38 protein-coding genes, 4 tRNA genes and 1 pseudogene (2 of these 43 cut by a window edge) are annotated in these 40,601 nt (G+C 38.3%); 36 read left to right on the top strand and 7 right to left on the bottom strand.

Features of this window, described 5'->3' with window-relative positions:
- The 6 genes from gyrA to dnaA form a co-directional block, all read right to left on the bottom strand.
- Positions 1 to 1,726, bottom strand: the 5' portion of a protein-coding gene (gene gyrA / locus MUG87_RS12585; protein WP_247082617.1) for a DNA gyrase subunit A. 734 nt of this gene lie to the left of the window's left edge; only the first 1,726 of its 2,460 coding nucleotides appear in the window; its start codon is at positions 1,724 to 1,726; its stop codon lies beyond the left edge, outside the window.
- A 79-nt stretch (positions 1,727 to 1,805) separates the two neighbouring features.
- A complete protein-coding gene (gene gyrB / locus MUG87_RS12580; RefSeq protein WP_247082615.1) occupies positions 1,806 to 3,728 on the bottom strand; it encodes a DNA topoisomerase (ATP-hydrolyzing) subunit B in 1,923 nt (640 codons plus the stop codon).
- Between the two features lie 38 nt (positions 3,729 to 3,766).
- Positions 3,767 to 4,879: a DNA replication/repair protein RecF gene (gene recF / locus MUG87_RS12575; RefSeq protein ID WP_124565739.1), complete on the bottom strand. Its 1,113-nt coding sequence runs from the start codon at positions 4,877 to 4,879 to the stop codon at positions 3,767 to 3,769.
- Between the two features lie 16 nt (positions 4,880 to 4,895).
- A complete protein-coding gene (gene yaaA / locus MUG87_RS12570; RefSeq protein ID WP_247082614.1) occupies positions 4,896 to 5,108 on the bottom strand; it encodes a S4 domain-containing protein YaaA in 213 nt (70 codons plus the stop codon).
- Between the two features lie 187 nt (positions 5,109 to 5,295).
- Positions 5,296 to 6,441, bottom strand: coding sequence for a DNA polymerase III subunit beta (dnaN, locus tag MUG87_RS12565; protein ID WP_247082613.1), 1,146 nt, complete (start codon positions 6,439 to 6,441; stop codon positions 5,296 to 5,298).
- Positions 6,442 to 6,620: 179 nt separating this feature from the next.
- A complete protein-coding gene (gene dnaA, locus MUG87_RS12560) occupies positions 6,621 to 7,967 on the bottom strand; it encodes a chromosomal replication initiator protein DnaA (RefSeq protein WP_247082612.1) in 1,347 nt (448 codons plus the stop codon).
- A gap of 546 nt (positions 7,968 to 8,513) precedes the next feature.
- Between dnaA and rpmH the strand changes: the two genes are divergently transcribed.
- The 10 genes from rpmH to MUG87_RS12510 all read left to right on the top strand — a co-directional run bounded on the left by rpmH (position 8,514) and on the right by MUG87_RS12510 (position 17,734).
- Entirely contained in the window at positions 8,514 to 8,648 is a 135-nt protein-coding gene (gene rpmH / locus MUG87_RS12555) for a 50S ribosomal protein L34 (protein WP_000831901.1), read from the top strand.
- 119 nt (positions 8,649 to 8,767) lie between these two features.
- Entirely contained in the window at positions 8,768 to 9,130 is a 363-nt protein-coding gene (rnpA, locus tag MUG87_RS12550) for a ribonuclease P protein component (protein ID WP_247082611.1), read from the top strand.
- Between the two features lie 32 nt (positions 9,131 to 9,162).
- Complete coding sequence (spoIIIJ, locus tag MUG87_RS12545) at positions 9,163 to 9,924, top strand: YidC family membrane integrase SpoIIIJ (RefSeq protein ID WP_247082610.1); 762 nt, start codon at positions 9,163 to 9,165, stop codon at positions 9,922 to 9,924.
- Complete coding sequence (gene jag, locus MUG87_RS12540; protein ID WP_247082609.1) at positions 9,921 to 10,538, top strand: RNA-binding cell elongation regulator Jag/EloR; 618 nt, start codon at positions 9,921 to 9,923, stop codon at positions 10,536 to 10,538. Before spoIIIJ ends, jag begins: the two co-directional genes overlap by 4 nt.
- Before the next feature lie 399 nt (positions 10,539 to 10,937).
- Positions 10,938 to 12,314 carry a tRNA uridine-5-carboxymethylaminomethyl(34) synthesis GTPase MnmE gene (gene mnmE, locus MUG87_RS12535; protein WP_247082608.1) on the top strand — a complete coding sequence of 459 codons (1,377 nt, stop codon included), beginning with the start codon at positions 10,938 to 10,940 and terminating at the stop codon, positions 12,312 to 12,314.
- Between the two features lie 17 nt (positions 12,315 to 12,331).
- Positions 12,332 to 14,221 (top strand): tRNA uridine-5-carboxymethylaminomethyl(34) synthesis enzyme MnmG, encoded by a 1,890-nt coding sequence (mnmG, locus tag MUG87_RS12530; protein ID WP_247082607.1) that lies wholly within the window; start codon positions 12,332 to 12,334, stop codon positions 14,219 to 14,221.
- Positions 14,222 to 14,240: 19 nt separating this feature from the next.
- Positions 14,241 to 14,960 carry a 16S rRNA (guanine(527)-N(7))-methyltransferase RsmG gene (rsmG, locus tag MUG87_RS12525; protein ID WP_247082606.1) on the top strand — a complete coding sequence of 240 codons (720 nt, stop codon included), beginning with the start codon at positions 14,241 to 14,243 and terminating at the stop codon, positions 14,958 to 14,960.
- 99 nt (positions 14,961 to 15,059) lie between these two features.
- Positions 15,060 to 15,908: a nucleoid occlusion protein gene (gene noc / locus MUG87_RS12520; RefSeq protein ID WP_247082604.1), complete on the top strand. Its 849-nt coding sequence runs from the start codon at positions 15,060 to 15,062 to the stop codon at positions 15,906 to 15,908.
- A 226-nt stretch (positions 15,909 to 16,134) separates the two neighbouring features.
- Positions 16,135 to 16,896: a ParA family protein gene (locus tag MUG87_RS12515; RefSeq protein ID WP_247082602.1), complete on the top strand. Its 762-nt coding sequence runs from the start codon at positions 16,135 to 16,137 to the stop codon at positions 16,894 to 16,896.
- A complete protein-coding gene (locus MUG87_RS12510; RefSeq protein WP_247082600.1) occupies positions 16,889 to 17,734 on the top strand; it encodes a ParB/RepB/Spo0J family partition protein in 846 nt (281 codons plus the stop codon). Before MUG87_RS12515 ends, MUG87_RS12510 begins: the two co-directional genes overlap by 8 nt.
- A 27-nt stretch (positions 17,735 to 17,761) precedes the next feature.
- On the opposite strand, the gene yyaC is transcribed toward MUG87_RS12510, so the two are convergent.
- Positions 17,762 to 18,346 carry a spore protease YyaC gene (yyaC, locus tag MUG87_RS12505; protein ID WP_247082598.1) on the bottom strand — a complete coding sequence of 195 codons (585 nt, stop codon included), beginning with the start codon at positions 18,344 to 18,346 and terminating at the stop codon, positions 17,762 to 17,764.
- A 340-nt stretch (positions 18,347 to 18,686) separates the two neighbouring features.
- On the opposite strand from yyaC, the pseudogene MUG87_RS12500 reads away from it, so the two are divergent.
- From MUG87_RS12500 to MUG87_RS12375, 26 genes and pseudogenes are all read left to right on the top strand, one after another.
- Positions 18,687 to 19,484 (top strand): annotated as a pseudogene (locus MUG87_RS12500) (mechanosensitive ion channel family protein); the annotation flags it as partial.
- Positions 19,485 to 19,502: 18 nt separating this feature from the next.
- On the top strand, positions 19,503 to 19,700 hold the full coding sequence (locus tag MUG87_RS12495) for a DUF951 domain-containing protein (protein WP_247082595.1): 198 nt from the start codon (positions 19,503 to 19,505) through the stop codon (positions 19,698 to 19,700).
- A gap of 341 nt (positions 19,701 to 20,041) precedes the next feature.
- A complete protein-coding gene (ychF, locus tag MUG87_RS12490; RefSeq protein ID WP_247082593.1) occupies positions 20,042 to 21,142 on the top strand; it encodes a redox-regulated ATPase YchF in 1,101 nt (366 codons plus the stop codon).
- A gap of 299 nt (positions 21,143 to 21,441) precedes the next feature.
- Positions 21,442 to 21,729, top strand: a complete 288-nt coding sequence (gene rpsF, locus MUG87_RS12485; protein ID WP_247082590.1) for a 30S ribosomal protein S6 — start codon at positions 21,442 to 21,444, stop codon at positions 21,727 to 21,729.
- A gap of 24 nt (positions 21,730 to 21,753) precedes the next feature.
- Positions 21,754 to 22,257, top strand: coding sequence for a single-stranded DNA-binding protein (ssb, locus tag MUG87_RS12480; protein WP_247082588.1), 504 nt, complete (start codon positions 21,754 to 21,756; stop codon positions 22,255 to 22,257).
- Positions 22,258 to 22,300: 43 nt separating this feature from the next.
- Positions 22,301 to 22,534 (top strand): 30S ribosomal protein S18, encoded by a 234-nt coding sequence (gene rpsR / locus MUG87_RS12475; RefSeq protein WP_124565771.1) that lies wholly within the window; start codon positions 22,301 to 22,303, stop codon positions 22,532 to 22,534.
- Between the two features lie 67 nt (positions 22,535 to 22,601).
- Positions 22,602 to 23,537 carry a YybS family protein gene (locus MUG87_RS12470; RefSeq protein WP_247082586.1) on the top strand — a complete coding sequence of 312 codons (936 nt, stop codon included), beginning with the start codon at positions 22,602 to 22,604 and terminating at the stop codon, positions 23,535 to 23,537.
- A gap of 79 nt (positions 23,538 to 23,616) precedes the next feature.
- Positions 23,617 to 25,590 (top strand): DHH family phosphoesterase, encoded by a 1,974-nt coding sequence (locus tag MUG87_RS12465; RefSeq protein ID WP_247082584.1) that lies wholly within the window; start codon positions 23,617 to 23,619, stop codon positions 25,588 to 25,590.
- The gene (rplI, locus tag MUG87_RS12460; protein WP_247082582.1) at positions 25,587 to 26,033 is read left to right on the top strand and encodes a 50S ribosomal protein L9; all 447 of its coding nucleotides are present in this window, start codon (positions 25,587 to 25,589) and stop codon (positions 26,031 to 26,033) included. The genes MUG87_RS12465 and rplI overlap by 4 nt, the downstream gene beginning before the upstream one ends.
- 91 nt (positions 26,034 to 26,124) lie before the next feature.
- Positions 26,125 to 27,474 carry a replicative DNA helicase gene (dnaB, locus tag MUG87_RS12455; protein WP_247082580.1) on the top strand — a complete coding sequence of 450 codons (1,350 nt, stop codon included), beginning with the start codon at positions 26,125 to 26,127 and terminating at the stop codon, positions 27,472 to 27,474.
- 410 nt (positions 27,475 to 27,884) lie between these two features.
- The gene (locus MUG87_RS12450) at positions 27,885 to 29,174 is read left to right on the top strand and encodes an adenylosuccinate synthase (protein WP_247082578.1); all 1,290 of its coding nucleotides are present in this window, start codon (positions 27,885 to 27,887) and stop codon (positions 29,172 to 29,174) included.
- Positions 29,175 to 29,534: 360 nt separating this feature from the next.
- Positions 29,535 to 29,607: transfer RNA gene (locus MUG87_RS12445), tRNA-Lys, on the top strand.
- A gap of 7 nt (positions 29,608 to 29,614) precedes the next feature.
- Positions 29,615 to 29,686 (top strand) — tRNA-Glu (locus MUG87_RS12440).
- 11 nt (positions 29,687 to 29,697) lie between these two features.
- Positions 29,698 to 29,773, top strand: a tRNA-Asp gene (locus tag MUG87_RS12435).
- Between the two features lie 39 nt (positions 29,774 to 29,812).
- Positions 29,813 to 29,885 (top strand) — tRNA-Phe (locus MUG87_RS12430).
- A gap of 229 nt (positions 29,886 to 30,114) precedes the next feature.
- Positions 30,115 to 30,822 carry a response regulator YycF gene (gene yycF / locus MUG87_RS12425; RefSeq protein ID WP_124565763.1) on the top strand — a complete coding sequence of 236 codons (708 nt, stop codon included), beginning with the start codon at positions 30,115 to 30,117 and terminating at the stop codon, positions 30,820 to 30,822.
- Between the two features lie 3 nt (positions 30,823 to 30,825).
- Positions 30,826 to 32,655 carry a cell wall metabolism sensor histidine kinase WalK gene (gene walK, locus MUG87_RS12420; RefSeq protein WP_247082576.1) on the top strand — a complete coding sequence of 610 codons (1,830 nt, stop codon included), beginning with the start codon at positions 30,826 to 30,828 and terminating at the stop codon, positions 32,653 to 32,655.
- On the top strand, positions 32,652 to 34,004 hold the full coding sequence (yycH, locus tag MUG87_RS12415; protein WP_247082574.1) for a YycH family regulatory protein: 1,353 nt from the start codon (positions 32,652 to 32,654) through the stop codon (positions 34,002 to 34,004). Before walK ends, yycH begins: the two co-directional genes overlap by 4 nt.
- Entirely contained in the window at positions 33,991 to 34,803 is an 813-nt protein-coding gene (locus MUG87_RS12410) for a two-component system regulatory protein YycI (protein ID WP_247082572.1), read from the top strand. The genes yycH and MUG87_RS12410 overlap by 14 nt, the downstream gene beginning before the upstream one ends.
- Positions 34,800 to 35,594 carry an MBL fold metallo-hydrolase gene (locus MUG87_RS12405; RefSeq protein ID WP_247082570.1) on the top strand — a complete coding sequence of 265 codons (795 nt, stop codon included), beginning with the start codon at positions 34,800 to 34,802 and terminating at the stop codon, positions 35,592 to 35,594. Before MUG87_RS12410 ends, MUG87_RS12405 begins: the two co-directional genes overlap by 4 nt.
- 58 nt (positions 35,595 to 35,652) lie before the next feature.
- Positions 35,653 to 36,828, top strand: a complete 1,176-nt coding sequence (locus MUG87_RS12400; protein ID WP_247082569.1) for a S1C family serine protease — start codon at positions 35,653 to 35,655, stop codon at positions 36,826 to 36,828.
- A gap of 92 nt (positions 36,829 to 36,920) precedes the next feature.
- Entirely contained in the window at positions 36,921 to 37,088 is a 168-nt protein-coding gene (locus MUG87_RS12395) for a CxxH/CxxC protein (RefSeq protein WP_247082566.1), read from the top strand.
- Positions 37,089 to 37,156: 68 nt separating this feature from the next.
- Entirely contained in the window at positions 37,157 to 37,636 is a 480-nt protein-coding gene (gene rlmH, locus MUG87_RS12390; RefSeq protein ID WP_247082564.1) for a 23S rRNA (pseudouridine(1915)-N(3))-methyltransferase RlmH, read from the top strand.
- A 212-nt stretch (positions 37,637 to 37,848) separates the two neighbouring features.
- On the top strand, positions 37,849 to 38,202 hold the full coding sequence (tnpB, locus tag MUG87_RS12385; RefSeq protein ID WP_247082562.1) for an IS66 family insertion sequence element accessory protein TnpB: 354 nt from the start codon (positions 37,849 to 37,851) through the stop codon (positions 38,200 to 38,202).
- Between the two features lie 1,192 nt (positions 38,203 to 39,394).
- A complete protein-coding gene (locus tag MUG87_RS12380) occupies positions 39,395 to 39,463 on the top strand; it encodes a hypothetical protein (RefSeq protein ID WP_247087686.1) in 69 nt (22 codons plus the stop codon).
- 273 nt (positions 39,464 to 39,736) lie between these two features.
- Positions 39,737 to 40,601: the 5' portion of a tRNA dihydrouridine synthase gene (locus MUG87_RS12375; RefSeq protein WP_247082560.1), read on the top strand. 98 nt of this gene lie beyond the right edge of the window; 865 of the gene's 963 nt are visible here — the first part of the coding sequence; it begins with the start codon at positions 39,737 to 39,739; the stop codon falls past the right edge of the window.

The raw sequence follows: 40,601 nt of genomic DNA, 5'->3' as shown, positions 1-40,601 counted from the left end.
CTGGAATTTCATATCCCTTTGTTCGATATACCTTTCCTTTATTAGTAAAGAAGAGAATATGGTCATGTGTTGAAGTTGTCAGCAAATGCTCAACAAAATCATCGTCATTTGTACCCATTCCTTGTACACCTCGGCCGCCGCGCTTCTGCGTTTTATACGTGGAAGCAGGCAGTCTCTTAATGTATCCATTATGAGTTAGCGTAATAACTATATTTTGTTCCGGTATTAAATCCTCATCCTCTATAGACTCAAGACCGCCAGAAACGATTTCTGTTCGACGCATATCATTAAATCGCTCTTTAATTTCTAACAATTCTTCCCTGATGATTTCTAGTACTTTCTCTTCATCAGCTAAAATAGCTTTTAACTCTGCGATTAACTGTAGTAGCTCTCTATATTCATCTTCAATCTTATCTCGTTCTAAGCCTGTTAAACGTTGTAGACGCATATCAAGAATCGCTTGCGCTTGCTTATCACTCAGATTAAAACGCTCAATTAATCCTTGTCTTGCTTCCTCAGTGGTGCGAGATCCACGAATTAAACTAATAACCTCGTCTAAATGGTCTAGCGCAATTCGCAACCCTTCTAAGATATGAGCACGTGCTTCCGCTTTTTCAAGTTCATATGCTGTACGTCTCTTGATAACTACCTTTTGGTGCTCTAAATAGTGATATAAACACTGCTTTAAATCTAAAACCTTAGGTTCACCATCTACTAGAGATAACATGTTGATACCGAAGCTCGTTTGCAAAGCTGTTTGTTTATATAAATTGTTCAGCAATACATTGGCATTAGCATCGCGTCTAACTTCCATGACAATACGCATACCATTACGATCTGATTCATCCCTAAGGTCAGTGATTCCATCTATCTTTTTGTCGCGAACTAGTTCAGCAATCTTTTCAATGAGTTTTGCTTTGTTAACTTGATAAGGTAGCTCACTCACTATAATAGATTGACGATTGTTACTGCGCTCTTCAATTTCTACCTTCGCGCGAATTATTACACTGCCTCGCCCTGTTTCATAAGCTCGGCGAATTCCGCTTCTTCCCAAAATTTGCCCCGCAGTAGGGAAATCTGGGCCAGGAATAAACTCCATAAGTTCAGAAATGGTAATATCAGGATTTTTACTTAGCGCCAGTATTCCATCAATGACTTCTCCGAGCTGATGAGGCGGAATATTTGTTGCCATTCCGACAGCAATTCCTGTTGCTCCGTTAACAAGTAGATTAGGAAAACGTGCAGGTAATACAATTGGTTCTCTTTCTGCACCGTCATAGTTATCTTGATAATCAATTGTGTTTTTGGAGATATCTCGAACTAACTCCATTGAAATTTTAGACATTCTTGCTTCCGTATAACGCATAGCTGCAGCTGCGTCTCCGTCAACAGATCCAAAGTTACCATGACCATCTACTAACATATAGCGCTGGTTAAAATCCTGTGCCATACGTACCATTGTGTCATATACCGCAGAATCACCATGAGGGTGATACTTACCAATAACTTCTCCTACAATACGCGCGGATTTCTTGTACGGTTTATCCGCAACAATACCTAAATCATTCATAGCATACAAAATTCTTCGATGTACAGGTTTTAAACCGTCACGTACATCAGGTAAAGCACGAGATACAATAACACTCATAGCATAATCTAAAAATGAAGAACGCATCTCTTGGCTAATATTTATTTCTCGAACTCGAGCTTGTTGGTTGTCTGACATCCGCCAGCACCTCCTCTTCTTTCGAACACATCTTGTTTATATGAAGAGAAAACAGGAATATTGCATTCCTGTCATTCTTTTAAATATCAAGGTTTTGCACGTATCTTGCATTGTCTTGGATAAAGTTTCTGCGCGGCTCTACCTTATCTCCCATCAATGTCTCAAAAGTTTCATCTGCTTCAATAGCATCTTGTAGATTTACTTGAAGCAATGTCCGCACCTCAGGATCCATCGTTGTTTCCCAAAGCTGTCCTGGATTCATCTCACCAAGACCTTTATACCGTTGAATACCTGGTTTTGGCTGAGCAGGTAGTTCAGAAAGTGCTTTTTCAAGTTCTTTATTGTTATAAGCATATTGAACTTTCTTTCCTTGTTGAATCTTATAAAGAGGTGGCTGTGCGATATACACATATCCATATTCAATAATTTGACGCATATAACGATAGAAGAACGTTAACAATAGAGTACGTATATGAGCACCATCTACATCAGCATCGGTCATAATAATAATCTTATGATAACGAGCTTTCTCAATATCAAAATCTCCACCAATACCTGTACCAATTGCTGTCACCATTGCACGTACTTCGTTATTAGATAGAATCTTATCTAATCTGGCCTTCTCTACGTTAATAATCTTTCCACGAAGTGGTAAAATTGCTTGAAAATGACGATCACGACCTTGTTTCGCTGAACCACCAGCAGAGTCGCCCTCTACAATATATAACTCGCTAATTGACGGATCTTTCGTAGAGCAATCAGCTAGCTTTCCTGGTAGACTCGAAATCTCCAGCGCATTTTTCCTACGGGTAAGTTCCCTTGCCTTCTTTGCAGCAACCCTTGCTCTGGCTGCCATTAAACCTTTTTCTACAATTTTCCTTGCAACGGACGGATTTTCAAGTAGAAACTTTTCAAACGTCTCAGAGAAAACAGACTCTGTAATAGTACGAGCTTCACTGTTACCTAGCTTTGTTTTCGTTTGCCCTTCAAACTGAGGATCTGGATGTTTAACAGAAACAATTGCAGTGATTCCTTCGCGCACATCTTCCCCAATTAAATTGCTGTCACTTTCTTTAATTAAATTGTTCTTTCTAGCGTAGTCATTAATAACACGAGTTAAGGCAGTTTTGAAACCAACTTCGTGTGTACCACCTTCATACGTGTGAATGTTGTTAGCAAAGGAGTAAATATTACTTGTGTATCCTTCATTGTACTGCAACGCAATCTCAACATTAATGCCATCACGAGAGCCTTCAACGTATACAGGTTCTTCATGAATTGCTTCTTTTGTACGATTAAGGTGCTCTACATAAGACTTAATGCCGCCCTCATAGTGAAATTCTTTTTTACGAGGATTTTCACGCTTATCTTCAATCGTAAGCTTAATACCCCTATTTAAGAAGGCAAGCTCACGAAGGCGATTTGCCAATGTATCGTAGTCATACTCTATAGTCTCAGTAAAGATCTCTGTATCGGGTACAAAATGTATAGTTGTGCCCGTATGATCAGCTTCACCAATAACCTTAAGATCTTCTGAAGGTACACCGCGTTTATATTCTTGATAATGGGTTTTCCCTTCGCGATATACGTATACATCTAACTTAGAAGACAAAGCGTTAACAACTGATGCACCGACGCCATGCAAACCACCGGAAACTTTATAACCGCCTCCACCAAACTTTCCTCCAGCATGAAGGACCGTCATGATAACCTCTACAGCAGGTCTTCCCATTTTTTCATGAATACCTACAGGGATACCACGGCCATTATCTTTAACAGTAATACTATTGTCTTCCTCAATAACAACATTGACCTCTGTACAATAGCCAGCGAGTGCCTCATCAATACTATTATCTACAATCTCCCATACCAAATGGTGTAGACCTTTAGCATTGGTAGAACCTATATACATACCTGGACGCTTTCTGACTGCTTCTAGGCCTTCAAGAACCTGAATTTGACTTTCATCATATGTCTGCTCTTGCGCTTGTTTCTGTTCCATTGTCACACTCATCACCTACTTTTCCATTTAACAGATACTCATCTGTTTATCGTACCGCTTGTTACCCGAATTGTTTTTGCTTTTTTTAGAGTTTCATGCTCAATGCCATCTACACTCGTTGTTGTTACGAATGTTTGCACTTTCCCTTGAATCGTATTTAAAAGATGAGACTGACGATAATCATCCAATTCTGATAAAACATCATCTAATAGAAGAATAGGGTACTCTTTTACTTCAGAATGAATCAATTCTATTTCAGCCAGTTTTAAGGAGAGGGCGGTTGTACGTTGTTGACCTTGCGAACCGAAAATTTGTACATTTTTATCATTAACAAAAAAATGTAAATCATCTCTGTGGGGACCGATCAAAGTTGTACCTCGAAACATCTCTCGCTTTTTAATAGTCTGAAAATTTTCGTAGTATACTTCTTTCATCTTCGACAAATCCATTGATTCTGATACATCTATGCTAGGCTTGTACACAATTTTCAACTCTTCAAGTCCACGGCTAATTCCACGATGTATAGGTGCAGCCCATTCTTGTAGAAGTTGCAGAAATTCAAAGCGCTTTTTTAAAATTTTAGCACCGTGTTCAATTAACTGAATTGTAAATATATCAAGCATTGCCGCATTTTTAGGTGTATCTTCTGTCATGGATTTCAATAAATGGTTTCTTTGCGTTAATATTTTTTGATATTGACTTAACTCATACAAATATACAGGCGCAATTTGTCCAAGTTCCATATCTAGAAAACGTCTTCTAATCTGGGGGCTGCCTTTTACCAGATTTAAATCCTCTGGAGCAAACATAACAACATTCATTTCGCCGATATATTGGCTCAATTTTGATTGCTCCAGATGATTAAGTTTAGCTTTTTTCCCCTTTTTGGAGATCAACAGTTCCATCTGTATCGCAGAATGCTTTTTTTGAAGCATCCCTTTTATTTTACCATACTCTGCATCCCATTGGATAAGTTCACGATCATTTGGTGTACGGTGGGATTTAGCCATCGCTAATACGTAAATAGCCTCCATGAGGTTTGTTTTCCCCTGAGCATTTTCCCCTATAATGACGTTTACCTGATTTTCAAAAGTTACTTCCAGATGTTCATAGTTACGATAATGCTGCAGTTCCAGTCCTTGAATATACAAAGGGATCCTCCCTTATTTAAGCCTTTACTTGAAATGTACCAAATCCAGGAATCTCAATTTTATCTTGATTATACAATTTACGTCCACGACGATTTTCTGATTCTCCATTCACATAGATTTTATTTTCTTGAAGAAACCATTTCGCTTCTCCACCTGTTTGAATTACGTCGGCAACTTTCAAAAACTGTCCTAATGTGATGTATTCTGTCGAAATTTGAATGGTTTTCATTACATTCGCTCACTTTCCGAATTTGTTCATTCTTTCATTGTACTAAAAAAAATAAGAATAGAAAAGGATTGGGCCAATAAAAGGATAATGCGCGTTTCTGTCTAGTTTGGATAGTAAAAGCCGCCCTGATATTTTGGCGGCTTTTTACAAAACGTATAAAAACTTGAGACCTTTTAAGCTTTGTTTTTTAGTATGTGCGAACAGGCAAAATCAGTTGCACAATGGAATCATCATTTGGCGTACGAATTAAGAATGGACGCATAGCGCCTGTAAAGCTAGTTTTAATTTCTGTGCTTTCTAACGCTTTTAATGCATCCATCATATATTTTGCACTAAACGAAATTTTAAGCTCTTCTCCCTCTATGTTCTCGCATTGTATTTCTTCTACCACTTTACCAATTTCAGGAGAGTTTGAGGAAATTTCAATCATATCGTTTCCTAGAGTAGATAATTTGACTACATTGTTTCTTCCATCTCTGGCAAGTAATGAGGCACGATCAATGGCCTGTAAAAATTCTTTTGTGTTTACCATGATATCAGTTTTGCTACTATCTGGAATTAAGCGTGATGTATCAGGATAATTCCCTTCTAATAATCTGGTAAAGAACAAGAGATGCTTTGTTCGGAATAAAACTTGATAATCTGTGATGACGATATCGACCATTTCTTCAGATTCATCAAGAATCTTACTTAACTCATTTAAACTTTTGCCAGGAATTACAACATTAGCTTGAAATTCTGCAGCAAGTTTTCCAGCTGCAATTTTTGCTTTTCGTAAGGCTAGGCGATGACTATCTGTTGCAATACAAATCAATTCACTGTTATATACCCTCCAGTTTACACCTGTCAAGATCGGACGTGTTTCTGAGGTCGATACAGCAAACACAGTTTGTCTAATCATATGTTTAAGTAAATCTGTAGGTAGCTGAAATACATTTTGCTCCTCAATTTGCGGTAATAGTGGGTACTCTTGTGCATCTAAACCATTTAAGTTAAACTCAGCTTTTCCTGATTTGATTTTAGTCATGAAATGATTTTCCACTTCAATTTCAACTGTATCTTTTGGTAGTTTTTTAACGATTTCACTAAAATATTTCGCTTGCAGCACAATACTTCCTGCTCGTTCAATATCTACAACGGACTTACCATTTTCTTCAGTTGGAATAAAAGATTCAATAGAGATATCGGAATCACTTCCCGTTAATGTCACACCTTCTTCATGTGCAACAATTTTTATTCCAGTTAAGATCGGAATTGTTGTCCGAGAAGAGATAGCTTTCATAACATCTTGCACACTACGGACAAGATAATCCTTCTGAATGATAAATTTCATGAAAAAATCCTCCAGTCATTTTAATACTTTCTAGTTAATTAAATAATAATAAAAAATTAGTAGTAATAGTAATAGTACTTGTTGATATGTGGATAACCTTTGTGGAGTAAGGAAAAAACAGTCTATCAACATGTGGATAGACTGTGTGTAATTACAAGGATGTTATTCACATTATTCGACTAGTTTTTCAATATATTACGAACTTCGTCGAGCTGTTTTTGAAGTTGTGTGTCGACTTTTACAAGTTTAGAAATTTTTTCGTGCGCATGAATAACAGTAGTATGATCTCTACCTCCAAATTCTTCTCCAATTTTAGGCAAAGAAGAATCAGTTAACTCACGAGACAAATACATTGCGATCTGCCTTGGAAAGGCCACAGATTTAGTACGTTTCTTCGCTTTAAAATCTTCTAATTTGACCTGAAACAGTTGACCTACCGCTCTTTGAATTTCTTGTATTGTAATTATTTTGGGCTTTGCATTTGGAATAATATGCTTTAATGCTTCAGCAGCTAAGTCTGCATTAATATCTTTATTAATTAAAGAGGAGTAAGCAACAACACGAATTAGTGCACCTTCCAATTCACGAATATTCGAGTCGATTTGGTTTGCAATATATAACATGACTTCATTCGGAATATCTAACCCCTCTGCTTTTGCCTTTTTACGTAAAATCGCAATTCTCGTTTCAAGGTCTGGCGGAGTGATGTCCGTAATTAGACCCCATTCAAATCGAGAACGCAACCGATCTTCCAGTGTAGGTATCTCTTTTGGAGGGCGGTCGCTAGAAATTACAATCTGTTTACTTTCTTCATGAAGAGCGTTGAATGTATGGAAGAACTCTTCCTGTGTTTGTTCTTTTCCCGCTAAAAACTGAATATCATCTATAAGAAGTACATCTACATTTCGATATTTATTGCGAAAATCAACAGCTTTATTGTCACGAATCGAGTTAATAAATTCGTTTGTAAACTTTTCTGAAGAAAGATATACCACTTTTGCGTTTGGATTATGTTCAATTACATAATGGCCAATCGCATGCATAAGATGGGTTTTTCCCAATCCAACACCACCGTAGATAAAGAGAGGATTATAGGCTTTAGCGGGCGCTTCAGCCACCGCGAGGGATGCAGCGTGAGCGAATCGATTGCCGGAGCCTATTACAAAAGTATCAAACGTATATTTTGGATTTAACATACTTTGTGGGATGTTATTGGGTTCATCTTGCATTGCTTTTGCTTTTTTTGTCGAAGGATAGTCAAACTCCTCTTCTGCTTCAACCTGAGGGATGATAAAACGAACCTCTAGTTCTTCACCTGTAACCTGATATAAAGTCTCGGATATAAGATTAGAGTAATGTGATTCAAGCCAATCGCGTGCAAAATCATTTGGAGCGATGACAGTAAGATGGTGTTTTTTTAAAGAATGAGCTTTAGTGGACTTAAGCCAAGTTTCAAAGCTGGGTTTACTCACTTTTTTTTCAAGCTCTTGTAAAGTCCGATTCCATAAATCTGTTATATTTTCCAATAGTATCCCTCCTTTATCAAGAAATAATGAGGTGTTCAAGTTTTGTACACCTCATGAAAATGCACGAACGAATATTTATACATACAAACTGAAGTTTATATTTTGCATGGAATAAAAAGTGTTTAAATACACAGGCTGTGGACAAGCGGTTATCAACATGTGATAATAAATGTCCACAAGTTATTCACAGTTTGTGGATAATAATATACAAACCAAAACTTGTACAAAGGTGAAAACAAAAATATAATATCAAAAAAAAGCAGTATTATCAATGTGTTTTAAAAAGTTATCCACAAAATCAACCTGTTGTGGAGAAAAGATATTCCCAACACGATATACTGTGTAAAAGGTTGAAATATAGTTGTGAACAGTTTTGAGATCGAATTTGTATTATCCACAAATTTAAAATTCATGTGTAAAAACCTGTGAATAGGATAAAATTGCATATAAGATGAAAATTGCTATAAGCATTGACATTTTGCTGGTGCATTAACTATAATTTATAAGACTGTCTTTTACAGTTAATCCTCAGGGAGGTGTCATATAATGAAAAGAACTTACCAACCAAATAAACGTAAGCGCAGCAAAGTACATGGTTTCCGTAGCCGTATGAGCACTGCTAACGGCCGTAAGGTTCTTGCAGCTCGTCGCCGCAAGGGAAGAAAAGTATTATCTGCGTAGACCACTGATCGCTCAGTGGTCTTTTTTCTAGGGAGATGAAAAAGGTCCAATCAGAAAAGGCGGCATGTTGATTGGACTTTACATATACCGCTGAACGAAATACAGGAGTGTTGAAACGGATGAAGAAAAAGAATAGAGTGAAGAAAAACGCGGAATTTCAAGCGGTATTTCAAAAGGGTAAATCCAGTGCAAATCGCCAATTTGTACTATATAGTTTAGACAAACCTGGTCAAGATGAGTTTCGTATTGGATTGTCCGTAAGTAAAAAGGTAGGAAATGCCGTGGCGCGTAATCGAATAAAAAGGGTAATTCGCCAAGTATTCACAGAATTAAAACAATGCATAGATTCCGAAAAAGATTTTGTTATAATAGCAAGGAAGCCCTGTGCAGAAATGACATATGAGCAAATGAAAAGTAGCTTGTTGCATGTTATGCGTAGATCGGGTATGAAAGTGCCTAATCAGGAGCAAAAAGAAGGATAAAAAGGGGTATACATAAAAGGAGGAAGTAGTCCGTGAAAAAGAAAATTACTTTTCTGGTTATGATGATGGCATTTATGGCTATTATCACCGGCTGTAGTGAAGTTAACAAGCCGATTACACCGGAAAGCGAAGGCGTTTGGAATGAATATTTCGTGTATCCGCTTTCTCAGTTAATTACATTCTTTGCCGAATTGTTTAATAATGACTATGGGTTAGCAATTGTTGTTGTAACAATTATTATTCGCCTAGCATTATTACCGCTTATGATTAAGCAAACGAAAAGCACAAAAGCTATGCAAATGTTGCAGCCTGAAATGGTAAAACTACGAGAGAAATATGCGTCTAAGGACCAAGCTACACAGCAAAAGCTGCAACAAGAAATGATGCAATTGTATCAAAAGCACGGTGTCAACCCGTTATCTGGCTGTTTGCCGATCTTTATCCAAATGCCTGTTTTATTTGCGTTTTATCATGCAATTATGCGTACAATGGAAATCAAACAGCACAGCTTCTTATGGTTTGATCTTGGACACCCTGACCCATTGTATATCTTGCCAGTTTTAGCAGGGATTACAACATTTATTCAACAAAAGATTGCTATGAAGGGGACACCACCAAATCCACAAATGACGATGATGCTTTGGTTAATGCCAATCATGATCTTAATTTTTGCGATTAACTTCCCTGCAGCTCTATCTTTATACTGGGTTGTTGGTAATATATTCAGCATTGCACAAACTTACTTTATTAAAGGCCCGACCTTAAAAGAAAAAGAAGAGGGTGCAAGCAAGTGAATGCGATAACCGCTAAAGGTCAGACTGTTGATGAAGCTATAGAGTCCGCTTTAAGGCAGCTGCAGGTTCCGCGTGAGCAAGTTGAAATTCGAGTTATTGATGAAGGTAAAAGAGGTTTTCTAGGCCTAATCGGTAACAAACCTGCTATTGTAGATGTAATGATTAAGAAAAATGCTGCCGATGAGGCAGAAAAGTATCTCAAAAATATTATTTCTGAAATGGCAATAGATGTACAAGTCGAGAGAGAATCAAAAGGGAAAGAAATAACCTTTATTCTATCCGGTTCGCAAGTTGCGTTATTAATTGGAAAACGTGGTGCAACCTTAAATGCGTTGCAACAGTTGACACAGCTTGTTGCAAATCGATATACAAAGCAGTATATTAACATAACTTTAGATGCTGAAGATTATCGAAACAAACGTAAGAAAACGTTGGAACTCTTGGCTAATCGCTTAGCTAAGCAAGTATATACGACAAGAAAACAAGTAATACTTGAACCAATGCCATCGTTTGAACGTAAAATTATTCATCAAGTGCTGGCTAGTCACCCGCATATCAATACGACATCAGCTGGTACAGAACCGCATCGACATGTCGTTATAGAGCCAAAATAGAGATACAATAAAAAGCGTCCAGATTTATTTCTGGGCGCTTTTTCGAATTTTCTACATGAAATATTTTGAGACTATACCGGACGTTAAGTTTTATCTTAGGTCATGTTTCTCTTCTTTCAGCTGATCAATGAAAACAGGAAAATTCATTATACATCTTTATAGGATAAATAAATCTCATCACAGTAATTCACATTAAAGATTTATCAATATCAACATTTTGTTTTATAATATGTTACGCGTGCTACTTATCCACAGTGGATAAGTTTATGGTGTTTTTAGCAAGGATATAATAAAAAGTAAATATTCTTTTGCATGCAGTAATGATATGGTATCCTAATGGTTTAGTGATAAAATTAAACGTTATTTATAGAGAGTTAATTAGTAAGTGAGGTGAACAAGATGAAGTTCGATACAATTGCTGCAATTTCTACAGCATTAGGAGAAGGGGCTATTGCAATTGTCCGCATAAGTGGAGAGGAAGCGGTAGAAAAAGCGAGCCGCATTTTTAAAGGTAAGGATCTGAAGACGGTTCCAACACATACAATTCATTACGGTCATATTGTGGAGCCCGATTCTGGGCGTGTAATAGAAGAAGTTATGGTTTCTGTGTTACGTGCGCCAAGAACATTTACAAGAGAAGATATTGTTGAAATTAATTGCCATGGGGGATTAGTTTCTGTAAATAAAGTATTGCAACTTATCTTAGAACAGGGTGTTCGATTAGCAGAGCCAGGAGAATTTACCAAGCGAGCATTCTTGAATGGACGAATTGATTTATCGCAAGCAGAAGCTGTTATGGATTTGATTCGGGCTAAAACTGATCGAGCTATGAATGTAGCTCTCAATCAGATGGAAGGACGATTATCAAAGCTAATTGGTCGTTTACGCCAAGATTTATTAGAAACGTTAGCACATGTTGAGGTTAACATTGATTATCCAGAGTATGATGATGTAGAAGAAATGACACATCAGGTTTTGATTGAAAAGGCAACACATGTACGTGATGAAATTCGAGATTTACTTGAGGTTTCTAAGCAGGGAAAAATTTTAAGAGAAGGCATTGCAACTGCTATTATCGGGCGGCCGAATGTAGGAAAATCATCTCTTTTAAATAGTCTGGTACAAGAGAAAAAAGCAATTGTTACAGATATTGCAGGCACAACGCGCGATGTCATTGAAGAGTATGTAAATGTTAGAGGCGTACCGCTTCGTTTAATTGACACAGCAGGTATTCGTGAAACGGCTGATATTGTAGAGCAAATTGGTGTAGAGCGCTCAAAAGAGATGATGGAAAAAGCGGACTTGGTGTTGCTTGTTTTAAATTATAATGAACCTATTACAGAAGAAGATAAGAAGTTATTTGAAGCTGTACAGGGCAAAGACTATATTGTAATTATTAATAAAATGGATTTGCCTAGAATAATCGATTTAAACCATGTTAAAGAGTTGGCTGGAGATAGCAAGATCATCACAACTTCGTTAATTGAAGAAAAGGGCCTTAAGGATTTAGAACAGGCAATCGCAGATTTATTCTTCGAAGGATCCCTAGAAGCGGGCGATTTAACATATGTTTCTAATGCACGTCATATCGGATTATTAACACAGGCAGAAAGGACGATTGCCGAAGCGGTAAATGCCATTGAAGCTGGTATGCCAATTGATATGGTGCAAATTGATTTAACAAGAACTTGGGAAATACTTGGTGAAATTACAGGAGATACTGTACATGAAAGTTTAATTGATCAGTTATTCTCCCAATTTTGTCTTGGGAAATAAGATGGGAGGAATAAAAAGTGGGATATAATGCTGGTTCATATGATGTAATTGTAATTGGAGCCGGTCATGCAGGCTGTGAAGCAGGACTTGCAGCTGCTCGCATGGGTGCTAAAACATTAATGTTAACAATTAATTTAGATATGGTTGCTTTTATGCCATGTAACCCTTCAGTAGGAGGACCTGCTAAAGGAATTGTGGTGCGCGAAATTGATGCATTGGGTGGCGAGATGGGCAGAAACATTGATAAGACCCATATTCAGATGCGTATGTTGAATACAGGAAAAGGGCCTGCTGTTCGTGCTTTACGAGCACAAGCAGACAAGTTTGCGTATCAGCATGAAATGAAGCGCACCATCGAAAATACACCAAATTTAACATTGTTTCAGGGCATGGTAGAGCGTTTAATTGTCGAGGATGGTGAATGTAAAGGAGTAGTAACACAAACAGGAGCTGAGTATACAGCGAAAACAGTTGTTATTACAACAGGTACGTTTTTGCGCGGCGAGATTATTATGGGCGATTTAAAATATTCCAGCGGTCCAAATAACCAACAGCCTGCCGTTAAACTTTCAGAGCATTTAGAGGAACTAGGATTAGAGATGGTTCGCTTTAAAACAGGTACACCGCCGCGTGTAAATAGCCATACAATTGACTACAGTAAAACAGAAATTCAACCCGGAGACGATGTTCCCCGTGCGTTTTCCTTTGAAACAACAAAATTTATTATGGACCAAATTCCATGCTGGTTAACATATACGAGTGAAAAAACGCATCAACTCATTGATGCAAATTTGCATCGTTCTGCAATGTATTCAGGTATGATTAAAGGGACAGGACCGCGTTACTGTCCGTCAATTGAGGATAAAGTGGTACGCTTTCACGATAAACCAAGACATCAAATCTTCTTAGAACCAGAAGGGCGAAATACGGAAGAAGTATACGTACAAGGCCTGTCCACTAGCTTACCGGAAGATGTGCAGCGCGAAATTTTAAAGACGATTCCAGGTCTGGAAAACGTGCAAATGATGCGTACTGGTTATGCGATTGAATATGATTCTATTGTACCAACACAACTTTGGCCGACTCTTGAAACAAAGAAAATTAAAAATTTATATACAGCAGGACAAATCAATGGAACATCTGGTTATGAAGAAGCAGCTGGTCAAGGATTGATGGCAGGTATTAATGCTGCATGTCGCGCTTTAGATAAAGAAGAAGTGATTCTAGACCGATCACAGGCTTATATTGGCGTCCTTATTGATGATTTAGTAACCAAAGGTACAAATGAGCCATATCGCTTGCTAACATCACGAGCTGAGTATCGCCTGTTGCTTAGACACGATAATGCAGACCTGCGTTTAACGGAAACGGGGTATAAAATTGGATTGATTCCAGAAGAGCGCTATCAAAGATTTGTCGAGAAAAAAGAGAGTATTGAGAAGGAAAAAGCGCGTCTTTCCGGAATTATTATTAAACCGAAGGCTGAAGTACAAGAATTAATTCGTCAGGCCGGCGGAGCGGAATTAAAAGATGGTATTCGCGGTATTGATTTGTTGCGTAGAACTGAGATGACATATGAGCATATTAAACAAATCATTCCAAGCGAAGAGGACATTAATGCTGATGTCGCAGAACAAGTGGAAATACAAGTAAAGTATGAAGGATACATTGAAAAATCTTTACAGCAAGTAGATCGTATGAAGCGCATGGAAAATAAAAAAGTACCTGTAGATATTGATTATGATGCAATTCACGGATTAGCGTCAGAAGCACGTCAGAAGTTAAAAGAAGTGCGTCCTTTATCGGTCGGGCAAGCTTCTCGCATCTCAGGTGTAAATCCTGCGGATATTTCTATTTTACTTGTATATTTAGAACAAGGAAAAATCGCAAAAGTATCGAACCAATAAAGAAGTAGGAGATTTAGCGATGAATATAGAGCAATTTCAATCTATGCTGGGAGAAAAGGGAATTACCCTTTCTCCTCTTCAATTGCAACAATTTGAAATATATTATAAGACGCTTGTTGAGTGGAATGAAAAGATGAACCTTACAGCTATCACAGAGAAAGAAGAAGTGTACTTAAAACATTTTTTTGATTCTGTAACAGCTGCGTTTCATTATGATTTATCAAAAGAATATACAGTTTGCGATGTAGGAGCGGGAGCTGGATTTCCAAGTATTCCTCTAAAAATATGTTTTCCAAACCTTAAGGTTACAATTGTAGACTCTTTACAAAAGCGAATATCATTTTTGAATCACCTGGCGGCTGAATTAGGTCTAGAAAATGTAGCATTTTATCATGATCGAGCAGAAACGTTTGGCCGAAAAGAAGGAATTCGTGAAACTTTTGATATTGTGACTGCAAGAGCTGTTGCAAGATTGTCTGTTTTAAGTGAACTATGCTTACCTCTTGCTAAAGTAGGCGGGGTATTTATTGCTATGAAAGGCGCAGCTGCACAAGAAGAATTGGAAAACGGCAAGCATGCTGTTCAAGTGTTAGGCGGAGAAATTCGCAATACAGCAACGTTTCGTTTACCAATTGAGGATAGCGAACGAAATATTATCATCATAGATAAAAAGAGAAAGACTCCTAAGAAATATCCACGTAAGCCAGGTATGCCGAATAAATTACCTATTGAAAATTAATCCTTAACACAAGGCAAAATTGAATAACGTATCTTTATGTTTCACGTGAAACGTTTTGTATAAAGCAATCAATAGGATTTTTAAGGGTGGTGGAGTACAATGAAAAACACAATTTCGCGCTTCTTCGGATTGGGAGAAAAAGAGAGTATTACCGAAGAGATTGAAGAGCGATACGACGAAGTTAAGCAAATTCCAGTGAGTCATATTGTACCAAACCGTTATCAGCCTAGAACGGTTTTTAATGATGCTAAAATTGATGAACTTGCTTTAACCATTCGTACACATGGTATTATTCAGCCTATCGTGGTTCGAATGTACGAGGCAAATCGTTATGAGATTATTGCCGGGGAAAGACGTTTTCGAGCAGTTAATAAATTAGGGTGGGAAACAATTCCTGCTATTGTGAAAAATATGAGCGATGCTGAAACTGCTTCTGTTGCACTTATTGAAAATCTGCAGCGAGAAGAATTAACTTCAATTGAAGAAGCTATTGCTTATCAGAAACTTCTTGATTTACATAATCTTACACAAGAAGCTTTGGCACAACGGCTTGGAAAAGGACAATCAACAGTTGCAAATAAACTGCGCTTGTTGAAATTGCCCGGGGAAATTAAAGACGCGTTGCTAGAAAAAAAGGTTACAGAAAGACATGCTAGAGCTTTAATTCCGCTAAAACAAGAAGAATTACAATTAAAAATGTTACAAGAAATTATAGACAGACAGTTAAATGTAAAACAAACAGAAGAACGTGTTACAAAGATTTTAGAACAGGAAGCACCAAAACCGAAAGCGAAGCGTAAAGCTGTAAGTCGTGACATGAGAATCGCCATGAACACCATTCGGCAATCTCTTCAGATGGTTGAAAATAGTGGCGTTACAATTAATTCCGAAGAAGAAGAGTTTGATGAATATTATCAAATTACCATAAAGATACCAAAAAAACGTTAAATCACCACCAAGAAGAGTCTTTTTAAAGGCTCTTTTTGCATGCTCAGTATATCTCCCCATGTACTTTTGTATAAACTTATATGCCAACAGAGGCAGGAATATAGAAATAAGTTTTGAAGTTTTATACAGAAGTAATCAGAAAACAATCTATTCATGTTACAATAAGACTAGTTTAATAGAATGTGTAAAAGGAAATCGGAGAGAAAGTTTGAGGGTAGGTGACATCATGGGAAAAATCATTTCAATTGCTAATCAAAAAGGGGGCGTAGGCAAAACTACAACTTCTGTAAATTTAGGGGCTGGATTAGCGTGTTTAGGTAAAAAAGTGTTACTTATTGATATTGATGCACAAGGAAATGCAACTACAGGAGTCGGAATTGAAAAATCCGATTTAGATCGCTGTGTATATAATGTGTTAGTAGAGGATGCGGAAATTAGGGAAGTTATTAAACCTACAGCTATTGAGGGATTATATGTTATTCCAGCTACTATTCAGTTAGCCGGTGCAGAAATTGAGCTTGTTCCTACAATCTCAAGAGAAGTACGTTTAAAAAGAGCATTACAACCTATCCAAGATGAATATGATTATATTATTATTGATTGTCCGCCATCTCTTGGTTTATTGACTTTAAATGCTCTTACAGCCTCAGATTCTGTTATCATTCCTGTTCAGTGTGAATATTACGCACTAGAAGGATTAAGTCAACTATTGAATACAGTACGTCTTGTACAGAAGCATCTAAATAAAGATCTTTCCATACAGGGTGTGTTGTTAACTATGTTAGATGCACGAACCAATCTAGGGCTACAGGTAATTGATGAAGTAAAGAAATACTTTAGAGATAAAGTGTATCGTTCTATAATTCCCCGGAATGTTCGCCTTAGTGAAGCACCTAGTCATGGAAAACCAATTATGCTGTATGATGCTAAGTCGAAGGGGTCTGAAGTATACTTAGATTTAGCAAAGGAAGTGATCGCAGGTGGCTAAAGGTCTCGGAAAAGGAATTGAAGCGTTTTTTCATAATTTAGAAGCGCAAGAGGAAGAAGTAGTTAAAGAAATAGAATTAAAACAACTTCGTCCCAATCCTTATCAGCCGCGTAAATATTTTTCAGAACAATCTATACAAGAATTGAAAGATTCTATTATTGAACACGGAATTTTACAGCCTATTATAGCTAGAAAAAGTATAAAGGGATATGAAATTGTTGCTGGTGAACGTCGATACCGAGCAGCAAAAGAGGCCAAACTTCAAGCGGTCCCGGTTGTTGTTAGAGAATTTACAGAACAACAAATGATGGAGTTAGCGCTTCTTGAGAATTTACAGCGTGAAGATTTAACACCTATAGAAGAAGCAAAAGCATATGAAAAGCTCATGCAAGCATTAAATCTAACACAAGAACAATTAGCACAGCGTGTTGGTAAAAGCCGTCCCCATATTGCAAATCATGTTCGGCTTCTATCTTTGCCAGAGAACATACAAGATGCAATTTCTCGTCAGGTAATTTCTATGGGCCATGGAAGAGCTTTACTGGGTTTGAAACAAAAAGAGCAGTTGGATAAGTTGGTAGAACAAATCCAAGAAGAAGATTTAAGTGTTCGTCAGCTCGAGAAACTAATTCAACAGCTGAACGAACATGTTCCACGTGAAACAACAAGAACAAAAAAACAAAAGAATGTCTTTATTCAAGAACAAGAGTCTCTTCTGAGAGATTATTTTGGTACTGCAGTGACTATCAAAGAGTCTAAAAATAAAGGTAAAATTGAGATTAAATTTGTAAATGAACAAGATTTAGAACGAATTTTAGACTTACTAAAGCGAACGTAAACAAACCATCTATCTTAGATGGTTTGTTTATTTATGATATGATAAAGCATAATCGGCTCTTTGGATACCTTTAGCAATAGTATCTGCCATTTTCATTACTAAGCTCAATCTTGTGTTTTGTAAGACAAAAAATTCCATAAATCCGTGAATATTTACAATACCGTGTATGTGGATATTACCTACTGCAGGCAGTTGTTTATTCATCGCGGCTCCTGGTTTACTTGGTCCCTTCCCTATAGAAATAGCACCCACATTCTGGGATTTACCAAGACATGCATCAACAGCTACAATAAATGGTGTTACATGTTCCTTTTGAATAGTGACCAATGTTTCTTCTAAATTTAAAGCATGAACAGGCTCGTCCAATGTACCGTACACATGAAAGTTACGAATATTTTTTTCTAGGAGTTTAGAACCTACTAAAGGACCTAATGAGTCTCCTGTTGAACGATCTGTACCGATACAAACAAAAACGATAGGTTGAGAATGCTCTGGGATGTAGGAGGAAATCGTGTGTCCTAAACGAAGGCTAGCAGCTTCCTCATCATAGAAAACAGGAGCGGGCTCTTTTTCTATGAAAGGATATTTTAAACGAAACGATCCTATATTCAAGTTCATCCATCCTTTGGCATAATAGTATCAGTATATATACAAACCTTCCTTTTTATACCTGGATATAAGACATAAAAAATAAAGAAAATGTAAACATAATTTTAAGGATGATATACAAATTTCTGTTACAATAATAATAGTGCTGAACTGGACAGTGTTTAGCGCTTACGTAAGGTAAGGATATAATTTGTAGACCTTCCTTGCCCCCACATATAAAAATATCAATCGTATTCGTGTAGTAAAGAGAGGTAATAAAATGAGTTGGTTTCAAGATAAATATGACAGCTTTGTAGCGTATATCACCAATCCAGATGTTTGGATTAGTGCTTCGTTAGGCATTTTAAAAATTATATTCATTATCGCCATTGCAAGTATTGTAATTCGGGTAGGCAAAGCAATTATTCAAAATGCGTTTCGTATTAACAGTAAATCGCCTCTTCAGATTTCAGAGAGAAGAACAAATACAGTCGCTAAGCTGCTTCAAAATGTCATTACATACGTAGTATTCTTTGTAGCAGTCATTATGATTTTAGGTGTATTAGGTATTGAAACAAAAGGTTTACTGGCAGGTGCTGGGGTTATTGGTCTAGCAGTTGGTTTTGGTGCACAGAACCTAGTTCGCGATGTAATTACAGGATTTTTTATTTTATTAGAAGATCAATTTTCAGTAGGTGACTATGTAAGATTAGGTAAGTTTGAAGGTGTGATACAAGAAATTGGACTTCGTACAACGAAAATTAAAAGTTGGACTGGAGAACTTCATATCTTGCCAAATGGCAGTATTAAAGAAGTAACGAATTTTTCATTGAGCAACAGCGTAGCCTTTGTTGACGTAAGCATCTCCTATGAAAGTGATATTGATCGCGCCGAAAAAGTAATTGAGGATTTATTAGATGAATTACCAATGAAATATGAAAAGATGGTAAAACGTCCAGAGCTGCTAGGTGTTCAAAGCCTAGGTGCGTCCGAGATTATACTTCGTGTTGTATCAGAGGTTGAACCAATGCAACACTTTGCTATCTCACGAGCTTTACGAAAAGAAATTAAACTAAGGCTAGATGAACATGGTATTGAAATTCCATATCCACGTATGGTATTGTACAACCGCGAGGAAATGGGCAGTAAGCAAGTAAATTAAATATAAGAGGTGTTTGGCATGGAACAGAAGGAATTTGGTTTGCATGATGTGGTGGAAATGAAAAAGCCTCATCCATGCGGCGCCAACCGCTGGAAGATTATTCGAATGGGAATGGATGTACGTATTAAGTGTGAAGGGTGCTCGCATTCTGTTTTAATTCCCCGCCGAGAATTTCAGCGTAAAATAAAAAAGATTTTAGTTAAACATGAGGAGTAGACTGCAGAGATGCAGTCTATTTTTTGTGGCTGAAAGAAACGCTTCCACTTTTTATATTGGTTGTGTTAAAGCCTGATCCTGCTGTGGGAAAAGCGAGTCAAAAGGAGACCCCGCAGACGAATCGTGCTGATGAGCCTGACTGTCATAGAAAAGCGAACCCCTGTAACGGAAAGTAACAACAAACTTTAAAACAGCCTTAATATTAAGCTACAGAGGTTCGCTCCCCGTTTCTTCTTCACTTGTCAATTGCTGTGTTACTCACTATAATGATGGAAGGTAAAAAATATGTGGTTGGTGGTGCTGAACGCTGGTGCTACGACTGTTTATAGGAGTTGAAAACAATGGGTTTAACAGCTGGTATTGTAGGATTACCGAACGTAGGTAAATCTACTCTTTTTAATGCGATTACGCAAGCAGGTGCAGAATCTGCAAACTATCCATTTTGTACAATTGATCCAAACGTAGGAATTGTTGAGGTGCCGGATGCGCGTTTAAATAAGTTAACAGAATTGGTACAACCAAAGAAAACTGTACCGACTGTGTTTGAATTCACTGATATTGCAGGTATCGTAAAAGGAGCAAGTAAAGGGGAAGGTCTTGGTAATAAATTCCTTTCTCATATTCGTCAAGTAGATGCGATCTGTCAGGTTGTACGTTGTTTTGAGGATGAAAATATTACTCATGTAGCAGGTAAGGTAGATCCAATTGCAGATATTGAAACGATTAACCTAGAGTTGATTTTAGCTGATCTTGAGTCGGTTGAAAAACGCATTGATCGTGTTGCAAAGCTTGCCAAACAGCGCGATAAAGATGCTGCGTACGAGCATGGTATTTTAGTGAGGTTGAAGGAAGCTTTTGAAAATGATCAACCAGCCCGTACAGTTGAGTTTACAGAAGAAGAGATGAAGGTTGTTAAAGGCATGCACTTACTGACAATCAAACCAATGCTTTATGTAGCCAACGTTGGTGAGGACGATGTAATTGATCCAAGTGGTAATGAATACGTACAAATGGTGCGTGAATTTGCTGCGAAGGACAATGCTGAAGTTATTGTTGTTTGTGCAAAGATTGAAGCCGAGATTTCCGAGCTTGATGAAGAGGAAAAGAAAGCCTTTTTAGAAGAGCTAGGTATTGAAGAGTCAGGACTTGATCAATTGATTCGTGCAGCTTATCACCTACTTGGATTGGCAACATACTTTACAGCTGGTGTACAAGAGGTTCGTGCATGGACATTCCGTAAAGGTATGAAAGCACCACAATGTGCAGGTGTCATTCATACAGACTTTGAACGCGGCTTTATTCGCGCGGAAACTGTTTCATATGAGGATCTTGTGCAATATGGATCTATGAATGGCGCTCGCGAAGCAGGACGCGTTCGTTTGGAAGGTAAAGAATACATCGTACAAGATGGCGATGTTATGCACTTCCGTTTTAATGTATAATGTGGTGTTCTCTTTGAATGAGTGCCCCCTCATATTGTTAAGCCGTGGGAATTAGGAATCAGACTCTTTGATTGTCCGCAGAAAGCAAACCCCTGCAATGGAATCACTAGATGTATGGGTTTTTATTTAAGTAAAAGTTGTAATAAGACTTGGCGATCTAATTATTATATTGCCAAGTTTTTTCTATTTGTATGAGTTGCTTCCCCTAACTTACTATGATATAATCTAAACTCGTGAGTGATTACAAAAATTGCTCCTTGCCCGTTTCGGGCCGTTTAGTCCAAAAGGAGGTGACAGTGATGAAAAAGTACGAAATCATGTACATCATCCGTCCAAACATGGAAGAGGAAGCTCAAAAAGCTGTAGTTGAGCGTTTCAACAACGTGTTGAAGGACAATGGTGCAGAAGTAGAAAACGTTAAAGAGTGGGGTAAGCGCCGCTTAGCTTATGAAATTAACGATTTCCGTGATGGTATCTACATGCTTGTAAACGTAAATTCTGATGCAGCTGCAATTCAAGAATTCGATCGTTTGGCTAAGATCAACGAAGATATCATCCGTCATATCGTCGTAAAAGGTCAAGAATAAGATATATAGGGGAGAGTGGTTCGGATGATGAATCGCGTTTTACTCGTAGGTCGCTTAACTAAAGATCCGGAATTGCGTTATACGCCAAATGGCATCGCGGTAGCTACTTTCACGTTGGCAGTAAATCGCACGTTCTCAAATCAGCAAGGCGAACGCGAAGCTGATTTTATTAACTGTGTTGTATGGAGAAAGCCTGCTGAAAATGTGGCGAACTACCTGAAAAAGGGAAGTCTTGCCGGTGTGGACGGTCGTCTTAGCACTCGTAATTACGAGGGACAAGATGGTAAACGTGTGTATGTGACAGAAGTTGTTGCGGATAGCGTTCAATTTTTGGAGACAAGGTCAAGTGGAAACAACGAGCAGCGTGGCTCATTTGCACCGCAGCCATCGGGCTTTGGTTACAATGATCAAGGCTCTAACCCATTCGGATCTTCTGGGAATAGTCGCCCTAGTGCGCCTCGGAACGATGATCCATTTGCAAATGCAGGTCAACCGATTGATATTTCGGACGATGACTTACCGTTTTAATATAATCTAGTCAAACAAAGAATGGAGGGAATTGCACATGGCTATGGGTGGACGTAAAGGTGGACGTGGTAAACGTCGTAAGGTTTGCTTCTTCACTGCTAACGGTATCACACACATCGACTATAAGGATGTAGATCTTCTTAAGCGTTTCGTTTCTGAACGTGGTAAGATCTTACCTCGTCGTGTAACTGGTACAAGCGCTAAGTACCAACGCAAACTTACAATTGCGATCAAACGTGCTCGTCAAATGGCACTTTTACCGTACGTTGCGGAATAATAACTAGTAAATACACAGTAGAGTCTCCTCTACTGTGTATTTTATTATATAAAGCGAGGATTCTTAGATGAAAAATACAAGACTGATTACTGAAGGCGCCGTTTTACTGGCTGTGTTCATTATCTTGCTCTTGGCAACAATGTATATACCGATCTTAAATATTATTTTACTATTTGCTTTACCTTTACCGTTTATTATATTTTCTTTAAAATATGAGTGGAAATATGCACTAATGCTACTATTAGCAGCCTCTGTTATTACCATATTAGTAGCTACCCCTCTAAGTATTACAAATGTACTTACTTTTGGAACGGCAGGAATTGTAATTGGCCATTTATATAAAAAGAAAAAGAATCCGGCTGAAATTCTTGTGACTGCAACAATTATTTATGTTTTAAATTTAGTAATACTGTATGCTGTAAGTGTGATTTTCTTTGAGTATAATTTTATTATACAAATGCAGAAGATGTTAAATGAGTCAATTGCTATGACAGAGCAATTTATTGCGGCAACTGGCGCAAATGCAAACGAAAAACAATTACAGCAGTTAAAAGATATGCCCGCTTTATTAGGGTATCTTATGCCCTCAATGGTTATATTAGGCGGTTTTATGATGTCTTGGTTTACGATTTTGCTTGCTGGTCCTATCTTGAAAAGATTGCGCTTTCAAGTACCTGCTTGGCCCCCTTTTCGTGATCTTCGTCTCCCGAAAAGTATTGTAATTTATTACGTCATTTTTATATTAATCGCAGCTTTTGTAAAGATAGAAACAGGTTCGTATCTTTATATGGCTGTATTGAATATAAATATTATATTTCCTCTATTGATGGCTTTGCAGGGCTTTTCTTTCTTAGCTTTTCTTTTTCACTCAAAAGGATATCCTAAAGGGGTATTAATTTTCGTCTGTATTCTTGTACTGTTTGTACCTATTTTATTTTCTCTTGTTACGTTCTTAGGTATAATTGATTTAGGTTTTTCTTTGCGAAAGTATATAAAGTCATAAAATATCAATCACTATATTCATGATATCGGTATTAAGATAGGTTTCAATATGGTTAAGTTTTTATGTGGGAGTTGAACGTATGCCAGAGTTTTATAAGAAACAAAAGTTTCTTTATCCTATCTACTCCCTTGCTTTTTTGACTCTTGTTATTATTACGGTTCTTACGTACTATGACTGGATCCTGGGGGTTTCTGCGTTTGCAATCTTTTGTCTTGTTATATTTTTTCTTATTAAATTTGAATTATTATTCCGTAAAAGTTTAGAACAATACACATCAGATATGCTGACAAGAGTAAAGAAGGTAAATGATGAGGCTTTGAATCAAATGCCTATCGGTATTTTACTTTACAATAAAAATTACGGAGTAGACTGGGCTAATCCTTATTTGTCTTCTTGCTTCGGACAATACTCTTTAGCAGGCTGGCATTTACATGACCTAGCCGATACTTTACTCTCCTTTGTACGTCAAGAAACAGATGAGGATATTATTACACTTAATAAGCGTAAGTTTCGTATCTTTGCTCGTAGAGAGGAAAAGTTAGTATATTTCTTTGATGTAACGGAACAAACACAAATTGAAAAGATGTATGAGGATCAAAGAACGGTATTGGCTATCATTTATTTAGATAATTATGATGAAATTACACAAGGACTAGATGATCAACTTCGTACAAATATCACAAGTCAGGTTACATCTGTTTTAAATGATTGGGCTCTCAAGTATGGTATTTATCTTAAACGTGTGTCCTCTGATCGCTTTTTTGCTGTTTTAAATGAGAGTATTTTAACACAGTTAGAAAAAGGAAAGTTTGATATTCTTGATCAGGTAAGAGAAAGCATGTCTAAACGCAATATCCCATTAACATTAAGTATTGGCGTAGGCTCAGGTGTGCTCTTATTACCTGAGTTAGGTACACTTGCTCAGTCTGGTTTAGATTTAGCTCTTGGACGAGGCGGGGATCAGGTTGCCATTAAACAAGCAACAGGCAAGGTGAAATTTTATGGCGGAAAAACAAATCCTGTAGAGAAACGAACACGAGTAAGAGCACGCGTTATCTCGCATGCATTAAAAGACTTAGTATTAGAAAGCAGTCATGTTATTATTATGGGGCATAAAGCACCAGATATGGATGCAATTGGTGCTGCAATTGGTATACTAAAAGTAGCGCAATTAAATGAACGGGATGGTTATATTGTTATTGATGAAAATGATTTGGATACAGGTGTAAAACGTCTGGTAGAAGAAATTAAACATAATGATGAATTGTGGTCACGTTTCATTAGTATAGAACAAGCTCTAGAGTTAGCATCGAATGACTCTTTGTTAGTAGTGGTAGATACGCATAAGCCTTCTATGGTTATTGAAGAACGACTTCTTGATAAAATTGAGAACGTGGTTGTCATTGACCACCATCGTCGCGGCGAAGAATTTATTGAAGAGCCGTTGCTCGTATATATGGAACCATATGCTTCTTCTACTGCAGAGTTAGTTACAGAACTACTGGAATACCAGCCTAAACGGTTAAAACTCAATATGTTAGAAGCTACTGCTTTATTGGCGGGTATCATTGTTGATACAAAGAGCTTTACATTTAGAACTGGAGCAAGAACATTCGATGCAGCTTCTTATTTACGTTCACATGGTGCAGATACGATATTGGTGCAAAAGCTCTTGAAGGAAGATATGGAGCATTACTTAAAGATTGCAAAAATGATTCAAGATGCGTATATTTATAAAAATGGAATTGCTTTAGCAAAAGCAGAAGAGAATCAATATTGCGACCAAGTGTTAATTGCGCAAGCTGCTGATACATTGCTCACTATGACAGGAGTGACTGCTTCTTTTGTAATAGCTAAGAAAAAAGACAGCACAATTGGAATTAGCGGAAGATCCTTAGGAGATGTAAATGTGCAGTTGATTATGGAGAGCCTGGGCGGCGGTGGTCATTTGACAAATGCGGCGACTCAACTACCAAACAGCAATCCTGACGATGCAGAGCAAAGGCTTCAAGAAGCCATTGATGAATATTTAGAAGGGGGAAATAAATCATGAGAGTTATTTTTCTAAAAGATGTAAAAGGAAAAGGTAAAAAGGGAGAAATTAAAAATGTTGCTGACGGCTACGCACATAACTTTTTATTAAAGCAAGGCTTAGCACAGGAAGCAACAAATGCAAATGTTAAAACACTAGATGCGCAAAAACGTAAGGAACAAAAGGATGCGGAGCTAGAACTAGAAAAAAGCAAAGAGCTAAAAGGCAAAATTGAGCAGTTAACTGTACAGTTAAAAGCAAAATCCGGTGAAGGTGGTCGCCTATTTGGTTCCATTACCAGCAAACAAATTGCAGATGAATTGCAAAAAGCGCACGGTATTAAAATTGATAAGCGTAAATTTGAAATGCATGATGCAATTCGTGCGTTAGGTCACACGAACGTTCCTGTTAAGTTGCATCCACAAGTAACAGCAACATTGAAGGTACATGTAACAGAACAATAAAAGAATGCAGAAAAGTAGACATGGGGGCAGTGATTTTTCGCAGCACAGCAGCTGAAAGATTACTGTCCTTACGTATGAGGAGGTTTTTAAAGTGAGTGAAATCAATGACCGCACCCCTCCGCAAAATATAGAAGCCGAGCAAGCTGTATTGGGGTCTATTCTTCTTGAGCAGGAAGCGCTCACGGTGACCTCAGAGATACTAATGCCGGATGATTTCTATCGTACTTCTCATCAAAAGATATATCAGGCGATTTTAACACTCTCAGATAAGGGAGAACCGGTTGATTTAGTAACGGTCACTGCAGAACTTGCCGATCAAAACTTGCTTGATGAAGTTGGTGGGGTTTCATATTTAGCAGAATTGGCCAACTCTGTTCCCACAGCTGCAAATGTAGAGTTTTATGCCCGCATTATTGAGGAGAAATCCGTTTTGCGTCGCTTAATACGTACAGCCACTACAATCGCTTCAGAAGGATATGAACGTGAAGATGATGTTGAAGGACTACTAAGTGATGCTGAAAAGAAAATTCTAGAGGTAGCCCAGCAAAAAAATACAAAAGCCTTTCAAAATATTAAAGACGTGCTAGTTGTAACGTATGACAAGATTGAAACATTACATCATCGCAAAGGCGATATTACTGGGATTCCGACAGGATTTACAGAGCTTGATAAAATGACTGCCGGTTTCCAGCGAAACGATCTCATTATCGTTGCAGCACGTCCATCTGTAGGTAAAACGGCCTTCTCTTTGAATATTGCCCAAAATGTAGCAACCAAAACTGATGAAAATGTAGCAATCTTTAGTTTGGAGATGGGTGCAGATCAGCTTGTTATGCGTATGCTTTGTGCAGAAGGAAATATTAACGCGCAGCGTTTGCGTACGGGAGATTTAACACCGGAAGACTGGGGTAAGCTTACGATGGCAATGGGAAGCCTTTCAAATGCCGGTATTTATATTGATGATACACCTGGTATTCGTGTAGGTGAAATCCGAGCAAAATGCCGCCGATTAAAACAAGAGAGCGGTTTAGGTATGATCCTTATAGATTATCTACAGCTCATTCAAGGTAACGGAAAAGGTGGAGAAAACCGTCAACAAGAAGTCTCTGAAATCTCCAGGTCCCTTAAGGCGCTTGCGCGTGAGCTGCAAGTTCCTGTTATCGCACTTTCTCAGCTCTCTCGTGGTGTTGAATCGCGCCAGGATAAGCGGCCGATGATGTCAGATATTCGTGAATCTGGAAGTATTGAGCAGGATGCTGATATTGTTGCTTTCTTATATCGTGATGATTACTATGATAAAGAGACTGAAAAAAAGGATATTATTGAAATTATTATTGCGAAGCAACGTAATGGCCCTGTTGGTACAGTAGAACTTGCTTTCGTTAAAGAATTTAATAAATTTGTTAACCTGGAACGTAGATTCGATGAACCAGGTGCTTAAGCAGGCATAAAAATGACAACACATCACATGATAAGGATGTGTTTTTTTTTTGCATATAGAAAATTTATATAAAGCTTTGATTTTTTTAAATTAGGTTGTGTTAAAGCCTAATGTTGATCATTTGCACTTGTTGATGGGAGTGAAGGGGTGAAGACTCCTTGTGGGAAAAGCCAGTTAAAGGGAGACCACGCAGGCGCATAGCGCTGAGGAGACTCACTGACCGCCCACGGAAAGCGAACCCCCGTAACGGAAATCAACAATGAACTTTAACAGAGCCTACAATTATAAAATGAACGAACAAAAAAGGTTAATATAAATAAAATGTTCGTATTTTTATTGACATCTTTGTTCAGTTTGGTAAAATGGTAAGTGTTTGATGAGATCGTTTGAAATATTTGGAGGTGCTTTGAATGTCTTCAGTAGTAGTTGTAGGAACGCAATGGGGCGATGAAGGAAAAGGAAAGATTACAGATTTTCTTTCTCAGCATGCAGAAGTAGTAGCACGCTATCAAGGCGGAAATAATGCAGGACATACGATTGTTTTTAATGATACACGTTATAAACTTCATTTAATTCCATCCGGAATCTTTTTCAAAGAAAAAATCTGTGTAATCGGTAACGGAATGGTTGTTGATCCGAAGGCTTTGGTAGAAGAGCTTGCATACTTACATGAACGCGGTGTTAGTACGGAAAATTTGCGAATCAGTAATCGTGCTCATGTCATTTTACCATATCATCTGAAACAGGATGAACTTGAGGAAGAACGTAAAGGCGCAAACAAAATTGGCACAACAAAAAAAGGAATTGGACCTGCCTATATGGATAAAGCTGCACGTATTGGTATCCGTATTGCAGATTTGCTAGAAAAAGAAGAATTCCAAGAGAAGCTAGAGCGCAACTTAGCAGAGAAGAATCGTTTGTTTGAAAAAATGTACGATGCAGAAGGCTTCCGTATGGAAGATATTTTTGAAGAGTATTATGAGTACGGACAACAAATTAAACAATATGTATGCGATACTTCTGTCGTATTAAATGATGCACTTGATGAAGGTCGTCGTGTATTATTTGAAGGTGCGCAAGGTGTAATGCTAGATATTGATCAAGGAACGTATCCGTTTGTAACATCCTCTAATCCAATTGCAGGCGGTGTAACAATTGGTTCGGGTGTAGGACCTTCTAAAATTAATCGCGTGGTTGGTGTATGTAAGGCATATACAAGTCGTGTAGGAGACGGACCTTTCCCTACGGAATTATTTGATGAAATTGGTCATCAAATTCGTGAAGTGGGTCGCGAATATGGTACAACAACAGGACGCCCTCGCCGTGTAGGTTGGTTTGATAGCGTTGTTGTAAGACATGCTCGTCGTGTGAGTGGCCTTACTGACTTATCGTTGAACTCTATCGATGTATTGACAGGTATCCCAACATTAAAGATCTGTGTAGCTTATAAATATAAGGGAGAAACGCTACAAGAATTCCCTGCAAGCCTACGTATCCTTTCTCAATGTGAGCCAGTTTACGAAGAGCTCCCAGGCTGGACAGAAGATATCACTGGTGTGAAAACATTAGACGAACTTCCAGAAAACGCAAGACATTATGTGGAACGCGTATCTCAGTTAACAGGTATTCCGTTATCTATGTTCTCTGTCGGACCAGATCGTAACCAAACAAACATCATTCGTAACGTATATGGTGTGTAATAATTGCTATACTTGACAAAGTAAGGTATAGTAAGAAACAGAAGAGCCCATTTTATGTGGGTTCTTTTGTTTGTGATTTTTTTAAAAAAAGTATTGCAAAGTGAATTGAATCTATGATAATATGAATATTGTCGTCATTGAGATATTCGTGTCAAGCTAAAATGGTTTACATACTAATAAGCGTGTTGCACGAATACTTTTTATATTATGAGCCATTAGCTCAGTCGGTAGAGCACGTTCGAGTAAGCTACGAAGCGAAGCTACAGCGTACTCATCGAGCAGCTACTTGCGTAATCATACTGAGATGAGGACGTCAATTTAAAGTTATAAGTATGTTACACGAATACTTTTTCACATCATGAGCCATTAGCTCAGTCGGTAGAGCATCTGACTTTTAATCAGAGGGTCGAAGGTTCGAGTCCTTCATGGCTCACATGCATGGCCCGTTGGTCAAGCGGTTAAGACACCGCCCTTTCACGGCGGTAACACGGGTTCGAATCCCGTACGGGTCATTTTAATACTAGGTTCCGTGGTGTAGCGGTTAACATGCCTGCCTGTCACGCAGGAGATCGCGGGTTCGATCCCCGTCGGGACCGCCATTTTGTTTTACCGCATAGGCGGTTTTACATAGATAGTTTGGCTCGGTAGCTCAGTCGGTAGAGCAGAGGACTGAAAATCCTCGTGTCGGCGGTTCGATTCCGTCCCGAGCCACTTCAAAAAAGCAGAGCGGGCCCGCTCTGCTTTTTTATTTTTATAGACAATTAAACGAGGTTCATTTAACAAAAGACTCCTTATTTAAGCACTAAGGCTGATAGTGTTAGGAGTTCACAATGTTCCTGTTTTACAAATGTATGCACATCTTTTAAAATAAGAGTAAGAACGCCTCTAGCCTCTGCTAGAGGCTTTTGTGTAAAAATGATTTCTAGGAGGAATGAAGAAAATGATGGGAAAAAAGATTTTAGTCGTTGATGATGAAAAACCAATTGCCGACATTTTAAAGTTCAACCTTGAAAAAGAAGGCTTTGAGATTGTCATGGCGCATGATGGTGAAGAAGCCATTGAAAAAGTGGAAGCTGAGAAGCCAGACATGGTTTTATTAGATATTATGTTACCAGGAAAAGATGGACTAGAGGTATGTCGTGAAATTCGAAAAACATATGAGATGCCTATCATTATGTTGACTGCTAAGGATTCTGAAATTGATAAAGTATTAGGGCTGGAGTTAGGCGCGGATGATTACGTTACAAAGCCTTTCAGTACAAGAGAATTATTAGCACGTGTTAAAGCAAACCTACGTCGTCACCAACAGGTTGGCAGCGCAGAAAAAGAAGAAAACGCAGAAATTATAATTGGACCGGTTGTAATTAACTCAAACGCATATAGCGTTACAAAGCGCGAAGAGAGCATTGAATTAACACATCGTGAATTTGAACTGCTTCATTATCTAGCAAAGCATCTTGGACAAGTTATGACTCGTGAGCACTTACTACAAACAGTGTGGGGCTACGACTATTTCGGAGATGTTCGTACAGTAGATGTTACAGTACGCCGCTTACGTGAGAAAATTGAAGATAATCCAAGTCATCCCACACTCATTGTGACACGAAGAGGTGTAGGATATTATCTTCGTGATCCAGAGCAGGAATAATAGATGAAAAAAGTTGGTTTTTTTCAATCTATACATCTCAAGTTCGTCCTTATTTATATGCTCTTGATTTTATTGGCCATGCAAATCATTGGCATATATTTTGTAGGCGAACTCGAGAAAAGACTTCTTGATAACTTTCAAACATCATTAACCAAACGAACAGATTTACTTGCGTATAATTTGCGCGGGGAATTTTCTAAGGAACGAGAAAAGGATGACCCGATTGGTGTAGCAACGCAAAAGCTTTTAAAGAGCTTTATATCAGGTCCGAATGATGATGTACAGGAAGTTCAATTTATTGATGAAAATAGTCGAGTGCTGGCAACATCCAACTCTTCTAATGAGGCCGCTATCGGGCGTAAAACAAATGATTTACGAGTAAAGCAGGCTCTTGTCTCAGGAAATGCACCTGAACCTAAAATGGAGCAAAATGCTGAGGGTGAACGTGTACAAGTAAATGTGGTACCACTTATTGTAGAGGAAAAGACGAAAGGTGTTATTTACATTACAGCTTCAATGGAAGATGTATACGGGCAAATGAAAGAAATCAATCAGATTTTTGCTACAGGAACTGTCATCGCATTGATTGTTACTGCTGGTCTGGGGATATTACTTGCACAAACAATTACCCGTCCGATATCTGATATGCGTAGACAAGCAATGGAGATGGCTAAAGGAAATTACTCTCGTAAAGTAAAGGTATACGGTTACGACGAAATTGGACAGCTTGCGTTAGCGTTTAACAATTTATCAAAAAAGTTGCTACAAGCAAGGGCTTCAACAGAGAGTGAAAGACGCAAACTCACATCTGTCTTATCTCACATGACAGATGGTGTAATTGCCACAGATCGAAAAGGAAGAATTATTTTATTAAATGATCCTGCAGAAAAGATGCTGAATGTTTCACGTGAAACAGCTTTGGATCAACAAATCCTTGAGATGCTAGGCATTGAAGAAGAATATACATTAGATCAACTATTTCAAGAGCCGGATTCAGTTCTTTTGGATTTTAGTACACGTGATGAGCCTTATATTTTACGAGCGAGTTTTTCTGTTATTCAAAAGGATACTGGTAAGGTTAATGGTCTTATTGCCGTTTTATATGATGTAACTGAACAAGAGAAAATCGATAGAGAAAGACGTGAGTTTGTAGCAAATGTTTCACATGAGCTACGTACGCCGCTTACTACGATGCGAAGCTACTTAGAGGCTTTGAGTGATGGCGCTTGGCAGGATCCAAACATTGCACCTAACTTCTTGTCTGTAGCGCAAGATGAAACAGAACGTATGATACGTCTTGTAAATGATTTGCTTCAACTGTCTAAAATGGATAGTACAGAGTATCAATTAATGAAGGATTGGGTAGAGTTTACCGAATTCTTTAGTAACATTATTGACCGCTTTGAAATGTCTAAAGAGCAAAATGTATCCTTTAAGCGTGCTTACTCTAAAAAGAGTCGCTTCATGGAGATAGACGAAGATAAGATTACACAAGTTTTATATAATATTATTTCTAATGCTTTAAAGTACTCGCCAGAAGGTGGTACCATTACGTATCGTTTACGTGAGCGAGCGGATATGCTTGAAATTAGTATCAGCGATCAAGGTATGGGCATACCGAAGGAAAACGTAGATAAGATATTTGACCGCTTCTATCGTGTTGAAAAAGCGAGATCGCGTCGCATGGGTGGTACAGGGCTAGGACTTGCCATTGCTAAAGAGATGATTAAGGCGCACGGAGGAGATATTTGGGCAAAAAGTGAAGAAGGAAAAGGAACAACTATTTACTTCACCCTGCCGCTTGGAAAAGAGCAAGAGGATGATTGGGAATGAATATTGAAAACTTTAAAACCATTTTATTAATAAACCTTGTGGCAATCAGTCTTTTTCTATCCTATAGCCTATGGACATGGCAGCCAGCATCTGACTCAACTTCAAAACAAAAATATGTGCAGGAAGATACTGAAATACAACAAAAAAAGGTAGCTGATTTCATCTTTCCCACACAAATGCTGGTACATCGTGAGAATGATCATATTGTTAGCATGAAAGGCTCCGATATAGCAGCCATGTATCATGCATTGGAAGAGGGTGAATTTGATAACTTCAGAGATATCTCCAATAAAATTCCTAGGGAGGAATTTTTATCTTTTGTTCATGGAGAATTTAAAACAGAGTTGGTTTTTAATACAGATATCACTTTTACAACTATGCGAAATATATTTTCCATTAAACATAAGGGATTAAACTCTTACAGCTTTGATCGTATCGTCATCCACCTACCTCCTGATAAACAGGAAGAAGAACTGAAGGTTTATTTCATCTCCTATGATTATCAAAAGGTATATGAAATGACCATGACAGGTTACGCAGTACAGCAGTTAGAGATGATTCAAAATCAATTTGTGGAGAAGGCCGCACAGAAGTATTTTATGTATCGTGTTAGTGACCAGCGCGCAATCTTTTTGCCTGAAACAGAACAAAAAATGCCGAGCATCCCTTACATTGCTAGCGAAATGTCCCGGGATATGCTAAAAAATGCTTTGTTCACAGATCCACGGTATGTAAAGGAAGAGGAAACAAAAACAGAAGAGAGCTATACTGATGGAACAAGACTTTTGCAGGTAAAAAAAGACAAGCGTATGATTTCTTATGAAAACTCTGCTGTTGCAGGAAATGGATATGTAAGCAGTAGCGCCCTAGTCCAAAAAAGCATTGATTTTATCAATAGTCACGGTGGTTGGACAGATACGTATCGGCTGTATGATGTGAATGCTAAGAGAGGACAAACTTCTTTTCGATTATATGTGGATAATAGCTATCCTGTTTTTACAAGAAGCGGAATCGCTGCATTAAAACAATCCTGGGGAACAGAGGAATTAAGTAAATATGAAAGACCTCTTCTGCAGCTAAATTTAAAAGGTGAAGAAGAAGACGTAATGCTACCTTCAGGACGTGCTATTATTGCACAGCTAACAAATGCGACAAGTCACAATGCAAAAGAATTGCGAAGCATTTATATAGGATATGAAATTATTCCGCAATCAGGAAGAGGCGGAGGAACGGTCAACGTCATCAAATTAGAGCCGATATGGGTAATAGCTTATAAATCACCGAAAACAGGTATATATTACAAACGATTTTCTGGGGTAGAAGGAGGAGATCTGATTGGATTGGATTAAAATAAAAAATATTTTTATTATTACCTTTTTAATCTTAGATCTTTTCCTTGTTTATCAAATTTTTGAAAACCGAAATAACAATCAGTTAGAACAAATTGCAGTTACCACACTTGAAGAGCGACTTGAGGAAGATAATATCACGTATGTTGAACTTCCAAAAGAACCTACCAAAGCAGCTTATATAACAGGTAGACGTAAGGTTTTTAAAGATGAAGAAATACGCTCTTTAAAGAATCAATACGCAATTTTAGAAAGCGAAAATATGATTGTAAGCAAGTTAAAAGAACCACTTCCTATCCCTAAAAATGATAAGGGGTATTTTTTTGAGGAGTTTCTACGCACATATGTATTAGAGGGAACAAGATATAAGTATTGGAAAGCGGAAGAAAAAGAGCGCAAGGTTTATTTCTTTCAGCAATATAAAAATCAAAACATCTTATATAACAACGATGCGATGGTTGTATTAGACTATAACGAGAAAGATGAAATTACTTCTTATACGCAAACAATGCTTACTAATATTTCAGAAATGGTAGGAAGTAAAAAAGATCAAGAAATTATTACATCTGTGAAGGCGCTAGAGGCTCTTCACTCTAAAAATGAACTTAAACCAGGAAGCCGTGTAACGAAAGTAGAGATTGGATATTATACAATTGTTACACCTTCTTCAGGTGCGCAGGTCATTGCGCCTACTTGGCACTTTATGATTAATGGAAAAGATGATTTTTTTGTAAATGCGAGAGAAGGACAAATTTTTAACATTGGCAAGGATAATAAACAATGGAGTGAAGAAGAATGAGTTTACATTTCAGTGTACTTGCCAGTGGAAGTACAGGCAATATGTTATATGTAGGAACGGAAAATCAAAAACTGCTTGTCGATGCGGGACTAAGCGGAAAGAATGCAGAAGCCCTTTTTCAGCAGGTAGATGCAAATATAGCCGACTTATCAGGTATTCTAGTAACCCATGAGCATAGTGACCATGTAAAAGGACTTGGGGTACTTGCTAGAAAATATAAGCTCCCGATATATGCGAATGAAAAAACGTGGCGCGCTATGGAACACTTAATTGGAAACATTCCAACCGAACAAAAGTTTATCTTTCCAACAGGTACCATAAAAACATTTGGTGATATTGATGTAGAATCCTTTGGCGTATCTCACGATGCTGCGGAGCCTATGTTTTATGTTTTTCATCATGATAATAAAAAGCTCACTATCATTACAGATACAGGATATGTGAGCGACAGGATGAAGGGTGTTATTAAAGGCTCTGATGTGTTCATTTTTGAAAGTAACCATGATGTAGAAATGCTGCGAATGGGTCGCTATCCATGGAGCGTTAAAAGAAGAATTTTAAGTGATGTTGGCCATGTATCCAATGAAGATGCTGCTTTGGCCATGTACGATGTAATTACGGATCAAACAAAGCATATTTATTTGGCGCATTTAAGCTTAGATAACAATATGAAAGAGCTGGCAAACATGTCTGTGTCTCAGGTACTACAAAGTAAAGGGATCGATGTAGGACGCTCTTTATTTGTGCATGATACAGACCCAAAAGAAGCCACAAAAATTCAATACGTATAATTAGCTCTTTTGGCAAACACTATAAAAAAGGTTTGCCAAAAGGATAGGTGATATCGTAATGGATTTTAATCGTAGAAATGATAAGGATGGACATAAAAAAATTATTTTCTCCGGTGTCGCAGGAGCATTGGTAGGCGCTACTTTATTTGCTTTTGCGATACCAACGTTTCATAAGTTTGGTCTTATTCAAGAGGGTGACGCAGAAGCAAGGCAAACGCGGCATTACGTGGCACAGGCAAAAGACGAATCTGCAAGTGATGTTCGTTTTGACTTTGTAAGTGCTGTTGATAAAGCATCTGATGCAGTAGTAGGCGTTATTAATATTCAACAAGACAGCTTTTCTGAATCTGATGCAGAAGCAGGCACAGGATCAGGTGTTATTTATAAAAAAGGAAACGGAAAAGCGCATATTGTTACAAATTATCACGTAATTGAGGGTGCTAATCGTATTGAGGTCAGCTTAAGCAACGGAAAAAAAGTGCCCGCTGAGCTACTAGGCGGAGATAAAGTCATGGACTTGGCTGTTCTTCAAATTGATGAAAAGTTCGCCGAGAAAGTGATAGAAATTGGAGACAGCAATACAGTAAAGCGCGGCGAGCCGGTAATTGCTATTGGGAACCCGCTTGGTCTTGAGTTTTCAGGAACTGTGACGCAAGGTATTATATCCGCTAATGAACGTATTGTACCTGTTGATTTAAACAATGATCAGCATTACGACTGGCAGGTAGAAGTATTACAAACGGATGCTGCCATCAACCCTGGCAATAGCGGCGGTGCTTTAGTCAATATAGATGGAAAACTGATTGGTATCAACACGATGAAAATTGCGGCTAAAGAAGTAGAAGGTATTGGTCTTGCAATTCCAATTGCTAGAGCACTTCCTATTGTTGCCGAGCTTGAGAAGAACGGTAAAATAAGCAGACCATATTTAGGTGTAGAATTACGCTCACTTAATGAAATTCCAAGCTACTACTTTGAAAAGACTCTGCGGCTTCCAAGAGATGTGGTAGAAGGGGTTTGTGTACTAGATGTTCGCAGTCCTTCTCCTGCAGCACAAGCAGGCTTACGAGAATACGATGTAATTACAGAGATAGATGGAAAGCCAGTTCGAAATATTATCGAATTCCGAACGCTTTTATACGGCAAAAAAGTAAATGATAAGATGAAATTGGTATTTTACCGAGGTACAAAGAAGGAAACGACGACGGTTACACTAAGTGGTGAAAATTATTAATTCACAGGAGAGGTGACTCTCCTGTTTTTTGGTTGGTTAACTATTGATAATGAATAGTCAACCGTAACATAGGATAATGAGGAGAGATGTAAATGAAAATTGCCTGTTGCTTAGAGCACGTAGAGCTGGCTCTTGATATTATTGTGGACGAATTTGAGGCTGCTCCTGTTATACACAATGTGGAAAACTCATCAACAACTTGTGAATATTGTCAAAATAAGGCGATGTATGTAGTATGTAATCCACAAAAAGAAGAATAAAGCGTTATGAATTGTGGATATGTTGATAACTTCTGTGGATAATTTGTTTGTAAAGGAAGGTCCAAGCTGTGAATATTTCCATTATAACGATTGGAAAATTGAAAGAAAAGTACCTGAAACAAGGAATAGAGGAGTATGTAAAACGACTTTCATCTTATGCAAAAATAGAAATTATTGAGCTTGCTGATGAAAAAGCACCGGAAAATTTAAGTGCTGCTGAGATGGAAATGGTAAAAGAAAAAGAAGGTATTCGTATTCTCGAAAAGATATCCGACGACACGCACGTTATCGCTTTAGCCATTCAAGGAAAAATGAAATCATCAGAGGAGCTGGCAAAGGAAATCGATCGTCTTGCCACGTATGGAAAAAGTAAGATTGCGTTTATTATTGGCGGCTCACTTGGTTTAAGTGATCAGGTAATGAAGCGAGCGAATGATAGTCTATCTTTCTCCAAGATGACATTTCCTCATCAGCTTATGCGGTTAATTTTGGTGGAGCAGGTATACCGGGCGTTTCGAATTAATCGGGGGGAACCATATCATAAGTAGAGGTAAAAACTCTTGAGGATAAAGAGGCAAATTCATTTCACCTTTGGGTATTGTAGATAATTGTTCCCAAGATGAATCGCCAAATAAGTCATGCAAGAGGACAGTGTACTTTGATTTGTGTAGGTTTTCAAAGTCGAATTCTAATTCAACTGATTCAATAGCTCGCTTACGTTCTGATAGAGATATGACTTTGATTTGCAGTGGAAGCTTCTGTGAAGTGCGATTACACAGCGGTAAAAAACATATACATTATTTGCGGCAAGACAGATATGGAAAAAGGCATTGATGACCTGGCAACACTGATTCAAGATTCTTTCAAATTTGATCTGTACGGTGATTCCATCTTCCTGTTTTCTGGATGGAGTAAAGATCGCTACAAATGTTTGTATTTTGACGGCGACGGCCTCGCGATGCTTTATAAACGCTTGGATAGTAGGAAGCTTCAATGGCCCAAGGATGAGAAGGAAGTTCGCAATTTGTCTCAACAGAAGCTGCACTGGCTTCTTGAAGGGTTATCCATCCAACAGCCAAAGGCCATCCCACAATCACCGAAAGTTGTATGTTAAAGCAATTTTATCGTTATTTCTTCTATACAGCATGTGGAAAATAGAATAGCCGTATATCTCATGAAAAATGAATGATATACGACTGTTTGTGATGCGTACTGTGAAGGTGCGCCGGAAGAACACCTCGCGGACCAGGAGAGAGGGTAAATCTGAGGCTAGGTGTCCCGCAAGAGAGTCTTGCGGACCAGGAGAGAGTATAAATCTGAGTTTAGGTGTCCCGCAAGAGAGTCTCGCGGACCAGGAGAGAGTATAAATCTGAGTTTAGGTGTCCCGCAAGAGAGTCTCGCGGACCAGGAGAGAGTATAAATCTGAGTTTAGGTGTCCCGCAAGAGAGTCTCGCGGACCAGGAGAGAGTATAAATCTGGAGTTAGGTGTCCCGCAAGAGAGTCTCGCGGACCAGGAGAGAGGGTAAATCTGAGTTTAGGTGTCCCGCAAGAGAGTCTCGCGGACCAGGAGAGAGGGTAAATCTGAGTTTAGGTGTCCCGCAAGAGAGTCTCGCGGACCACGAGCGAGGATAAATCAGAGTTTAGGTGTCCCGCGAGAGGGTCTCGCGGACCACGAGCGAGGATAAATCAGAGTTTAGGTGTCCCGCGAGAGGGTCTCGCGGACCACGAGCGAGGATAAATCAGAGTTTAGGTGTCCCGCAAGAGAGTCTCGCGGACCAGGAGAGAGTATAAATCTGAGTTTAGGTGTCCCGTAATATTGTTCATCCCTGCAATTCTAAGTTTATTGACGTATAAGATCTATCAAAATGAACACACCCATTGATACAAATAAAAGATCCCGCCAAATTATACATATCAACTAGAACGACTAAAACAGGCAAGACTGAAACATTCTTCAGTGGCACATATGAACAACACCAACAGACAACCTTTTATACTGTTGTACGAAGCATTTCAAAAAAAGAAACGATTCATTACGCGAGGAAGCTATATTTATCTCTGCGAAAGTGTAGCATATTTAACATGGGTAAAAACAATCTGTTACAAACAGCACAGATCATAAGCATCACAAACGGAATACAAGTATTCTTGAACGATGGGCGCATTAAAATAGACAATAATCCGGCTGAACATACCATTCGTCTGAATATCATTGTCGAAAAAACTGGCTGTTTTCCGTAAGTGAAGCTGGTGCCGAGGCCAACGCTATCTGTCTGAGCATTGTAGAAACTGCAAAAGCAAATGGAATGGATTTCTATCAGTACCTCGTGAAGTTACTGACGTATCTTCCCAATCTAGAGATCCAGCAATATTAAATCAATACATACCCTGGGCTAAAAATATCCAAACAATATGTGGAAAATAAAATAACCGTATATCTCATGCAAAAATGAATGATATACGGCTATTTGTGTTGCGTACCGTGAAGGTGCACTTATTTTTATAATTCGGGTGTACTGTGTTTCTGCATTTATATTTGAAAATAAGTTGTTAACCATGATATAAGATAAAAGAAGTAAAAAATTTGGCTTTATGTTTTTGACCAAGTGTTTGCAGTTGTATTCAAAACGAGAGGATTTGAGTTTGAAATGATAGATAATTTTTGGCGTGACTTACCAAGACCATTCTTTGTACTTGCACCAATGGAAGATGTGACAGATGTTGTTTTTCGTCATGTCGTAAGTAAAGCTGGCCGACCGGATGTTTTCTTCACAGAGTTTACAAACTCGGATAGCTATTGTCATCCAGATGGCAAGGATAGCGTGCGTGGCCGTTTGCTTTTTACAGAGGATGAACAGCCAATGGTGGCACATATTTGGGGAGACAATCCCGAATATTTCCGTCAAATGAGTATTGGTATGGCAGAGTTAGGCTTCAAAGGTATTGATATTAATATGGGCTGCCCCGTACCGAATGTGGCATCGAGAGGCAAAGGGAGCGGCCTTATATTGCGTCCAGACGTTGCGGCAGAGCTGATTCAAGCTGCAAAAGCGGGCGGATTGCCTGTTAGTGTAAAAACCAGAATTGGCTTTGAGGATGTTAGTGAGTGGGAGTCGTGGTTAACGCATATTTTAAATCAGGATATTGCGAACCTGTCTATTCATTTACGTACCAGAAAGGAAATGAGTGAAGTAGCTGCACATTGGGAGCTCATTCCAGAAATTAAAGCATTGCGCGATCGTATTGCCCCGCATACACTATTAACCATTAACGGAGACATTCCTGACCGTCAAACAGGGCTGCAGCTGGCTGAACAATATGGTATTGACGGTGTGATGATTGGGCGAGGTATTTTTAAAAATCCGTTTGCATTTGAAAAAGAGCCGAAAGAGCATAGCAGTAAAGAATATCTTGATTTGTTAAGACTGCAGCTAGATTTGCAGGATCATTATGCGGAAATAGTGCCGCGTTCGATAACAAAGCTTCATCGCTTTTTCAAAATCTACGTTAAAG

The organism is Ectobacillus sp. JY-23, assembly GCF_023022965.1.
GTDB lineage: Bacteria > Bacillota > Bacilli > Bacillales > Bacillaceae_G > Ectobacillus.
This window is presented reverse-complemented; position numbering and strand designations above follow the sequence as displayed.

What these genes read in the sequence shown, in the direction of transcription:
- MUG87_RS12495 (WP_247082595.1), top strand. Translation starts at nt 19,503, where the DNA reads ATGGAACAGAAGGAATTTGGTTTGCATGATGTGGTGGAAATGAAAAAG.
- MUG87_RS12470 (WP_247082586.1), top strand. Translation starts at nt 22,602, where the DNA reads ATGAAAAATACAAGACTGATTACTGAAGGCGCCGTTTTACTGGCTGTG.
- rpsF (WP_247082590.1), top strand. Translation starts at nt 21,442, where the DNA reads ATGAAAAAGTACGAAATCATGTACATCATCCGTCCAAACATGGAAGAG.
- rpsR (WP_124565771.1), top strand. Translation starts at nt 22,301, where the DNA reads ATGGGTGGACGTAAAGGTGGACGTGGTAAACGTCGTAAGGTTTGCTTC.
- noc (WP_247082604.1), top strand. Translation starts at nt 15,060, where the DNA reads ATGAAAAACACAATTTCGCGCTTCTTCGGATTGGGAGAAAAAGAGAGT.
- MUG87_RS12465 (WP_247082584.1), top strand. Translation starts at nt 23,617, where the DNA reads ATGCCAGAGTTTTATAAGAAACAAAAGTTTCTTTATCCTATCTACTCC.
- mnmE (WP_247082608.1), top strand. Translation starts at nt 10,938, where the DNA reads ATGAAGTTCGATACAATTGCTGCAATTTCTACAGCATTAGGAGAAGGG.
- MUG87_RS12405 (WP_247082570.1), top strand. Translation starts at nt 34,800, where the DNA reads ATGAGTTTACATTTCAGTGTACTTGCCAGTGGAAGTACAGGCAATATG.
- rpmH (WP_000831901.1), top strand. Translation starts at nt 8,514, where the DNA reads ATGAAAAGAACTTACCAACCAAATAAACGTAAGCGCAGCAAAGTACAT.
- yaaA (WP_247082614.1), bottom strand. Translation starts at nt 5,108, where the DNA reads ATGAAAACCATTCAAATTTCGACAGAATACATCACATTAGGACAGTTT.
- MUG87_RS12395 (WP_247082566.1), top strand. Translation starts at nt 36,921, where the DNA reads ATGAAAATTGCCTGTTGCTTAGAGCACGTAGAGCTGGCTCTTGATATT.
- gyrB (WP_247082615.1), bottom strand. Translation starts at nt 3,728, where the DNA reads ATGGAACAGAAACAAGCGCAAGAGCAGACATATGATGAAAGTCAAATT.
- yycF (WP_124565763.1), top strand. Translation starts at nt 30,115, where the DNA reads ATGATGGGAAAAAAGATTTTAGTCGTTGATGATGAAAAACCAATTGCC.
- rsmG (WP_247082606.1), top strand. Translation starts at nt 14,241, where the DNA reads ATGAATATAGAGCAATTTCAATCTATGCTGGGAGAAAAGGGAATTACC.
- ychF (WP_247082593.1), top strand. Translation starts at nt 20,042, where the DNA reads ATGGGTTTAACAGCTGGTATTGTAGGATTACCGAACGTAGGTAAATCT.
- rnpA (WP_247082611.1), top strand. Translation starts at nt 8,768, where the DNA reads ATGAAGAAAAAGAATAGAGTGAAGAAAAACGCGGAATTTCAAGCGGTA.
- MUG87_RS12450 (WP_247082578.1), top strand. Translation starts at nt 27,885, where the DNA reads ATGTCTTCAGTAGTAGTTGTAGGAACGCAATGGGGCGATGAAGGAAAA.
- MUG87_RS12515 (WP_247082602.1), top strand. Translation starts at nt 16,135, where the DNA reads ATGGGAAAAATCATTTCAATTGCTAATCAAAAAGGGGGCGTAGGCAAA.
- ssb (WP_247082588.1), top strand. Translation starts at nt 21,754, where the DNA reads ATGATGAATCGCGTTTTACTCGTAGGTCGCTTAACTAAAGATCCGGAA.
- dnaN (WP_247082613.1), bottom strand. Translation starts at nt 6,441, where the DNA reads ATGAAATTTATCATTCAGAAGGATTATCTTGTCCGTAGTGTGCAAGAT.
- yycH (WP_247082574.1), top strand. Translation starts at nt 32,652, where the DNA reads ATGAATATTGAAAACTTTAAAACCATTTTATTAATAAACCTTGTGGCA.
- MUG87_RS12400 (WP_247082569.1), top strand. Translation starts at nt 35,653, where the DNA reads ATGGATTTTAATCGTAGAAATGATAAGGATGGACATAAAAAAATTATT.
- rplI (WP_247082582.1), top strand. Translation starts at nt 25,587, where the DNA reads ATGAGAGTTATTTTTCTAAAAGATGTAAAAGGAAAAGGTAAAAAGGGA.
- walK (WP_247082576.1), top strand. Translation starts at nt 30,826, where the DNA reads ATGAAAAAAGTTGGTTTTTTTCAATCTATACATCTCAAGTTCGTCCTT.